We start from the raw sequence: 57,671 nt of genomic DNA, 5'->3' as shown, positions 1-57,671 counted from the left end.
TGTAGCCATTGATGAGGAATTAGTAAATAAAGTTATTTCCAGTAAGTACATGGATTTGTTGATAGAAAATGAAATCGTTACGTTGCTAGATTATAGTGATGCCAGATACATGATGTCCTTTGACACATTATTTAGAGCATACGCTAAATTTGAACATGATTTTGGCTTTGCAGAACTTAAACGTCATATCGGATATATTGCAACTAAGGTTGGTAACATTGATAAAAAAGGCATGGCTTCTTACTTGCTAAATTCAGTGAATAACCGAGAAAAAAGCTTACAAGAAAACTCCAATACTAGAAAAATAGTCCAAAAGGAATCACTTCCGAATTGGGCTCGTGATGGCTATGAACCATCAAAGCTTTCACAGGATAAAAAAAATTATCTGTTAGTTAAAGAAAAAGTACTTAGAGCTAAGATGAAAATATCAAGCGAGAAAGAACAAAAAGAACTGGAAGAATTAATCAAAAAATATCCCGAACTTGTGGCAAAAGTTGAACAGGATCTTAACTAATGGTAACCATCCCCATAGTTCCATAGTTTAGCCATAGTTTTAATTTTCTAATGGTTGCGTCCTATGGCTGTTGCATGATTAATTACATGGTTGGTCGGTTATAATTTTTGCAAAATGGTGTCCATAGCATAATTAAAAAGCTTACTGAATTAGTAAGCTTTTTTTCGTGTAATGCTATTTTCTAAGAGTAGTGGCTCCGTTAGCATAATTGATAATAATGTTTCCTTGTACGTTAGGAACATAAACGTTGAATTGTAATGCCATATCTGATGATTTAGCTTCAAGTTGAATGCCAGTAGGGACTTGGTTATTTCCCTCGTATACTGGTGTAACACGATAGCGCACAGTACGGTTTTGGTCTTGTGCTTGTCGAACAAGTCCTTCGTAATAGTTTTGACCGGTGTTATCTTTTGATCCTGCTTGATTTGCCCAAGACGTTTCAGTAACAATGTTTTGTTGGTTGGATTCACTAGCGTCAAAACCACTGATATTACCTACAATAGCGTAACCAAGGAGATGTCCTCGGTTATAAGCGTATTTATACGTTCCTCGTAAGTTACTCCGTTGTTGGTAACCAGGAGGGGCCCAATTAGTAGCTCCGTTATTTGTTTGTTCTCTGTTGCGGTATTGACGACTAGTTTTGTTAACTAGGGCATTGGCTACACTAGCCCTACCAAGAGAGTCAACTGTGTTTTGTGCGTATGGTGCTGATGATACGTTTGCATCTAAATCAGTTTGGTTGTTATTGATGATAAAAGCTCCATGGCCGTTGTATCTAAAGTTATCTTTGCCATACTTTTTTTGAATGCTATCTGGAAAACCTTCAAAAGCAATTTGGCTAGTAGGGTAGTTGCTGTAAGAGGCAATGTATTTAGCGTTAGGATGTTTAGCTTTCTCAAAAAGAGAGATGTTTCCTTGTGTCTTAGTAGCTTGTCCAAAGGAGCTTGAGGCAAAGTGTCCTCCTCCTAAAAGGGTAACCAATAAAATAGCTAAGATGATTGGTAATCGGAATCTTTGTTGCTTATTCATGAAAAAAGTCCTTTCGTTGAGTATTGGTTATCGAATATGATTAAGATCCTAGATAAAATAGATATGCAGCTAACATACCGATGTTTTTAATAGTTCCTGAAGATACGAGCTCATTGACTTGTGCTAGATGAAGCCATTTTTGATTTGGAATTTCATCTTGTTTGAGGCTTTTATCAACTCTAATTTTATAGACGTGAATAAGATAATCAACGTTTCCATCCTGTTCTTGAATAACCCCTATTTCTGTGTTATCTAAAATTTTGTCTTTAGGAATTGTTTTCCAAATTTTCCTTAGCAGGTCGCGTTTATATCCATTTTTAATATTTTGAATTGTGATGTTGAAGAAATTGTTGTCGCTGTCTAACATGATATAGCCAATATCTGTTTCGACAATACCGATAGCTTTTCTAATTTTGTTCTTTGATTGAGGTGATTTATTTTTTTCTTTGGTGTTTGTCCCCATATAAATGCAGTCCTTTCTTATTTCTTAGAAATCAACGTATAAGGTTAATTTTTGGTATGTTGAGGCTAGTTCCTCGAGTTTGTAGTTTCCTGTTCCAAATACTTTAGGTAGAATTTTACGATAAGCTTTTTTATTGACTTTTTGTTTTAGTGTGGTGAAAACGTCAATTTTTAATTGGTCTTTGACGATTTTTAACTCAATATGTTCAAATCCCATATTCAAATGTTCTTTGAAGAACTTTTGAAATAAGGGATGAAGTCGTTCAAGGTTGATATAGTCTAACCAATAGGTGAGTAAAGAAGCAATATCAGCACTAAATTCATCGTTGACCCGATGAGGTACGGAACAAGCAATTGCGTTAGTGGAAATATAGTCTAAATAATAAATTTTATTGTCATTGTCAATCGTGCATACATAAACACCATATGGCATAAAACCGGACTTTTTGTCATTAGACGATTTCCGAATTAGTTGCGTTAGTTCTTTCCTGGTTTCTGGTGTATTACCAAAAGCATTAAGTAATTCAATACCTGTTAAAGTCAGTAAATGATAGTTGTCTGTTTCTTGATGTCTCAGGACGGGATTTTTGGCAACTAAAAAATCGTCTAAGTCATCACAGTATTCAAAACGGATTTGTTCTGATAGGTCTTTAAAAGTTGTAGTAAGCATAAGTCAAAAGGTTCTCCTTTCTGAGAATATATTATGGAATGTAGATTTCATCAAAAATGGATAATGTTAAAACAACACGTTGCTTTCTCTTATTAACATAAGCTTGACTAAGTCCATCACCTTTATATAAGTTTTGTGAAATTTTCCAATAATATTTTCTGAGATTTTTCTTGTTTTTTAAGTGTGTACTAACAGAAAAGGTTAGTTGATTTTTATTGGCAATATAGGAAATATTGATGTCTAAATCATTAATTCCAAAGATATTATCCCAATAATTTTTAATTGCATTGTCAAATTCTTGTTTCTTCTCTTCTTTAACCCAGTCAATAAAATAATTCTTCATCTTCATATTAACCTCATCTTGCTCGTCACGAGGATATGCTAAACAAACTCCTAGTGGAGAAAGTGGAGCAATGTAAGTTATCTCATCGTCAATTTCACTTATTCTAAGCAATAAGCCTTGATGTGGCTTAATTCCGAGTGGATGTTCTTTTTTCAACATGCGATCAAGTTTGAATCTTTTAATAATTGAAATGTAATCAATTAATTCATTGCTAGTTATAGATAACCAATGATAAGCATTTGTATCATAAGCGGAAAAGCTTTTATCTTTCTGCATTAGATACTCATCAAGGTTATCGCAAAAGATTTTATAAAGATTGTTAACTAGGTCTGTTTTAGACTCTCTCACATCTTGACCTCCTTTCATAAATAAAAAAGTGCTGCTATGGACTATTCCAAGCAGCATTTTTTTCTAATTTAGAAAAATGAAGATAGTTGAACTGTCATCTTGAACTGCAAGTATTTGCCATCACGAGTTCGGGTCATATCTTTGTTAATTGCTCTGATACTCTTTTTGTAATTCCAATCACCATACGCAAAATTAGGCGCTAATAGTTTAACAATTTTTTGGGCATAGACTCTTGGAATTGGAGTAGTGTTTTGAATATTAGCAAATAGCCCAGTTGTATCTTCGTAAAGATTAATTGTGAAAAGCTCTTGGTTATTAGAAAAATCAATCCGATCAATTGCGTATTGAGAGATTGTTTGGCATAAGAGAACTTTTACGTTATTAGCTAATTGTTCATGGTTGATGAAGTGGTGTTGAGTTTCAAACTTAACTAAAGATAGCGGCTCAATTGTTAGGAAAGTGCTTTGACCGTCTGTATCTTGTTTCACTAAATATAGCTTATTGTTTTCAAATTGGAAAGATGCAGTCTTAACGACTCTAGCACCTCCAAGCATATATCTATTACATTGTTTCCCAGTTGCAATGTGATATAGTTCTTGTTTTTTTTGTTCCGATGGAATAAAAGGTGCGCCAATTCGACTAGTGAAATTTTCTAAATAATCACCAAAATCAGGTAATTTTGTAACGGTAATCATTTTATTTTTCTTCGTATTTTTTTTAGCCATAAATAAAAAATGTCTCCTTTGTTTTTTTATTTATAACAAGGTTCATCGTTTTTGAAAACCTTGATATAAAGCTTTTTTTATTGAAAATCTTCAGAGAAATTTCCTTGATTTTATTGTATCACAACTTATATTGTTTTTCATTCGTATTTTTTACGAAAACTTTAGATGTTTATATATTTAAAATATATATCAAAATTCTTCGTAAAATATGCTATTATGAAATTGAAACTATGGAAGGGGTGCTGTCGAGTGAAGTTACTGATTTTATGTGAAAAGAATTCGGCTAGACAGACGTTTGAAAAAGCGTTAAATGGTCGTTCAGGTGTACATAGTATCGTTACTCCTAATGATGAATATTATTTAACCAACGCTAGTGGACACCTGTTAGAATTAGCTGACCCAGAAGATCAAGTAAGTGAAGATAAGAAAGATTATTACAAAACTTGGGATTTACAAAACATCCCTTGGGATTATACAGATTTTACTTGGAAAAAGATTCCAATTAGAAGCAATAACCGTAGTACTGAACTTTTAAATAAAATCAAGCAGGATGCTAGAGATAAAGACGGTATTGTAATTGCTACTGATAACGATCCTTCGGGTGAAGGTGATGTTTTAGGTTGGGAAATTCTAGAGTATATTAACTGGACTAAGAAAGTTTATCGTATTAAGTTTGAAGATTCTGAAAAGTCAATTTTACATGGTTTAGAACATCCTAAAGAAATTGTTAATCGAAACACTGATGGTGCTTACCTTAAAGGTTTATCTCGCCAACGTTTTGATTACTTATCAATGCAATATAGTCGTGTTGCCAAAATCAAAAGTAAAGAAATGGGATATGACTATGGTACGCCTAAAGCGGGACGATTAAAGTCTTTAATTCTTGGGATTGTTGGTAGACAATGGGCTGCGATTAACGGCTATGTTAAAAAACCGTTCTATGAAGCTCGTTATAAGGATAATAGCAATCATGAATATGCCCGTAAGTTTGAAGAAGGAGATACTTTTAGGCATACAGGAAAAGTTCATGCAGAACAAGAAGTACAAAATCTTAGTGATGATGTTCCTAAAGTATTGGAGTCAAAACGTAAAACTGCTCGCCCACCTTTGTTACTTGATTTATCTGGTATGGCTTCTTTAGTACAAAAAAAGGGTTATGGGACAGATACGATTGAAAAAGTTTATCAGAACATGTACCAAGACGGCTATGTTTCCTATCCAAGAACGGCTGATAAAAAATTCTCACAGGTACAGTTTGATGAACTTTTACCACTAGCTGACGAGATTGCAACGGTTGTTGGTGTTTCAACTGCGTTATTGACTCATAAAGAATTACGTTCAACGCACAAAGTAGAGGCGTGTGAACACGGGCCAAACCGCCCGGGGCAAAAAGTTCCTTCTAGCTTAAAAGAATTAGAAACTAAGTATGGGAAAGTTGGGGTTGAAATCTACACCACGTTAGCAAAATCTTTCTTAGCTATTTTGTGTGAAGATTATGTCTATGATGTGAGAATTGCTACTTTGGAAAATCACCCTGAATATATTTCTAAGTTCAATATGCCTGTTGAGTTAAATTTCAGAAAATTCCTAAATCCTTTGAGCGAAGAACAATTATATCCTCGAGATTTTGGGACAACAGCTTCTAGTTTTGTGTTCTCGGGAAGTAATAAGAAACCATCCAAACCAAATTCAACCTTTATCTTTAAATACTTGATAAAAAACGATGTCGGTACAGGGGCAACTCGGTTATCAACACTTAATGATTTAGTAAGAGATAAGAGACCGGATGGTAGGCCTCTTCAACCTATGTTGTTGGTTTCAAAAGGTGTTTACTCATTAACTCCATTGGGCCAAGTTGAATATGCTTTGTTGAGTGGTTGTTTCCTATCAAATCCAAAAGCAACTCGTGTTTTACAAGATGCAATGGCTGAAGTTGAAACTAATCCTAGTGAAGAGAAGTTAAACAAAATCTATGACATTTTTAGCGAAATGTTCTCCAACGACTTTGTAACAATGCAGAAGAATTCTCAGAATTTAAAAGATGTGTTAGGTGATGTGAAACCTGAGGCGTTAGTGTCCTCTTCAAAGGATTCGAATACTCGTCAAATTATGTATGAAGGACGCTCAGGTTACTATAAAGTTACTTACAGCCAAAAAGGTCGGTTTAGTCATAAATTTACCAAGTCTGAAATTAATGCACTGGAACAAGGTAAAAAGATTATGTTTGATGTGTCACGTAAAACGACTACGGGTAAATCGTACAAGCAAACCATTACTGGCAAGTTAGCTTGGCAAAAGTTCACTAATAAGCAAGGCGAAGTCATTGAGTATCTTGGCTTTAAAGCTGATGACTCAAACCGCAAAGCTAAAGATGGTAAGTTTTATCCACGAGTATTTAGAGGACATGAAATTACTGATGCAGATGCAGAAATTCTTGAAAATGGTAGGAACCTTACGATACCAGTAATCACTTTAAACAATGGTGAACAAAACAGTAATGCGGTTGTAAAACTGGTAGACGGTTCTGGAAAGTATAAAAAAATAGAAATTGTTGAATGGGGAAAGAGAATTTAATTTATGCGTGTAATCAAAATTTTTAATCAAAATTTATTTGCTTTTGTAGTCATGTATGTCAAATTATTTATTTTAGTCATGATTTGTGCTGCAATTTGTATTTTCACAACGGCGTGAGAAGGTGATTTAGATGATTGATTTATTAACTGATGTGGTAGAAAATACCGCTTTATTGATTGTGGATGTTTTAAATGATTTAGATTATTCAGAATCTGAAATTACTCAAATGTGAAGACGAAAAGAGGCTTTTTATGTCAACAATTCATGTCGGTGGTGTGGTTTTATTTGGAAAAAAATGTAAAACCCTAGAAGAAGCTTGTCGAGTTGCTTTTACAGGTGATGAGATTGTTCTGCACAAGAATGTATCGCCACAACAGGCAGCTATGGTTCCAAGTGGCGTAATTATTAGGGGGAATAATCATACCATCACAACCCCAAGAAAAAAATATGCCATGATTATTGAAAGTGGCAAGGTTGAACTTGAAGATATTAAGTTTCAAGTTTCAAAACAATCGGGAGCTATCAAGGCTTCTGACACTAGTTTAACAATGTCAAATGTTTCAATACAGTACATGTGGCGCGTAGGAACGAGAGAAAAATTTTCGACGCTGTGGATTGATGAGTTTACTGAAGATGGGAAGTCTATCAAACAAGGAACGACTGTAAACATTGAAAATTGCAATTTTCAAACAGGCATACATGTAGCGGCGGAACAAGTTAAGATTTCCAACAGTTTTTTTGGAAATTTGACTTCACCAACAGCCGGTATTCGAGCTATTCAAATTATTAGTCATGACAACAGATATACCAATGCTTTGTTGAATGGGGAAAGAATCCTAAAGAGTGATGATGATACCTCAGAAGGCAATGTTTCTATTTTCGGAAATGTTGATGTCAATAATTTAACAGCTAAGTTCAATTTGGCAGAAATGAATTCTAAGCAATTGAAGAAATACGATGAAGTTCGGAATAACGATACGGCACTTAGTTCAGGGACAGCTTTGTTAAGAATCCAAGGTGCTACGGGGAGTATTAAGAACTTACGCTTATTAAAACTTAGTCCAGAAACCAAGGAGCTTATGAATTCCTTAGTAGACAAAGACTTTAATATGCTAGAAATCATGGGAGACAAAACAAGCATTAGTATTGTTGAGTCACAATTACCTGAAGGTCAAGCAATTTTCCATTCAGGGAATTTAATCTTAGAAAATACCGAAGACCATTTAAGTTGGCGGTATAACCCTAAGAAAACTACGGTGGCAAACCGTAATTCGACAAGTAACTTATTCAATAGCAATGAGCAGAAACAAGAAACCGAAACGGCTTTAGAAAAAATGGACAAGTTAATTGGTCAAGATGGGGTTAAGAAACGCCTAAGAGAAATCATTAATGCTGCTAAGATGAATAACATTCGGAAGATTAATGCGCAACGTAACGGTCAAGAATACAAGCAACCAAAAGGTTTTTCCAATCACATGGTCTTTTCTGGACCGGCTGGTACTGGTAAAACAACTTTTGCTCGTTTAGTAGCGCAAGCCTTATATGAAGGTGGTGTGCTCAAAGAAAATAAGTTTATTGAAACAGGGGCAGAAGACTTTGTGGCTGAATTTGTGGGTCAAACTCGACCAAAGGCACGTGAAACCATTCAAAAAGCGCTTGACGGGGTGCTGTTCATTGATGAAGCGTATGGGTTGGATGAAACTGGTCAAAACTCTTCCTTTAACCATGAAGCCGTTGATACCTTGATTAAGGAAATGGAAAACAATCGTGATCGCTTAATCGTTATTATGGCGGGTTACACGACTGATATGCGTAACTTCTTTGCTCATGGGAACGAAGGTTTACAATCTCGATTTAATACATGGGTTGAATTTGATACTTATTCAACGGAAGAGTTAAACGAAATCATGGAACTTCAAATGGCAAACAGTCATGTCCTATACGATGAAAACACACGCAAGGCATTAAGACAAGGCGTAAAAGCCTTAAGTCAGGAAGCCAATGGTAATGGTCGTTCAAATGGTAACGGTCGTTTTGTTCGTAACTATGTCCAAAAGGTCTTAGAAAGTCGTGATTCCCGTTTGGCTACTAATGTCGATCAAATTCAAAATATGGGCCCAGACGAACAACAAACGGTACTAAATACCGTAATCGTACCTGATGTACAAGCAGCATACGATAGCTTGCATAAACAATACCAATTATTCCAAGGAGGAAACTAACGAATGGAAAAAGTAAATTATGCGTTAAATTTAAAAAATCGCCGTTCACTTGAATTAGTTAAACGATTCGGTTTACATCGTAAAAAAGAGCGCTTGACTGTTTATAATTACATTCACTCTGTTACTTACATGCCTGCAGAGTTCTCGCCAGTAGCTAGTTTTAGTGACGAAGACTATGAAAATGGTGGTTTAACCCGTCCGCGTTTAGTTCTTAATACTTCAGTATCTGGTTTTGCGAAAGATAACCAACAGTACAACCTAGTCGATTTAGACGGTCAAACAACTAAGTACGATGATAAATTAGATCATTTTGTTTATGAATTAAACGATAGAGAAATTGTTCAGTTAGTTAGTTCTGGTTTATATCGTGGTGATTACCAAAGCTTTTTGAATGGCTTGAATGCAACTTTAAAAGGCAAAGAATTTGCTATTGATAATGGAGCGTCATACTACACCGGTAAAGTGAATGATATTCCAGTCTTAGCTTATGAAAGTCAAGATAAAGAATGGAAGGACATTCATTTAGACGATTCTTCAGTAATTAACTTTAGCTTAGAAAAAGAATTGCTAGAATTATCAGCTAAGCGTAATGCTGAATTAATGCTTGCTAGTCAACGTGAAGAAGTCAAGAAGGTTTCTATGCTTGATGAACTTGATTTGGGTGCGTTAGATGAAAAACAAGAAAGCAAGGATGCTATTGAGTTAGATACTGGCAACGAGGAATTAGAAACACTAGAAGATAAGCCGGTAGATAAGAGCTTTGAAGAACTATCTGAAGAAGTAGAAAAATCTGAAAGTGAAATCTTAGGTTCTGTTGAGGAAACAAATATTTCTGAAGAACACTCTGAATCAGAAAAACAATCAGAAACAAGTTTAAGTAGTGAAAGTGAAGAAGAACGTAAGAATTTAGATGCAATTAGTAGTATGGAACAACAACAGCCACAGTCATTACCTTCTTTTGAAATTGACTATGAGACTGGTGAGATCAAGTATGCAGAAGACAGCCAATCTAAGAACAAAGCAACAAGTCAATCTGAGTCTACAAGTTTTTCACAGTCTAAAGCTGAAAGTAAATCTCTGGAAGAAGAAAGCTTAAGCTTAGCGTCAACAACATCGCAAGCTACTTCGTTATCAACAATTGATTTAGGGTCATTAGAACATGCTTCTGATGCAATTGATACATCTCAAATTCTAAATGAGGAAGTTAGAACTTTGGGTATTGATGAATTTGACGATGATGAAGAAGATTTTGAACTATAATTCTTAGGAAATGTGTATTTTAGGGGAACAACTGAAAGGAGGTGATTATATGTCACTTTTTGGTTCATTATTTAGCTCATTTTTTGGCTCTATTTGGAGCTTAGTAATTATCGTTGCTGTAATTGCCTTAGTTCTCTGGTTAAAGGGGAAACAAGGTTAGTAAGAAAAAATTAGATTTGAATAACGCATATTCTTTCATATCAAAAAATATTAACACGACTTAACTCTTAACTCGAGAGAATATTGTGTTGTTCTTATCTGTTTGCAAGATACTTCTCAAATAATAATTCAATTGGTAAGGCATGATTTATTGGTAAATAACAGTGATGTTTTAGGTTCGATTCCTGACGTGCCTCTTTCAATAACAAAAAAGATTGGGGGTGTTTTTTTGAAGCGAAATATTGTTTTGCGGAATATGTATAGAAAACATGCAAATCTAAAAAAATATATTGAACAATACTCAAGTCGTGAAAGTGCAACACAAGCAATTTATCCGACCTATGATGAACTGGGTAATGCTCAACTAGATAAGAAAGATTATAAGTATTTGGATGGCTTAGCGTTTGATAATAGCTCTTTGTCTTTATCACGCTCTGATATGAGGAATAAAGCTTCAGATATGCAGGCATGGCTTGATAAGAGCGAAGATAATAAATCTATGTTAATGGTTATTTCTTTTGATTCTGATTATTTGCTAAAACATAATTTAATTAGGTCAAAGCCTCAAAAAAGAGGCGATTTGTTCGAAAATGTCGATGAGTTACGTTTAAGGTACTCACTAAAAAAGGCTTTAAACGCGTACCAAGATACCTTTGATGAGAAAACTGATTGGCTAGGTTGTCTTCAATTTGACACCTTGCATGCTCATGCACACGTTGTTTTTAATGGTAATCCTACAGGAATGTTAAATGATAAGGGTAAAGATGTTATCAGAACAACATTTGAGCAAAGTTTAAATCTAACAAAGGATTATGCGCCTAACTTTAACAGAAGAAGAGATTTTTTGTTAGAAAAAGAAAACCAAGCGGAAAAAGAAACGATTGCTAATGTAAAAGATGCGGTTGGTCTTCAGAGGTATATAAAAGGCGATATAACTATGGACGACTATGTTAAAGATGTTTGCCTTAATCATGGTTTATCAATGTCTAAAGAAACTCTTAATCTAGCTAAACAACGTATTAATCAAAACTTGTCCCACCATGAAGAAGTTCCTAAAAGAAGTCGTTTGAATAAACTGTTAGACATCCCAAGACAACTAAATCAACGTGCTAGAGAACACTTAAATCGAGCTTACGATTTATGGCGGGCAGATGATTACTATGATAAACAAGTTCAAGAAGGCATTAAAGATCCTAGCTTGAAGCCAAAAGCTGAGAGTAAGGTAATGCAAGACTTTTATCAAAGTGAGCTAATGTATGAGGTAAAAGCTGCGGAAAAGTACCGCCAGTTTTTACCGTTTAGGCCGGTCAAAGATAAAACAGATGACCTTCTAATTCAGCGTAATAGAGTATTAAAGAGTGCTATGGAAAATGGTGATCTTCAGAATGAAACTAATAATTTACCTTTACCGTTAGCGCTGAAACTTGGTGGAGGTACACCTGTTCCACCCGATAAAAAACTGTCTAAGCAAGAGATTGAAAAACTTAGGAAGGAAAAAGAGTTTGATGACTCCTATTTAGACAATCAACGATTAAAAGCTAAAGTTTCACCTAGTACTCAATATGAGCTTATCAAGTATCAACGGATGATGAAGAAAAGGGCTAAAAAAGGCTTTTTACAAAGGTTATTATCAGCAGCAGATGTTGAAGATAGCTTAACAGTAGTAGGCGAAAAAGGCTTCATAAAATACCCTGTTATTCGGGAAAAACATGAGATTGATAAAGAAATTGACTATCTTGAATTAGGCAAAACACCTAAAAATTTGGGAAAATATCAAAATATTTCGAAAAGAAGGATTATTGCTTTTGATAGGGCGAAAGCATACTTAAAAAAGACTTTTCAAAATTCTGCGTTAGTACAACGTTTTGAAAAACGACTTGAACAAGTTCGAGAAAGTTTAAAAGAGAAGTTTAATTTTAAAGACTATCAACAACAAAATGAAAGTGTCAATGAAAAGCGTGAAACTTTAACTGATCGTTTTAATCAGTATAATAACCAGTCGTCCAATGCGTCATTGTCAAATAGTTCAGAAAATACTATTGGCTTTGATGCAGCTAAAGTTATTTCGGAAGAACATAGAAACGTTATAGAACGAGGTGCAAAAGAAAATGCCAGCGAATTTGAATTATAGTGTCGATCAATTATTGGATGATACAGAACATGTTTTACAAGGGTATTCGACTTATTATAATGCGATTGTAGTGGCGTATCAGTCGAATGATGATATGAGAAAACAAGGTAATTTAATAATGCCTATTAATGCGGTAGACTATCAAACAATCTTTTCGAATATCAAAAAGATGCGGAGTGTTATTAGTAAAGAAAGGCATGAATTAGCTACCATGAAGGTAGAACTTGAAAATAAAATTGCGGAATATGAGGAGGAAAGAGATAAAAATAGAAGAATTTCGGATATTGAAAAACAGATGAAGATTGATCGTGTTGGCTTTTCTAAAGATCTTGCTGATTTTATTCTTACTTCAATTGGTGGAGAGATTCCAAATGAGAATGACAATGAGGATTTGAAGAAATTACAAACTACTCAAATTACTAATACCCCTCAAAACGAAGATGATTCACCATTATCTATGTTAGATAAGTCTGAAAAACAAGGTAGTGAGTTAACGCAAACTAGTCATGAATCACTTTTATCCGAAAAGGATGATGAAACATCAACAAGTGAGTTAAATGAAGTCGATAGCGCTAATTCTGATGCCAATATCGACAATTCAATTAATGATAACATTTCGTCTGATGATTCTGGAACAAAGTCAGATAACGATGAAGTAGAAAAAGAGAAAGCTTTCAAAGACGACTTTACAAAAGAAACTGAAGAAGAGAAACAATCATCAGAAAGTGAGAGCTTGTCAAAGTCTATAAGCCTATCAGAAGGCGAAAGTCTTGCAGAACAAGTAGCAACATCACAGATGAAAGTGGCTAACGCAAATAAACGTAGCTTATCAGAAAGTTCATCAAATAGTGTAGAGCAATCAGAAAGTATTGCTCAATCATTAAGCGAATCTGAAAGTATTTCAAAGGTGGAGAGTCTATCAGAAGAGACACAAAATTCTTTAAGTTTAAGTGTTTCTAAATCATTAAGTACATCAGAGTCATTGTTTAAGTCACAATCAGAATCACTATCGTTGTCAAAAAGTGAATCTGTTTCATTGAGTGAAGCAGAAGCATTAGAAAGTGTAGTAGAAACGTCAGAGGAAACAGCACAAAATGATAGACGTACTTTAGACTTTGACCCTAACGACAATGGGCTGATACAGGATTACGATGATTTAGATGATGTTGATGATGATGAATATTTTTAATGAGAAAGGTGGCTTTTAAAAGAATATGCAACCAGTAGAAAAGTTTGAAAAATATCCTGTATTAAAAAAGTATTTGACACCTTTGGAAGATTTGCCACGACCATTAGAAGGGCGTGACGCACAATTAAAAGACTTTATTTACAGTATTCACAATCCTTTAATGAACAATCCATGTTTGATAGGGAACGCTGGTACAGGTAAAACAGCCTTGGTACAAGGTGCTAAAAAATATTTGGAACCTCATGGCTATTTTATCTATGAATTAAACATTGTTGATATGCAAAATGATAGTCGTCCTCTTGATTCGTTAATGCGGGATGTAATGCTTAATTTAAAGGAAATTGCGAAAGAGGATTTCGCCAATGATGTTAAAAATGTGATTTTTATTGATGAAATGCACATCCTTTTTAAAATCGGTGAAGGTGCTGCAGCTCAAGCTATGAAGAAGGACTTAGCTGCTTCTGCTGAATTAGGTTTAATCTTTGCGTTTGCAACAACTAATGAAGAATACCAACAGTATGTCGCTCAAGATGAGGCGTTTGATACTCGTATGAACTTCATTCGTTTACCTGAACTCTCAACTAAGGTTACTGTGAATATTTTGAATAACATGGTTAATTCCAACCGTAGGTTATTGCCGAGTGGAACTCAAATGGAACGTAATATCTTGTATAAAATTGTTACTTATACAGACCGTTATGTGCAACAAAACAGTCAACCACGTAAGTCTATGAAAATTTTAGACTCGATGTTAGGACGTGTTCGTGGGGGGTATATCTTCCACGAGAAGTATAACTTAGATACCGAAAACTTAGCTGAAATCATGCGTTCAAAAGTTGGTGTTAATATTCGTTGGAACTTGGATATTCCAAAGCTAAAGGAAATAATGAATGCACGTGTTTTAGAACAGTTTTTGGCTACTGAAGCCGTTACAAGGCGGTTATATCTTTCTAAATTGCACCTGAATAATGCTAATAGACCACAAGGGTCATTCTTATTTACTGGGCCTACTGGTACTGGTAAGACAGAATTAGCTAAGGCTTTAACAGAGGCTTTGTTTGGAAATGAAAATCACATGATCCGTTTTGATATGTCAGAATATTCAGAACCTTCTACCGTAACAAAGCTTAGGGAACGATTGGCTCAAGCAGTTTGGGAAACACCACACAACGTTATCTTGATTGATGAAATTGAAAAAGCAGCACCCGAATGTTCACGTTTATTCTTACAAATTCTAGATGATGCCCGCTTATCTGATAGACATGATCGTGTTGTTTCGTTTAAAGACTCGTACATCATTATGACTACTAACGTGGCTCAAGAAGTCTACAAAGGTTTAGGTGAAAATATTGGGGTTACCAAAAAGGTTAATGAAAGAGAAATGGCTAAAAAGTTATCTGACTATACTAAATTAATTCAGACCTCTTTAGAAGGGGATTCGGCTTTTCCAACTGAACTTATTAATCGTCTTGATGTGATTGTACCGTTTGCCCCATTAACCGCTCAAGTGCGTGAAGGTATTGCTAAGAAACAATTGGCAGAATTGAGACAAGAAGTCTTTGATAAGACTGAAGTTGTGGTTAGTTTTGACTCTAAAGTTTTGGAATATCTTGTATATGAAAATTCTGGGAATGATACAAACCGTAGTAACGGGCGTTCTATTAAGCGTCAGATTGATGCAGAAATAGCTAGTGAAATTGCTATTTTCATAGACAACAATCCTACAACTAAGCGTGTGGCTGTGGGTGTTAAGGGACGATTAGTATACAACGATACTACTCATGCTATTTCAACGGCAGAAATCGAAGTTGGTCCTCTAAGAGAGACTGCCATGTTCTAGCAAAAAAATAATAAGAGAGATTTTATCGTGAAAAAAGATGTGTTGTATTTGACTTTAGGATACTTATGTTTTAGTGCTTTTATGGTGTTAGCTTACATTTTTAAACCTGATGTTATGACTTTCGAAAACATGAAATCAACATTAGGTTATGTAGGTTTTGCAATAATGCTAATTGTATTTTTAAGCCATTAATCACTAGGTAGTAACTAAATTATGAGTAGGTGGTTTAAATGGAACTTTTAAAAAAATTGCGAAAGAGAAAAAGAGAATTGCGCTTTGATAAGATTGTGGTCAAATATGTAAGATTTGATGTTGCTAAGAAGAAACCGTATCTAACTGAAGAATATACGTTAGATTCGCATTATGATATCAAATCTGTTGATTTTAAATAAGTCAACAGAACCCGTCATTGAAATAACGGGCTTGTAGTGAAAACTACTAGCTCCGTTGTTTTAATGACGACCGGTTGATTAGCTTAAGTATTAAGTTACTACGTTACCGCTGAAATTAGGTACTTTGGAACGCCACCCTAATTCCAAACACTACGCTTATGCTTCTAAACAGAGCTGCGGTTCACGGCTCAGTGGGTATAAGAATTAAAACCAGCGGATAACATTGGCGCAGGGTACACACGTATCACCCTTCGGGGATGATACGACTTACAACCTATTAAAGAAAGGAGTGGGCCAAGATGCCACAGAAAAAAGTTGAATATATTTATGTAGTAGACTCCAAAGGCGAGCCAGTCATGCCCACTTCAAGACTAGGCATGGTTCGTCGGTGGTTAAAGTCGGGGCAAGCAATTTGGTACGGAAATAGTCGTAAGACTATCCAGTTTGTGCGCCCGATTACTACTAATACACAAGAGCTAACCTTAGGTGTTGATGCAGGTTTCCACTTAGGTTTATCAGTCGTTAGTGTTGATAACCAGCGTGAATATTATGCTTCTGAAAGTGTTCGTGATTCGAAACGCGAAAAAGAAAAGCTTGAACATCGCAGAGATTTACGCCGAGGAAGAAGAAATCGCTTGCGTCATCGCAAAAAGCGCTTTAAGAATCGGAAACGTCAAAAGAAATCTTTAGCACCATCGGTTCAACACCTACTAGACTTTACTATTAGGGAAATTAAACGATTATATGAATTCTTGCCGATTAGTAAGTTAGTCGTGGAGGTTGCTCCTTTTGATAATCAAAAGTTGGCTAACCCTAACATTAAACCATGGGAATACACCCAAGGTAGAATGCATGGCTTTAAGAGTGTGAAAGACTACTTATTAGCTCGCGACGGTTATCGTGATGCTTTAGACGGTAAGGTTTACCCTGCTAGTCAATTACGGGTCCATCATTTGGTACAACGCAAGGACGGTGGGACAAACCAACCAGATAATTTGGTGCTTTTATCAGATGTCAATCATAATCAAGCCAATCACGTTGACGGTACTTTAGCTAAATTAGCAGCTGAGCGTCAAACTGACCTTAATACGAACTACCGTGGTGCTTATTTCATGAGTGTTTTAGCCAAGCGCTTACCTACTTATTTTGCAAATTACATTCAAACGCAAGGCTATATCACCGCTAATCTAAGAACCCTATACGGCATAGAAAAATCACACCGCAATGATGCCTTTATCATTGCCGGAGGTACAGACACTTGTTTGCGTACTAGTAATATTTACTCACGTACGAAAGTGGCAAACAACAATCGTGTTCTCCAAAAATTTTATGATGCCCGCTATATTGACAGCCGTGATGGCAAGATAAAGCCTGGCAAAAAATTGAGCTCTGGTCGCACAAAGCGTTCCCGAGAACTCGACTATAAGAATCAAAGAATCTACCGTCAGGAAAAAGTCACTAAAGGACGGGTTTCAATCAGGCGTAATCATTATCAATTAAGACCCCATGATATTGTTTTAAACACAAAGACTAATCGAATTGAAACCGTGAGAAGTGTTGTTAATAGAGGTAAATCCGTAGTTTTTCAAACTGGGAAGTCTACGAAACCTACCAATGTTAGGTGTTTACATCATATTAACGGATTAAGAGAAGAAAAAATGTAGGAATTATATTCCACGAAAAAGGAATTTTTTTAACAAGGGGGCGCTTTCCTCTCGGTAATAAATTACCGAGTTTCCTCGCGCGCTTCCGCGACAAAAATTTAAGTGATAAAAAGTGAGAGATGTTTTTATGGAAACTAATTTTAAAGATAAGAAGTTTATTGCGAAAGTTGCAGCAGGTGTAGTGGTTATTTGTGCTATTGGTTTTGGTGGTTATAAGTATTACCAACATCAAACTGTGCCTGCATATCGGATGCCGGGTCGCGCATACCAAGTAAAGTACAACAAGGAAAACAGTCAACTTAACTCCCTAGCTAAAGGAGACGACTCTTTCTACGTAGTACTTGATAAGAATAGCGATCGTCTATTAGTTTCTGATTCTAAGAAAGATGTAAAAAAAGCTACTACTAGTGAGCAGTCATTTGATAGGCAATATAAGAAAGTAACTATCGGTGGTAAGATTACTTACAAATTTGATGGTGATGACTTAGGTGTTTCGTTAACTACTAATAAAAACGGTAATACTTATTCCGTGAAAGACTTTATCAAGTTTCAAGACATTAAATTTAAAGGTGATAATGTAAAAACTAAGTTATCAATTAGTTTTTTAGGTATGGAAGCAAAAGAAAAGAATATTTCGGTTAAAGAAATCAAGTAGAAATATAAGAAAGTAGGGATATTATGGTAGTTTCAAAATATGATATTGAATATCGTGAATTGAAAAGTAAGTATGGTTCAAAAGCTATTCGCAAAATTAAGCTTTTAGACAAGGGGTTAAAGAACTTCGGATATGATAAAAGTTTAATGGATATGAATAAAGAAGAAGTAGCTCAAGTTATTTCGGATATTAATGAATATCGTAAGTTTTATTTGGAACATAAATAAAGCAAAAAAAGATTAAGACGAGACTAAAAATATATTAGTAGGAAAGGGGTAAGTTATGGATAACAAAGAAAACGAGTCACAAGTAACGGAAACCATAAAAAACCGAAGAGCCTATATTTTATCACCAACAAACTTACTTTTTAGAACTTTAGATAGGGATGTTGACTTTTCGGATGTTAAGGTCATTGACTTTAAAAAGAAAATTACTTTAAGAGTTGTTATTACTGCTATGGTAGCAACAATTATTGGTATTTTCCTACTCTTTAGAACCCCTATAGGTAAGGGTGGCGTTTGGACTATTGCATTCATTTTCTCTTATGCGTGGGCCATTTATATTACCAGTTTTAGAACACCAACTGGTGATTTTAAGTATTCATATATACCAGTAATCCCAAGATATTTTAATAAGCACGCAAGAAATATTTCAACTCGTTCAGTTGCAAGTTTATATAGTTTGGAAAAACTGTTTAATTTAGAAGATCAAGATTTTTCTGATGGTTATTTACACTTTAAAGATGGTGAAATAGGAGAATTAGTTGAAGTTACTGGTATGGCAAGTAGACTAATGTTCTTAGAAGACCAAGATGTGGTTATTAATGATGTTATTTCTTTCTATCGTGCAATTAATGACCAATGTACTATTATCTTTGATACGGTTTCATCTCCACAACGTGTTGCGAGCCAAGTAGCTTATACGGATGAACAATTAGCAAATTTAAACCCTATTTTTAAAGATGGTCCTTTAGAAGATTTATTGAAAAGACAACGAAATGTTTTAACAGATTTCGTTGGTAAGCGATTCGAAACTATTAGGCAATATATGATTATTAAATCTAGAAGTGAAGAAGAACTATATAGAATTGAGGATATCTTGAATAATCAGATTATGAATACTGCATTTTTAAAAACTGGTCGTATTGTTGATGAACCAGAAGAAATCAAAGAGTACTTCAAGAACTTCTACGGAATGGACTTAGTAAACGAAGATTAGAGGAAAAACAATGGAAAAAGATACTCGTGAATACAAGATTGTCTACAAGGATTATGACGAATATTTTGAACAAAAAGTAGAAAAATTGTACAGGTTATTAGGTGATGATGTCAGAGATGATGTCAAAGAGTTACTTGATGAACAAACACGTTACATGCATCATTTGATGTACAAGAGCATTGAGCAACAGGTCCGAATAGACAACTTATTAGAGGTCAATCAAAAGCTTCATGATTGCTTAAAAGAGAAAAATGAAGAAAGCGAGAAATTTGCTAATAAGTATGATGAATTAGAAAAAGATAATAAGAATTTTCACAAGGAAATTCATAGTTTTATCAACAAGTATCTGAATGATATTGATAATGATGATTATTTTGAATTGTAATTATTATTTTAAATCGAATTTTGAAACCAATTAGAAAATGAAACTTAAAACAAATTTTGAATTTTGAAATTGTTTTTATTGATGGAAGGAGGTTTTTTAAATGGCTTACAAAGAAGAATTGGAGCGGGTAAAACAAAATCATAAAAAGCAACTGTTATCAGAACAAATGGAAGTGCGTGAAAAATATGTGAATGCAGGGATGAATATTAATCACGCTTTTGCTCAAATAGGGGTCACCTATAACGATAAAGATATTGCGGATCTTAACAAGAAAGAAGCTTTTGCTTTTGCTAGACGAGTAAAAAGCTTGCAAAGCAATGCAGATGAAGTTGAAGTGATTAAACCGTTTATTCGTCTACTTGCTACGAGAGAACAATGGACGAGACAAGAATTGTTTGATGCTGTAGAAAAATACTATCCTATCAATACGAATCAATTTAAAAAGATGCTAGGCAAGCATAAAGTTAATTTTGAAGGTCAGGAAATGAGCTACAAGGTTAGTTATGGTACGCATATTTTTTCAAAGGCAGAATTGGAAAGTTTGGATTCAGGGAAGACCATTAGCTTTTCAACGATGAGTAAGAATGGCGTCCGTTATAAGGTGAAAGGCAAATTAGCAATTCAAACTTATAAAGGGAACACTTATTTAGGTTTCAAGCCAAATAATTAAGAAAAGGAGTGTTATATTTGTTTTTTTTCAAAAAGTTCTTTAAAAAGAAAAAACAGCCGGTTGATAGTCAACAAACTACTGATAGGCAGTCTGTTCAGTCTGTTAGTAAAATTGATAAAATCGGAAAAGGAAAGAGTCAAACAAGTCGTGGCTTGATAAAGAGTAATAAGCTCTTTATGGCATGGAATAAAAATGCGGAGGAAAAAAAGCAACGCCAAAAATCTGGCTTAGTTGCTGATTCTTATTTAAAACAAATTTCTCCTAAAAAGGGTTTTACCTTTCATAGTGATTATTTTGAAGTTGGTGATGGCGTTGCTCAAATATTGACTATTGTTCCAACTAAAAATGCTGATAGACAGTTACCTCCGTTTTGGGTTACGAGAATGCTACCAAGAGGGTTGGGCCAAAATGTAACTGCTAGACTTATACAACCTATTTCGACTAAAACGGAAAAATGGACTAAAGATAATGAAGTTAAAGCAGATGCGGCTGTAAGACAAGCATACGGTGAACGTAAAGTAAATGACCCTAGTAATCAGGATATTGCTTTCCAAGTACAAGATATGCATCAAATCAACGAAGATTTGCGAGGGGGGCAGTACCACGGTTCAGAATATAAGATTCTATTAAAGGCTCCAGATGTTGAAACGTTAGATTCCGCTCGTGAACAATATAAATTGCGTTTAAAAAATAATTTTAGAGGTCTAACAGTAGAAGTCTTTGAAGGACAGCAGAAAGATGATTTTGAAAATCTTCTGAAGTCAGCTGATGCGCAAATAGGTCATGAAAAGAAAATGTACACTAGCCAAGAATTAGCTGGTGGATATTACTTAATGTCTAAAGGTATTGACGATATAACGGGGAAGTACGTTGGTGTTTCAGAAGGGGACTTCAATAATCCTGCTATGTTAATGGATGTTGATGATTGGTCCAGGAATATCGTTGTTGCAAGTAAATTTGGCCCAAGGACAGGTTCATATAGTACAGAAGTATTTGGAGATCACTTACGATCAATTAGTTTGTGGGGCGTTAAAATTGCAGAAGATGCTATGATTCAAAATCACCGTGTTGTTCATTTTATTTTGAACAATACAGATATTGAAGACATTGGTAAGAGAAAAATTGGAGCTGATTTATCAAAACATACTTCAAATATAAATATGGGTAAAGGTGCAATAAATCCATTTGAAGCTTTTGGTCGTGAAGAAGATAAATTAAATGTTTATCCTACTTTGACTGAAAAATTACGGTTGATGTTTAAAGAAATGTCTCCGTCATTAAATGATGTTGACTTGAATAAGTATTTTACTCAACTTTTGAAGGAATTCATGGAAGATAAGGGATTATGGAAACCTAATGCAAAGGAAAATATTGATACAATTTCTTTGGTGGGCTTGCCGCATAATGAATATCCTTTACTTTCTGATTTTAGTTTATATCTTTCTACAATTTTTACTATTTATCAAAAGCAAGGTAATCAACAAGCTATTAAATCTCTTGAAAAAATTCAAGGGGTTGTGGATCGTATGAAAGAAGAAAATGGTGATATTTTCGATAAGCATACATCTTCAGTAGTTGATAATGCTCAAACAATTCCGCAAGTTATTTACGATTTTGCAAGTATTTCAGAACGTGGTAGAGGGATTGCTATGGCGCAGTTTATTAACACGTTAGGTTATGCAACTCAAAATCTTCATCGTGGTGATGTTGTTATTATTCATGGTGTAGATCAACTTGCTCCTGAAGTAAAAGAGTTTGTCAAAGATAATCTTCAAAAATTAACAAGAAGAGATGTACGAATTGCTTATCTTTATGACAATGTTATGAGTGCAATTAACGATAAAGACTTTAATGATTTAACATCAGCAGATTATACGTTATTTTCTGCTATGTCATCTGATGAACTTGAAGCGTATAAGGAAACGATGAAAGCGACTATTCCTTCCGCATTGGAAAATAGTTTGATTTCAAAAGATGATTTATTGTATTACTTGTCAAGGGATAGAGAAAAAGTGTTGTTTAAACTTGATTTAATCTTGTAAGATGGCTAAAAATTTGGTGAGTTATTGACCGTTATGATAATTACAGCCAATATATATAGTTTAATGGACGTTGATAAATGTATTATCATGAAAAAATGGAAGGAGGGATTTTCTTGAAAAAAAGCGTCAGAAAATTTTTGTATGTCCTAATGGCTTCGTTTCTAATTACGCTTTTTTGCGGGGGACCGCTTATGAGTGAATATATAGTTCATGCTGATCCGCCAACTGAAGAGAAAAAAGACGATGAAAAGGACAAAGACGATAAAGACAAAGACGATAAGAAAGATGATGAGGACAAGGAAGAAGACAGTGATAGTGGTGGAAGTTCTCAAAAAGATGTAGCTGGTGCTTTTAATGATGCCGCTCAGGAGTTAGGTGAGAAAACAGATAAAGAACAAAAAGAGGCTATTAAACAAAACACTAACGTTGGTGATGTTTGGGGCTATATGGGTGCTAAGTCTGTTTTCTGGGGTATGAGTAATATGACGGATTATTCTGTCTCATATTCAACCTTACGTAATAATGGTAGTGGTAGCGGTGGTAATGCTACGGCACGTTTTATGAATAAAGCTCGCTATTTTGCCGCAACTTACGGATATGTGTTGTATAAAACAGGTATAGATCATTCTATTTCAAGAGGTGATACGTCAAATAGTATTGGTCTTATTGGACGCTTTTTATTCGGCGGTATTATACTGGTTGTTTACCTAATATCTTCACTTGTATCAACTACTTTTGAATGGGTTGTAAAAGTTTTAGGTTACTTTAATCCTCTTGACTGGATTGTTAATGGCGCAAACGGTGCAAGTTCTGGAGGAGTTTTCCAAACTGTTGCTGGAAAAGTAAAGGAAATTTATGACGCGTTCGTATCCTTAGGTATGGTAGGTGCATTTGTTTGTTTTGCAGGTGCGGTAGTACTAGCGCTTGTCGGTATGCGTGTTTCCGATCAACCGGGGCCTCCTATGGGTCGAGGAATAGGTATTGGACTCTTTAGTGCCTTTTGGCATTTGTTGAAACGTGTCTTTACAATGATTGCTTTGCCAGTTGTTATGCTAACGTTATATAGTTTAATGATTGGGTCAATTCAGAGTTCAATGGAAAATTCACAAGGTGGAATCGGAACAAATGTCCCTGAGTATGCGGTTTATACGAATTTAGTTGACTTTAAAGGATGGGTAACTAATTCTAGATTGCAGTTGCCTTCAGGTTTAAAAGGTTCCTTTTCAACATCAACTGCAACAGGCTCGGTTCCTACTATCACGCACTCGTCAGTTGCTTTAATTAATTCAAAAGGTGCGGGAATTGATTCAGCTTCACCATATACGAATGGAGGAACGTTCAAAGACTCTTTATCTGCAAATGAAACTCACACTGCTGATGATAAAGCAACAAACATGATTATGTCATGGATGACTAATGATAGATATTCAGCTTCTAATTATGCAGCGGCAGTACAAAATAGTTATATTGCTAATTACGCTAAGGAAGATGATAAACCTGAAAAAATTTTAGAAGACTTAAAGAAAGCCTTAATAGGTAAGAATGACAAAATTAATTACAATGCTAATGGACATTTATCTGCAAATGACGGTCAAAATGCTAAGGGTATGACAGTCACTTTTGATTCTACAGAAAGTCCTGAAGGATATAAAGGGTTATCGACAATAGGTACTTACAATTATTTAGGAACTCTGTTTTCTAATACTGGTATGAGTCATAATGATACATCAAAGCTTTCGGGGTCTGGTTACCAATATGAGCATTATTCTGTTGGTTTAGTTGGACGTGGTATCGTTGCTTTTGGTAATTATATCTTTATGTTAGGTCTCATGTTTGCAGGTGCGGTCCTTGGGTTCGGTTACGCTTATTGGACTGTTAAAGCACTGATTGAAAGCATTCCTAAGATGTTCGGTTCCTTCTTTATGGGAAGTTTAGGTACTGGAAAAGGTTTTGGTTTGATGATTACTCAAGCCTTTGGTGTTTTAATTTCTGTTGGTGGATCTGTATTGCTATATGGTATTACATCGGAAATTCTTATAGGTATAGGTCAATCATTTGATTCAACCTTCTTTACAGGAGATGCATATTCTGGTGATGGATTTGCAGCAATTATGCCAGTAGGAGCTATTGGGTTAAATGCTGGTGCTTCAACATTTGCTTATGCTGCAGTTAATTCATTATCAGGGATACTATTATTGCTTGCTGCCTTCTTCTTAATTAAGATTCGTGGGCCAATTCTATCTCTATTCACAGAGTGGCTAGACGAAGTTATTAGAATGTTAAATATGACTGAATCAGCCGCATTTGGTGGTACTGCAGGTAATCACGCTCCATTAAATAACAATGCCCTTGGTGGTGTTGGCATGGATGGAAGAAATAGTAGTGTAGGTGATAACCTTGCTCGTGGTATGGGTAATTTTGGTGCTCAAACTGCAGCTGGGGGTACTCCGGGAGCTGTTAGTGGGTCTCCTACTGATGGTGGTGTGACTGGTGGATCTATGAATCGTACTAATCGATTAGGTAATCCAAAAGGTATGCTTGGTAAATTAAGAAATGCTCAAGCGGTTTATAAAGATCAAACACGTGCTCGAATGGCAAAACGCGGTGCACCTGATTCTTTTGTTGATGCAACTGCTAGAGATAAGTTGGGAGCGTTAGGAAAGATGGCCGGTCAAGCTGCGGTAATTGCAGGTGGTAAGGGCTTGGATACGTTGATAGGTTCTAACACCGCAAGTGATTTACGTGGTATCTATAATGCTAACTTGGACGATAATATGAAAGAATTGGGAAATGCCAATGAATATCAAAGTCAGCTTGAAAAGAGTGCTAATCAAGGAATTAATGGTAATTCTAATAATAATCTTTCTGTGACAGATTCAAGTTATGGAGATACTGACGAGGCTAATGCGCAAGCAAATGACTTTGTAGATCGACAAGCATTTGATAAAAACGGTAATGCGTATGATGGTGCTAATGCCCGAGAAGGGTATGTTGATGATAAGGGTCGTGCTGTTTCTGAATTTGTAGATTCACAAGGTAATGCCGTTCATTCATCTAAGGTTGTTCCTGACGGTTATGGCGGCTATCAAAATGCTATGACTGGTGAACAAGTAGCAGGAAAGCTTGCTAATTCAATTTACGGTAACAGAGAAAGTGGAAATAAATATTCTGCAACTGATGTTTACCAAGGAAAAGATGGTAAGACTTACGCTGATAAGTTTAAAAATATCGACGTAGTTCCTAAGCCCGGCACGGAAAGTGGATCGTTTAGAGATGCGCAAGGTAATGTTTATGCTCAAGATGATGTTATTCCTGAGAGTGTAGATGGTCGTGAAACAGGGCGGTATTATGCAAGAAATGCCGAGGGTCAAAGTGTTCCTGTTGGACAAGTTTCTGATACGGGTCAATACGTTGATTCGCAAGGTAATGAGTATGACAATAGTCAAACTCCAATCTCTATGGGAGATAATGGTAGAACAGTTGCCAAAATTGCTGATGGTAGAGAAGAAGTTCAAGACATGTCATATGTTGATGATAATAATCAAGGCTACTCTGCAGATCAAGTTTCAAATGGATACTACGATCAAAATGGTAATTTGACAGACCAAGCTAACGATTACGTTGACAATGATACAGGTCAAATTATGTCTGGCTCCTTAGCAGACACTGCTGAAAGTTTTGAAAAGAATGATGACGGTAGTTACACTGCTAAAATGAAGATGAATCCTTCAAGCTTAGCGACTAATAGTGATGGTAGTTTAGTACAGGATGCAAATGGTTTCTACCAAACAAAAGATGGACAAAAAGTTGCTTTATCTGGTGAAAATGCTGATGGTACATTTACTAGAGTTGCTAATGTTTCACCGGTAGCTAATACATTAGCGTCAGTTGCTAAGGATTCTTCAGGTCAAACTGTTCAACAACAGTATAGAGATTTAAGAGATCCATCTAAAACTTATGATGCTTCAGATGTTAAGGCTAACCAACCTTACGCAATGGTAAATAATAACGGGAAGCGTCAGATGGCTTTATTAAAGCAAAATGGAGACGGTAATTTTGTGGATGCAAAAGGTAGAACCTACGGTAAAAATCAAGTTAAGCATGGTAACTTCCATGTTAACCCTGAAAACGGAAGGTATACACGAGTTGCGGCAACAAATAACTTTAAAACAGCTAATGGTAATATTGTCGGGGCTAGTCAAGTTACAGCACAAAAGCAAGTGGCAAGAAATAGTAACAAGGATCTTGTTACTGTTAATAGAAATAAGACTGGTACTTTTGTTCAAAATGCTAAGGCAAATGGTGGTTACACTAAGGTAACTAAAGATATGTCTGCAATGTCACGTCAACAAAAGAATAACTTTGTTAAACAAGCTACTAACCGTGCTTCTCAAATTAAGAGCCAACTTCGTGATAATCCAAGCGATACCAAGTTGAAACAAGAATTGGTTAATCAACAAGCTTTAGCACGTGCAGCAAAAATCAACCAAGATGTTCGAGATGCTCCAAAATTAGGTATCTTAAGAACTGCTACTCCTACATCGTCACTTAAACAAGCATCCGTTGGTGATGTGAGAAATACTCTTAATCGTTACGCTAAAGTTCGTTCAGAAGCGGAGCAGATGATTAAGACGGGTATAAATCCAGAGAAAAATGCTATTAAGGATGAAATGCAAAGTTTGGCTAAACAACTGCACTCCTACGGTGTTAAAAATTCTGTTTTGAAGAATTCTTCTGGAAACATTCACAATACAGTTCTGATGATGGATGCGTACGTAAATACAAACTAATTATTTTGAGGAAATCAATATGTATTTTATTCGATTTTATTTTGATTAAATCGTAAATATATATTGATTTTTTTGTTGTTTTTTAAACGAAGATTATTGTACACTCAATAGAGAGGATATTGTTACTATTGGTTTGATTAAGAAAGGAGGAATTATCTTGGACTTTATTAACGGTTTATTGTTTGATTCATTTGTTGCTAACCCAGCTGCTATGGATATCTTTAACAACTTCCAACGTAACGTTGCTAACAGTATCGCTGACCCTATTATTAAAGCTATTGGGGCAGTTGCCTTTATCTTTGGTTCGTGGGCAATTTTGAGATACTTAATGGGTCAACAACAAGGCGGTGCTCACTGGGTACTTTGGTTTGTTGCCTTGATTTTTGGAGCATTGTTCTACCTCAACGGGTTAAGTGGTTGGACTTCATTAGGGGGAACAACTACAGATACAGTTAATGGGTTATTCCAAGCTGTAACACCTGTTGCTACGATTGCAACCAATACATTATTAAGCTTTGTCGGCTTATAATATGTAAAAAATGGGCTTGGCTTTTCGTCAGGCCTTTTTTATATAGTTTTTTTCTAAATACATATATATTTACACGTTTTTTTTACGTTAAAGTTGTGATAAAATCAAGATATAAATATGTATTTTTATATTCGTAAATAATACAGAATGTATAAATGCAAAATATTGATGTAAAGGAGCTATTTTGATGGGGTTATTTGGAAAGAAAAAAAAGAACTCTGATAGCGATAATAGCAAGGTATCAAAAAACAAAAATGAAGCCTTGTATCGCAAAAAGAAGAGAAACAGTCGCAAAAAAAGTAGAACTCAATTTCCACTGATTAGTTCAATGAAATTAAAGAAAATTTCGCCTTCTTCATTACTTGATTTTTTGGCTAACAGTAAAGAGGGTATGCTTAATTCGTTTGATGTGTTGCTTAATAACATTGAACAACATGAAGGGGAAAAAGGTTTCTTAGTCATTGCTTTATCTGAAGAAGATTTTAAAAAATCAAAACTTACACGTTCAGATAATCCGCGAGACTTTGGAGAATTTACTAACTCAATTTCCAAGGATTTAATTCGTTCGGCATCATTACCAACAAATATTGAACAAGGGTACGTTGTTTTAGTGCCAAGTAAATCCGCTTTGGAAAATATTGGTGAGTTCGATGAATTAAGACAATATAAAGATGGATTCTTTTGGGCTGTCTTGCCAGAAAACATTTCAGATAGTGCGGTAGATACTGCTAAAGCCTATATTTTGGAATCACGAGTTACTTATGATGAATTATCTAAGTTATCAGAAAGTGTTAGTGAAAATGCGGAACTTAAGTTGACCAATATCAAGTATAACGATCAACATGACATGATTGACGCTGATATTTCGGTGACTGATGGAGGAATTACGGAGGTAATTTCAAAACAAGAAGTATCTTCATCTAGTGAAGGTGAAGAAGAGGAAGAAGAAGTTGCGGAAGAATTAGATGTGCCGGAAGCCCAAGAGCCAACGGAGCTTGTGAAAGCTACAAAAAACGCTATTCTCAATATTCAAGATGATCAGGGTGATGTACCAGTTCTAGGTTTAGATTCTGATTCTGAATTGGTTACTGAAGACGAAACTGATAGTAATGCAGAAAATCAAAGCGGATTAGTCGTTGATTCTGATAATACATTATCTGAAAATGATAAGATTGATGCTTTATTAGACAATGAAGAAGTTGATGTATTGCCATTTGGTAATGATGAAAATAATGCCGTCATTGATAATTCTGATTTAGCGGACAACTATATTACTTCAGAAGCTCAAGATGTTAATAACTTGTCAACACATGTTGAATCTGCTGCCTCAGAAGAAACAGTAGTTGAAGATGATGACGAGGAAGACATTTTATCAGATGATTTATTATTCAAAGGGTTAAACAATCAAAACTCTGCGTTAGGTAATACTAATGTTGATACTACAGACGCAACAAGTTACACATCACGTTTAAAGAAGATTGCTGCTGATTTAGGTAAGGAAGAAAAATTAGAAGTAGATGTTAGTGAATTAGACGCATTATTATCTAAGAAAACTTTTAGTATTCCATTTAAAGATGAAGTGGTTGGTAATAATTTAAACGAGTTGTTAAACGTTAAGATTAGTGATGCTAACCAACGTTTAGCTAAAATGCACGACGACAACATTAAGTCAATTATTAGCTTGTATAAGAACTCTATGCAACAAGGGTTCAATATGATTAAAGAAGCAACTGATTTAACCAAGAGTCAGAATGAATTTGGTCGTAAAAAAGCAGAAATTGAACAAGAATATCGCGATAAGAAAGATGATAATGATAAATTATTTGCGGCTTATAAAGAGGCTGAAGAAGCAAATTACGACAAAGCTTTTGAAATTTATCTTGATAAAATTACAGCTAGCGCTAAAGAATCATATGAAACAATGCACCGTCAAGGCTTAGAAGAAAAATTATCAAGCAAGCGGGCCGAATTGGACGATACTTTAGAAGTAAATAAGCAAAAAGATTTAGATGAATTATCCAAAGAACGTAAAGATAGAATTGCAAGATTATATGATGAAATTAACGAAGCAACAATTAATCGAATTTCTGAAGAATATAATTCTAAATTCTATAATGTTGAAAAGGAATTATCAGCGGAATTTAGTCGAGAGATTGAAGAAATTTCAGAACAATACCTTAAGGATGAAATTGCTCGTCAAAAGACTGTTCAAGATAAGCTTGATAATGATAAGACCGTTGAAGACCTTAAGTTGAAACTGGCTGAAACTGAAGAATCTAAGCAAGCACTTATTATCAATAATAATAATGCCCTTAATCGTTCAGAAACAGAAGCTAGAGAGCGTATTAAGAGTATTCAAGATCAATATGACTCTGAAATACTTAAACGCAATGAAGAGTTTATGAAGACTCTTGAAGAAAAGGACAAAGAACTTAAAAAGCAACAAGCTAAGATTAATGAGCTTGAAAATGAAAGTTCTAAGTCAATGCGTGCTAACGAGAACAGATACGATGAATTACGTCGTAACTTTGACGATGAAAAACGCAAGTTAGTTGATGAATATGATTCTAAAGTGCGTGAACTTAAGACACAACAAGCTCTTGAGATGCAAGCTAAAGAACAAGCGATGACTGAACGTATGAAACAAAAGGATATGGAAACAACACGTGCAGTACGTAATACGAAGGCATTTACAACTGTTGGTATGATAGCTACGTTCTTGTTTGGTATTTCAATTCCGTTTATTACAGAACACTTTATGGGTAATACAGATAAAAGTGAACCTGTGCGGACAGAAGTTGTAAGTCAATCATCCCACTCTGAAGCTTCTAGTTCACATAGTGCTAAAGAGTCTGACCGTCAATCTGATAAATCTGAAAAGAGTACTAAAGATAACGGAAGTTCAAGTGAGAGTGGTGTAAGTCAGGAAGATAATTCTAATCAAGAATCAGCATCGAATGCTACAACCTCACAATCAAATTCTAATTACAGTAATAATAGTCAAACAAGATAATTTAGAGGGGATATTTAAAAAATATCCCCTTTTTTAGAAAGGTGAGCTTTATGTTAAAAATTATTCGTGAGGCGATTACATCGTTTGAAAAAATATTTGCAACATTTTGTGGCTTTGTGCTGTTCACACTGTCAGTTAATATCCTAAATCCTAATTATTCGAAATTGACTCATATTACTCCTAATACTGCTTTTAGCATTTCGGATGTTCTAGTAGAATTTGGGATATTTTTAGGATGTGCTTATTTTTTCTTAGTTATGGTATCTGAATTCAATGTTAATGAAGCAGGACCGCTATTTAAGGCTATTTTCTACGGCAAAGACGGTAAAATACGTGAAAAAGTTAAAAGCGTTATGAACGTATTAACGACTGTTTTAAGCCTAAGCTTTATTGTATTTTCTTTGATAGTTTCAGTAGCACTGCTTAAGTTTATTGGCTTTTTTAGTTTCTTAAGTGTCGTGGCTTGTCTTTTCTTATTGACAGCCGCTGTGATTATTCTTAATTGTGTGTTGGAGATATTGATAAAGCTTACTAACTTAAGTTAGGATGTGAGTTTCATGAAAAATATTGTCAAATATTTTGTTGTTGGAGTTAAAGTATTGTTTTTATTGCATTTACTGTGTTAGCAATAGTTGCGTATTTAACTTTTAAAGACTTGCAAAATGCTGGAGTTCTATCGTTCTGTATTTTATTAATACTTTTATCATTGGTTGCAATCTATGATTTGCGATATTCGTGGGTAAGAGTTTTTAGCGGAAGAAGGCGTTTCGTGAAAAAATTAATTGATAGAAAAATAAAGCTTGTATTTTTGCACATGGACTATCATGTTAGAAAAATCAACCAATTTAAATATTGAAAGCAGGGAATCAATATGACTGAAAAAGAATGGCAAGCAACAATTAAAGGAGAATTGTTGAAATTTGATGATTGGCAAAGTATTAGTGTTAGAGAAAATAAGATTATTGTCAAAATTTTGAATGATTTTGAAGATACTATTCAAATCTTATTTACGAAGATGGAAGATAGAACAATTCTAAAAGTTGGAAAATTAGTCAGAATTGTTATTGATAATCGAGAATTATCTAACTCTAAACGCTTAATTAGTGAAACAATCAAAAATGGGCTAGAAATGGCGATTTAGTTTGATGTTAACCATTTATAAAAAAAGTAGCGAAGAAGCAAAGAAAAGAGATGTTTCTGCGATAAAAGATGACAACTCTTATAATTCTAACAATTGTTCAATGGGTAAGAACTAAGTTTAGCAAAGTAAAGAAGTTGTATTTAGTCAAAATTCATAGGGACAATACATACACTAAAAAAGAGGTTTGGCCAAAAGAATTAGCAAAAAAATCTTTTAATGGTTATGTCTTGTTCGATAGTTTTGACAAGGTTAAGAAGTACGTTGGCAAAAGGAAAGAGAGAAAAGATAGTAACAACTAGAAAGTTGGTGTTTTAGCACGAAAAATAGTGTAAAAGAAAATTTGGCAGGAAAGAAGAAAGCTATTTGGGGCGCATTGTTTTATGCAGCATTTAGCTTTGCAGATTTAGTTTGTTCTGGTATTTCATTGAGAAATGATGTTTTTTCCTTTTCTGGATGGTTGGGCTTATGTGTGGGCCTAATGTTAGTTTTGTATCTAATTGAGTATATGTTTGATAATGGATTGATTTTGAGTCAAGCCAATATTGATAGATTGAAGTTTAAACAGGCAATCTTAGTATCACTAATCTTATTAGGATTCATTATTGCATTAATTGTTTTATTTGAACTTCGAGGCTTGCTTAATAATGATTTTCAACTGGTGATTCTCAACAATGTGAATTAAGAAAGTGAGGTTTGGTGCCTATGTCCTTATGGGATCAAATGCGCGAGAAGGTGGCTAATTTCGATTTTAATAACCCAAATCGTGCAGGACGTAAAGTCCAAGGGGAAATGCGTTATGAGGCGTATGACGAGTCTGAGCGTGATATTTACCGCAATCCTGATGCAAGAAGAACAAAGCGAAAAGATGCTCCTTCTAAAGAGTGGATTTATTATGTAACCACATTTATTGCTGCTGCGGTATATGTTTTACTAACAGCCTTAGTAGTCATGATATTAATTTCGATTTATAAGTCTAAACATCCCGATTATGTGGTGATATCCTTTACTAAGACTTTTTGGTCGATGGCTTTAAATCCTGCTACTTTACCACAAATAAAATTATTTGTTTTGTTAGCGACAGCAGGTTTAACATCTATTGTTTATGCTCGTTTAGAACGTAACTATCGCTTACAAAATATTGAAACTGATACAGAAGAGTTGAACAAGAATGAAGGGGAAAGTCGCTTATTGCAACCAGAAGAAATGGTCCGTAATTTTGATATTTTTCCTGATGTGGGGGCTCACTCTTCAGTAGAAGTATCAGCTTTAATTAGTCACTTTTATATCACTAATGATGGTATTAAAGAAATAGAAATGGGTGACCGTAAATCTGATTTTGTGGATCGCTATATCTTGAAAAAAGATGGCGTTAAGCATATGAAAAATAAAAATAATTATGTTGATGAAAAGAAAACTTTGTGGAACCCATATGATTTGGACCCTTATGATTCTGATGTTTATGAAGAATTAAGAACTAAGAAAGTACCATTTATCGATATTGCTTTTGGTAAAAAGAATGCTGAAGCTTCGGGAATCACTAAGCGTACTATGGTTACTTATAATCCTCGGAAACTTTTGTATAATAACCCCGGTAAAGAGATATTTGGTAAAACAAATGAATTAACGGTTGCTGATAAAATTAATAATGACTGGTGGTTTCCAGATTATGAAGTTCAACGCCCAGGTGGATTTTATGTCGTAGCTACTGGTGCAATCAACTCGATTGTAGTTGCTATGACTCGTGCGGGGAAGGGTCAAACTATTATTGAGCCTACACTTGATATGTGGACTCGAATGGATGAACCCGCAAATATTGTTGTTAATGACCCTAAAGGTGAATTATTAGTTCGTTTTTCTTATCCTGCACGTAAACGTGGGATGGAAGTTATTGCGTTTAACTTGGAAGACCCTGCAAACACAAATATCTATAATCCACTTGGTTATGCAGTAGCTGCTGCTCGTCAAGGACGTTATGAAGAATGTGCGGAACACGTCAAGAATATTGGTGATATTTTCTTCCCACCAGTATCGGGCCAAGATCCAATGTGGAATAATGCCGCTAATGCTTCGTATAAGCGTACAGCATTAGGGATGATTGATTACTACTTGGAAGAAGAATATTATATTCGTGATAAAGCAGTTAAAGAAAACTGGTCTGTTGAAAAACTCGATGTTTACTTAGATAACATGTGGGGGAAGGTTACGCTATACAACGTTTACCAAATGATGTCCCAGTTATCATCCCGTAAATCGCAAGATGAACGCTTAGTTAATATTGTTGATAAGACAGCTAAGTCAAAAGACTACTTGACCTTATTCTTCGATGCAACAAGTATGTTACCTAAGGATAAGTTACGTCAACAAGTTACCGACCAAGACCAACCATTACGTGCTATGGCACAGTCATCTAAAACATTAGCTTCTGTTCAAGGTATTTCTTTGACAGCCTTAGCTTTATTCTCTGACCCATTGATTAAGGCTTTAACATCAGGTAAACCATCCCAGAACTTTGATATTTTAGGTTTAGGTTTCCCTAGACGAATTGGTGTTCACTTAGAAAAGAATTTTGCTGAAAGAAAAGCTTATGCTAAGGAACGGTTCAGATGGAGAGTTTACGAAGATAAAGAATTTAAGCATGAAATTAAAGAAGATGAGTTAGGATCAACCTTTAGATATGATGGGGTAATTGATCCGCAATTCTGGATTTTCTACCGTACTAAAGGTATTTTCCCTAATAATATTGTTTACTTAAAATTAGAAATTTTCTCTAAGCGTACTAGGGATGTAATGGCAGACTTTTACTTTGAATTTGAAAAGCGCTACATGCTTAATTCAGACGAAACTAGTTTTGTTATTGATGAAGTTACAGGTGAAGAAATTATCAAAGATGGCTACTTGAGAGAAATGGTTTGGGATAAATCTAAAAAGGAGTTTGTCATTGGTAGTGTTGAAGATGAAGTTGAAGAAGTTGACTTGCTTAATTCGTTGTATGCGAAAACAAAGCATAAAATTAATGTTATTGATCAATCGGATGTTCACTACTCTGAAAAGACAAAATTTGTCGATTTCGTAACACCGCCTAACAAGGCTGAACACGCCCGTATTTTGTTAATTGCGTTAGACCAAATCTTTAACCAACAAGTTAATGCAGCTTACTTGGCTACGGCAGATCAAAAGCCATACTACAAAACTAAAGCAATGCTTGATGAAGTTGGTAACTTACAATCTGGGGGCCAAGGTATTCCGTTCCTTGAACGTAAGTTGTCTATCGGTTTAGGGCAAGACCAACAATTTACTTTGATTGAACAAGACTTCTCACAAATCCCTGCTGTTTATGGGGAAAATGTATCAGAAACCATTCAATCTAATGCTTTGATTATTAATTACTTGAAATCAAATAATGAAAAGACTTTAGAACACTTATCTAAAATGTCTGGGACTATGAGCCAAGTAAAGACGGAATCACAAAATGTTACTCGTCATGCGGATAAGTTAGTACAAGCTAACGATGCAGCTGTAAGCCGTACTGTATCTGTTAAGGAAGTACCTGTTATTTCTCCTAATGATATGCGTTTGATTCCACCTTCAAATAACATGGTCTTTGGGAATGGTTATCCAGTCTGGTCTCGAAACCAATTAGCTTTACCGGTTGCTCGTGAATTGCACAATCCTAACCGTTTAAGAGATTTTGAAGATGAAGAGTCAACTAAGTTAGAGACTGTTGCTTTAAATGGTGCTTCTGACTTCGATGTTTTTAAAAACCAACCAGACTTTTTCGAAATGGTTGAAAGACGTATTAGTCAAGCTCTATTAGTTGAAGATATGATGGAACGTTATAAGAAAGCTAATAATTATAGTGATTACGATGTATCTTTGAAAGATATGGATGATGTAAGCAAGGTTATTATGCGTTATGTTCGTAAGAAGATTGATAGCAATCCTGAAAAATACATTATTCATGATAATGGTGGGGTAGTGAATGAGGAACAAGTAGAAGCAAATGGGCAACAACAAGCTGTTGCTCAAGATAGACAAATTAAACGTTATGCACACCGCCACTTTAGTCGTGCTGATTTATCTGAAGGTAGTGCTAACCACATGTTAGACGGTTTAAAAGAAGTCTTACAAAAGACTCTAGAAAAACTCTTTACAAAAGCATCAGAAGTATATGATGATAAAGTAAAGGCGAACTCAGATATTCCTGAATACTTAGGTTTAGCTGTCAGAGTTACTGATGAAGATGAAGGTGCCGTTTTTGATGAATCTGTAATTTCTGATGAAGAAGTTCCAAGACAAGATTTCAAGGTAGAACTTAATGGAGAGCAGTACATTATCTTCAAAGAAGATGAAGATGAGGACGTTGCTAACGACTTAAGTTCAGATATTCGTATTGATATGAAAGAATTAGAAAAATTAGCTAAGGATTTAGCACAGCTCGATAGTTGGTCTGACCTAATTCCGACACAAGACTTTACGTTTGACTTTGAAGAAGAAATGGGTAAAATTGCTGATGAGAAGTTAAAAGAAGGCTCTTCTGTCCTAAAAGAAGATGTCGATTAATAAGAATAGGTGATTTTCGTGAAAAAAATTTATATTACCGTTTTTCTAGTAGTCGTAGCGGTGTTTTCAGGTGCGGTGTATTTTAGAAATCAAGCTAAGAAAATTGAAAACAAAAATATTGCTCTTGTAAGCCGTATAAACTACTATCAGAAGGCTGTAGATGCTAGAGAGGCATATTTATCTAAGCCTATCTACAAAGTCCCAAAAGGGCAAAAAACAATGCCTAAACAACAAGAACAAACTTTATCACTTTTGAAAAGAGTCTTTAGGAGAATGACTGACTATGAAAGTTCAGTTGAGTTTAATAATAACGTTGATTACATTAAGAAATATGTGACCGACCAAGACTTTATTAATAAGTATTTAGGCGGCTCTAAAGATATCGTTGATAAAACTGGTGTCTTGATGAAAAATGAATATGTTGCGGTTGTTCCTCTTAATGATGATAACTCGTATATGGTTGTTATTGACTACTTACCTTACGTTGCTAAAAGTGACTTATATCAAGAAGATAAGTTAACAACTATGAGTAAGACCTATACAGTTAATGCAATTGGTGATAAAATAACTAAAGTAGAGGTGAACGACGCCATCCCAACTAACTAATTCTTACAACTAATACTAGTTAATGTGCTAGTTGTTGGGATGTTTCGTAAATATCCAAGAATATCTAAATATATCCGAATAGTTCCAAAATTGGTGATAACAGAGATGTTGTCACCTTTTTTAGTAAGCAAGAGTAAAGCACCTGATAAGCAGGTGCTTTTTGGTTGTTATCCTTTCAAAAATTATAGCGGAAAAGCCTAATGTATATATGTTTTTGCCTAACCTAAATATATAGTTTATCTGGCTTTTAGAGGGTTGATAAAATCAAATTATAGAAAGATTTTATTTTCAATCAAATGAAAAAGACTTTTTTAAAATTTAGAAATAAGAAATGTCAGAAAGAAAGGGGCAAGTATTATGCCAGAAAAGTTAAAAATTTCTCTTACAGGTCATAGACCTGCAGACTTATATATGAGTCGTGATGCTTTTAAAAAATTTACTGGTTTAGATAAAAATCTTAAAGATTATCAAATTGATCCTAATATGTTTTATCAGGATCCTGATACTAAAGCAACTTATACTTGGGGAAACGTTGTAGACCGTGCAAACAATGCTTACAACTATAACAATCCAGAATGGAGCGCCTTTAGACAAGACCTTGAAAATAAACTTGAACAGATTATTGCTCAAGGTAATACAATTGAAGCGCATAGTGGGATGGCTTTAGGGGCTGACACTGCATGGGCTATGGCTATTTTAAATGTTAAGAGCAGACACCCTAATCAAGTTGAATTTGTGGCTAATATTCCCGATGAAAATCAAGGTTCCAACTGGCCTGTTTCATCTCGTAATTTTTACAATCAATTATTGAGCCAAGCGGACAGAATAGAAAATACTTATGAAATGCATCCCGAGGCTGAGTCAATGTCGATTCCACAAAGGCTTGAACAACGCAATAAAGATATGATTGGTAATTCTCAGATTGTATTTTCTCTATGGAATCACATGGATGGTGGGACTGCGAATGGTTCGTTAGATGCTTACAATATGAATGGGGTTAATTCTCTAGTTAGATTAAATCCAGCTAATTACGGTTTCGACATTCCAAAAGTGGGCCAATTAAAGAATACTAGAAGAAATACGTTTTACTCTAACCGAGTTTTTAAGGCAATGCGTCAAGAAGAATTAGAACGTCAAAAACCGGGTTACCAACCACAACAAGTATCAGTACAATATTCGAGAAATGGTGCGGCTGCTGTTGCTGAACCTGAAACTCCTAGTTCTCAAAAGTCTAATGGTCTAAGTATTCAAGACTTTAGAAGTCGTCTTGCTCCTTACATGGGTAAAAAGCAATTAAACAATTTTATCAAGCAATACCAAGATTTATTAAGCAACGCTGATAATGACAGTAAAAAAGGCAGTGGACTTCTACCAGAATATGATAACTATCAAGATCGTACAATTGAAATTTTTAAAGCTTTAAATGATGCAGGGCTATCTTATAGTTTAAGGCCTACTAACGACAAGTATGGAAGAATTCAAGTCACTGTTAATAATGGTGAATCAGGGTGGCTAACTGTTTACCAAGTAGTAGATGGTTTTACGCCTAAGACAAATGCCGGTGAAACTGTGGTTGAATCTAAACACCCTGAATATAGTTTTGGTGCCTATGCTGGACCAGTCTTTTCATACACCGATCAAGAAGGGCGTAACAATGGACATGAAGCATTAATTGCGGACCTACTTACTATGGAAGGCAAAAATCCTAACCAATTCCCTCCATCACCTGCGGAAGATCCTAATGCTCGTGAACATGCAATGTACGATGCCTTAGATGATAAGCACAAGCGGCTTTTGGTTATCGCTCCTTTAGCTTATGCGTCAGGACGTAAGTTATCTGATTTTGGAATTGATGATGTTGAATTGCGTAATAATATGTCAGCGTCTGTTAATCGGAATCACTACCAAAGTTTTGAACTCTACCAAAAAGGAACTAATGTAAGACTTGGAAATTTGTTTAAGGGTGGGGAAAAGGCTAATAATTATCCTATTCGCCAACGCATTGCTAGTCGAAACGTATATCGTGAAGTTCTAGGACCTAATGCAGGAGAACCAATTAAAATGGCTGATGGTCATCGGTGGCCTGTTGAAAGCACTAAGGAACGTTTATCATACAATCGTGTAGAAATTGCTTCGGGACAAGTTGAAAGAGACCTTGCAAACAAATTTAGGGATGCTCGTGAAGCATATGTTAATACTATGTTCTATGATACTGGTGCTTCTGTACAATTCGATGAGATTAAAGAAAAGTTTGATGCAAAATTTGACGGACTTTCTCGATTTAATACTATGGATGCTGTTTATAAAGCAATGAAGGATTATGCTACATCTTTAGATGAAAGCCGTCTTTTATTCCAAAAGAGTGAAGATCAAGGAAATCCTAATACACCTGAATATGGACGTAAGTTAGATTTTATGGGCATTCAACGTGTAAACGAAAAAGGTGAAACTTTAGATTTTAGTGCTGCAGCTGATGATGCTAAGGGTCATGCTATTAAAGTCTTAGGTGACGCTTTACGTGAAAGTTATCAAAATGAGGATAATGACTATGATGAAGAATCATTTCAAAATTATTCTTTGCTTGTGGCTAGAAATGTCATGGGTGCTCTAAATGATATGGACAACTATCTTGGAGATGGTTTCAATACTTACAATGTATTAAATATGGCTCGGTTAACGACTACTTCTGACTACCTTGCAGAAGAAAAACAATTAACAGACGCATTCTCTTTATCAAGTATGGCAGATATGGTAGTTGCGACAGAAGACTTCAATAAAACTAAATTGGCTTCACGTATGTTACAATTCGACCAACAATCAGCGATTACAGATACAAGCATTGACTGGATTTTGCAACACGATTCTAAGCGTACTTTGAAAAATATTGATGCTAACGGATATGGAATGATTAATGGTGAGGTCTATGACTTTAAGACACCAGCTTACACAGGTAAACTAACAAAGGTTGACCCTAGCCTATACGACCCTAATTCAGCTCGCTCGATTGATAGCCTCAAAGAAATGTTTGATAGCGTTAAAGAAGAACTTGCACAACAAAATGTTAGCCCTCAAATTTACAGAAATAATCAAGGACAAAATGTGCAAGCGCCAATGGTCTTCTTAGACAAAAATGGGATTGTGCGTTGGTCGGGAACTAGGTCAATGGTTAAAGGTAGCAATTTAACTGATGCTAATGGCTCGATGAACTTTAAAGAGGTAAGAGCTAACGTTTATGGTGATGTGGGCCAAGTATTTTTACAAGATGATAAAGGCTTGATTCACGTTGAAGAAGCGGGACATGGCAAGGGCGAAACGACTTTTGTTGCTGGTTTAATGGCTCATATTGATAATAACAGTAATCCTAATGCAAGCTTGGCACAGTCTGTAGTAGTAAAACAATATGGTGATTACCTTGCAGATCACTTGCGCCAAACTATTCGCCGCCAATTAGTTCGTTCTAATACGGCAGGAGACTTATCAATCGCCGAAGAAACTTATGACTTATACAAGCTATACCATGGAGAATCAGACATTCTTACTAAGCTTGAACCTGAAGATTTAATTGTTTCAGAAAATCACCCTCAAGAAGTAATTGATGCTTTAATTGAACAATATCGTGTACAAGTTAAATTGCCAGACGGGTTAAGAGATTCAATGAGTGCTACTGGTTTATACAACGATCATAATGAAATTATTGAAAACACACATGACTGGATTAAGTTTAGGGCTGAACATTTAATTGTTGAAAATAAAAGAAAAGGAAATGTAACTGGTCCATATACATCAGAACAATTAATTGAATTTCAAAAACAAGCGATTAATGAATTTAAAGAGTTAAGTTATGAAGAAAAAATGTCTTTAGTAGGAACTTATATGTCAAATCATGGTGGTATTACTGTACGTGATATTTCTCATGAAGACAATAAAGGTTACTTCTCTCAAAATGTTACTCACAACGGGGGTTCACTAGGTATTTACCGTTACTTAGAAAGCCTAGATCAAATTGATGAAAGTGGGCACATTAAACCATTAGTTGATGAAAATGGGGAACGTAGAGAAGTTGTTACTCCGTTAGAAAAAGCTTATCCAGAAATTAAACATGATTTGTATGCAAACCCTACTGACCGTAAGACAATTGTTACTCATATGTTGTTAGAAGCTCATGGAGTTAACAAGGGTACTAAGGTTATGTTGGCAAATTTGGGTGGTTTGACAGATGAAGATGCCGGTATTATTTCTAAGGAATATGCTGAAAAAGCAGGTATTCCTCTTGATATGGAAAAAGAACGGCGTGATGCTAAGATGGTTGCCTTAACCGAAAAAGGAAACTCTAATGTTCGTAATTTGATTGGTAAGGATTTCTATGCTTCATCTCGCAGTGGTAAAGCACTACACTATCGTTTAACGGTAATTAATGACTCTGGTTTACCTCTTGCTCCTGAAGATGTAACTAGTGATACTACAATCAACCAAGACAACTTAGCCTTAGTACGTGTCAAGAAAGATGGTAGTTACTTTAAGTTAACTGCTCGTGGTTCTGTGTACTCAGTGAAAACTGGGGAAAACCGTTTTGCTATGATGGATGAAAATGGTAATGCAACTAAAGTAACCTTTGGTTCTATCGCAAGAGGCGGTCGGATTATTACTGATGAATCACAACGACCAACAACTCGTCCATTACGTGTTGGGGATAAGATTTCTGATGGTTCTGGGAATAAGATGACGATTGCGGATGTTATTGACCCAGATTATGTAAATGACAATCCAAAGAATTTTGAAGAACGCCAAAAAGCAAGGTTAAGCGCTATTTTTAAACAAACGGGTGCAGAAGTTGTCGCAAATCCATACACGATTTTATCTCGTAAGAATGCGGGTCAAGTATTACGCTTGGAAGAAACTTACCAAGGGGACGGTTCGACAATTAAAGTTACTGATCCTGTTACTGGTAAGGATATGGACTTAAATGCACAAATTGCTGAAATGGAATTTATTACCACTAATAAGACAGCAGAAGCAGGTACCTCATTTAAAGGTCGTGCATATTCTCAACAAATGGCATGGGCGGACTTAGAACGTGGCGCAACTGGTATCGTTGAAGAAATGTACGGTAATAATTATCGTGACTTGATGGAACTTAAAGAAACCTATCGTGTAGCTGGTTATGCGTTTGACGATAATAATGAGCTTGGATTCGTTGATAGAGTTGTATCAGATGATGAAGTTACTGATTTAAGGTCTCTTCTTAACAAAGGTTTAGGCATTAATGATGAAAATGGTCCTTTAAAACGTTTACTCGACGTAAGTACTTACGGTATTAGTTATGATTCAACAGTCGGTAAATATATGGCTACTAAAGCTGATGTCAAAGAGAACTTGTTAGCTAATTACAAGTCGACTGAAGCTAGACTTATTAAAGAAGATAAGGTTATTGATTTATTAGAACCCGATTTACGATTTAAAGAAGAATTTAGCAATCGTGGTGGTAGCTTAAAATTACCTGTTAAAATCGAATTAGCTAGTGGCGCCAAGACCGATATTTTACCAATTGTTCCACCTGAAATGAGAAAATCACATAAGAACGAAAATGGTACGGTTGTAGCTTCTGAATTCACTTCCGCATACGATAAAATTCTGAAAGAAAGTACAGCTTATGCTTTCTACGCCTATGAAAAAGAACAGATAGAACAAGGAAACATTCCTTTTGTTGCAGCTGATATTAAGGTTAGAGATAAGAAAGGTAAAGCCACCGGCCAATACAGACACGTAACTGCTGAAGAACAAAAGCAACAATACCTTAACAATTTAAACGATGAATTATCTAAGGCAGAAGCAAATATTCAGCGTAACGCTTTAAGGTTATCTAATAGTGTACAAGCAAAGCACTTAGGTAATGATGATACTGCTGCTAAACATGGTGATTTGCGTGATAAAATTTTGTCCAACAAAGTCAAAGACGGGGTAACTGCTGTTATGGCAAACGGTTCTTCTAGTTGTAAGATTGACGAAATCTTAGTATCGAAGAAAATTGCCAAAAACTTTAAGTCAATGGAAGCTGATGAAAATGGTTACCTCCATGTTAAAGGTCATCCCGATTGGGACATGATGCACGTTGACCGGCAACCTGTATGGCACTCAACTGGGACTTTAGGCTTTAAGGTTAGAGTAGTTGACGGTATCGACGGTGTTAAGATGAATCCTGCTTTTGTAGGAGCGTTAGACGGGGACTTTGACGGGGATAATCTTGGTATTTTGCCTATTAACTCCGAAAAAGGACAACGTGATTTACACACTAAACTTTCTGTCGCTACTAACTTGGTTAACATCGGGACAAATAAAAATGACCCTGATTTGAATTTAAGTACTGGTGGTGCTTGGCTTGCAGGTGCTATCAATAGCGGTAAAATTGATAGCCTAGATGATAAATATCGCTTAGATGAAAATGGTGAGTTTAAAGGCCCTAAAGCAGCTTTAAATGCTTTCTACAAGGATAAAGTACTTAATGGTGGTACAGTTACGATTGATGGTAGTGAAGTCGAATTAGTTGGTTACAAAGATCGTGACAAGTATTCTGAAGAAGAGTTTGCTGAATCCGCTATGAACACGATGAAGTGGCTTAACCAAGAACAAGAAGAATGTCTTGAAAATGCTTTTGAACACTCTGGTGTACGTTTTGATACTATCGACCATTTAGCAGAAGACTTAGCCTGGGCATCTGAAAAAGGGCTTAAAGGTAAGACTAAGGACTTATCAGAGGCTTTAGGCTACATGACTGGGGTTGAATTTGAAGCAGTTGATCCTAAGAAGAAACAGGAAGTACTTGCGCAAAGAGCTTCTGAAAATGGCACAACTGTTGAAGAAGAACAAAACCGTATTTACAAGAAGTTTGCTCAATCTGGTTACACGCCAGAACAAATTAGCAATATGGAAGCTAAGTCAGGTGTTATGTCGCTTGGGAATGACTTTGACTACCAAAGCAAGTATAGTGAAGTTAATATTGCTAATGCAGCTAAGAGTGAAAATACTGGGATGCCCGGTAAAAACGAACAAAAATTAGTAGCTGCGTTGCGAAGTGGTATGGGTCTTGAAGTTGCGTTAGAAATTGCTTACCCTCAAATGCAAGGTAACTTGCAAGTTAAGCACAGTGCCGAAGATGCGGTTAAAATGATTCAAATGTTCAATAGTCAGATGAAACTGTTATTAAATGGTAAAGCGGATAATCCACGTTTAGCGTTCGATAAAGTTGACTTGAACAACTCAAAGAAACGTTATCAAGAAGAATTAGATTTCGCTGCGGATACGTTTTTTGAGGGGACCGAAGATTACTATAAAAAATGTCTTAATTTCAATGATAAATCTTCTACGGCGAAAAAATTCCGCAAAAACCTTGGGCTTGATAAAGAGGAGCAAACAACATCTTTTGAAACAAATTATGTTGGCAATGCGAAAAGTCATGATACCATTGATAATGAAAAATATCCTAAATTTTATGATGATAAGTTCGATAAGAACGATGCTCTTACGGCGGATATCTTTGTCAAGCGTTACAAACGCTTATTAGACGAAGTTGGTGTTGATGTTGATGAAGAAGGTTTGAAAGTTCTTGCTACTTACTTGTCTGATGAAGATCCTAAGACAACAACTAAATCACTTAAGGAAATGATAATTCGTCCTATTGATGAATTGGTTGAACAGAAATCTGCTCCAATGGATTATGTTGCTTTAAAGGGTGCATCGGCTGCTAAGAATTTAGCTATTCAACATGGACAAAAACAGGCATTGCAAGGTGGAAAGCCTTTTGCCCCTAAAGACTACATGTCTAAAAAAGAATTTGATAATTACGAGAAAAAAATGAATAATAGGAAAAATCCTGATATTAAAGTTCCTCCGGTTCCAGAACGTTCTAAGTATAACTTAACCTTTAATCAATTGATTAATCCAAAGACTAAACTTGAGATTGCTACTGCTAAAGAAGATGTCGCTTCGTATCTTGAAAGCGATGGAGCTTTAAAGGATGTATCTGTTGAAGAGAAAAAAGCTATCATGGATGGTTCATATAAATCACCTTATGATAATTTAGCTCAAGACGTGGCAACTAATGTTATTATTTTAGAGTTGTCTAAAGATGATTCTCATGAAAAAATCTTTACAGATAAAAAACTAAATGAATACATTGCTCAAACGTTAGATACGGATGAAAATCAAACTAATCAAAATTCAAAAGAACTAGAGACAATGCTAAATGATGTTGATTTAAAGAAAGCTATTGCAACTCAATTTGTGAAGAGCGCTAAAGAATCTAATTTTGATAAGCAATTGGAAACAAAAGAACGCAATTCTAATCCTTACTTTGGTTCTAAAGCAAAACTTTCTGAATATCTAGCTCAAATTGAAGAAAAGCAAGAAGCTGCTCCTGAAGTACGTGAACTTTCTAAAGCACCTGCTCCAAGCGCTACGCAAACTGTTAAAGACTTTGTACAGCGAAAAGTTCAAGCCTTTAATAATTCTGTTCAAAGTGGGAAAGAGGTTGTTTCTCAGCAAATTAGTAAGAATAAAGAAGCAGTAAGGCTGTACTTTGAAGGAGTGCAAAGACAAATGCAGACTCAACCTCAAGTTGCAGGTTTACAATATGCAACTGCAAGTGGTAATGTTAATGGCTTTGGTAATGGATCTGTGCCATTTAATAATCAAAATGATGTAAATTCTGTCGGAATTGATAATAATGAAGCTGACGATGGTCTTAGTGATTTGATTGATAACGTTTAATAACGTTTATACTGAAAAGATGATTTCTCTTGGAATCATCTTTTTTGTTGCTTAAGTAGTATGAATGTAGTATCATAGTAGTATAAAAATCAGCAAGGCGGTGAAGAACGGTGGCAGCTCTTGTCAAAAAAATGCAAGTCACAATAGAAAAAGAGAAATATGATTTGGTCGAAGAAATTTTAGCGGAAGTTGGGATGACACCAACAGCTGCGGTAAATGTTTTATTTAGCAAGATCATTTCAGATGGCGGATTGCCTTTTCGCCCTAGTCTGAACGAAAGACAATTCGCTAAAATTTTGAACTCTAAGAAAAAATAAGTGTAAGGAGGCTTTTATAACATGGATGATGAAGAATGGGAAGCATATTTAGAAGCAGAAAGAATGGCTGATGAAGTTCATGCAGAATGGGCACGTGAAAGGGAAGAAGAACTAAACCGGGAATATGATTATGCAATATCAAAATACGGAAGTTATGCACGATATCAAAATGAGCGGTGGTATAAAACTAAGCAAAAATCAGAGATAAGTGACAGGTATGGGGAAAATCGGGAAAATTATGATCGTGTGTGTGATTTTCTTTATGGTGATCGCGATAATTATAGAAGAAAGATTGATATAGAACGTCAACGTCTTGATTTAATTTTTTGTGAATTAGATGATGAATATGTTCATGATATTCCTGAAGATAGAAAACCTGATAAAAATAACAAAGATGTACAACGATATCTTAATTTAGAAAAAAAGATATTAGAACATTATGGATCTTGGAAAAACTACGCCGAAAGATTGCGTCAAGTTGGTTATGCTGGATCTCAAGATAAACTTTGGAATGCTCATTATTTAAAATGGGAATTATATTATAACGTAATGACATTAGTTTATGGTAGTTGGGATGGTTATATCGATAACTATGATAAAGAGCAACAACGTCTAGATGAATTGGTTCGTAACGGAGTTGATAGAGACCCAGAAATTGAAAGATATGAAAAAGTAAAATATTATGAACATGAGCAAGAAGAATGGAAACGTAAGCATTATAGTAATGCTAATGAATATTATTACCTTGCTGCATGCGCTTTGATTTATGGTATAGATGTTGATATTAACAAACTAACATCTGATGATCTTTCAGCGTACCGGTCGATAGAACGTCAACGTCTTGATATGCTTTTCAGCGAACTAGATGATGAATATGCTCAGTGTATTCCTGAAGATATGAAACCCGACAAAGGCAACAAAGATGTACAACGATATCTTAATTTAGAAAAAAAGATATTAGAACATTATGGAAGTTGGCCTAATTATTTTAAGTATTTGCGTCAAGCTGTTGGTTATACAAATATGGATGTTTTTAGTGGTAAAGAAGACGATTTGATTGCAGGCGAGGTCGATGAATGGATTGAAACTGTTGATTTAATGGATAATGTTTTGTACATTGATGTGGTAAAGTTTATCTATGGCAGTTGGAAAAATTATATTGACAATTATGAGAAAGAACAACAACGCCTTGACGAATTAGTTCGTAGCGGTGTTGAAATTGATCCTAAGCGTATCGAAGCTGAAGACTCACTGGGCTTTTAGAAAGAAGAGAAAATTAGTATGGTAACAGAATGTTTCTGTGGAATTAAAATTAACTATGTTTTACATGATGATAGAGAGCGCTTAGAACGCGTTGAAAGAGCGGCTAAGGAAACCCTTGAAGATACTATTAGGGATGCTCAAATCGAAGAATATGGGAATGTAGACGCAAACTACAATAGTGTAGATGGTGGATATAGTGAAATACCTGCTGACTTTCACCAATTCATTGTTGATAATTATGGTAGCGTTGAAAATTATATTAAACAAACTGATGAAGAATTAGGTACAATTAGTTATTAATTAGCGTTATCCCTTTTCTTGTGTTATGATAATAGCAGTGGGTAGAGTCATAAGAGACTAGCAATGGTATACTGAAATGTATACGCCTACGAAAGTCAAATCGTTTTGCATTTGGCAAAACATTAAAGTTCTCCAAACAGCACTTCGTTATTTCCGAAACGAAGTGCTGTTTTCTTTTGCTATTATTTCAAACGTCAATAATCGTTATATAAACGATAAAATTTTGTAAAAAAAGTCGATATTAAATATGTTATAGTGTACGTGTATTAATAGATGAAATTTAGAAATAATCACACTAAATATTGATTAATAATGTATTTTTATATAACGAGGTGTTTAAATGTTTAAAACAATGAAAATTGCAGCTTCATCAGCAGGTGCTCTTGCAGTTGGTTTAGTTGCAAGTGGCATTTCAGCTAATGCAGATTCAACATATACAGTCAAAACTGGAGATACTTTGAGTGAAATTGCTCAAAAAAATAATGTTACAGTTTCTGATTTAGCAACTAAGAACAATATTTCTGACGCTAATAAGATTCTTCCTGGCGTGACATTAACAATCGAAGGAGAGGGCCAACAAGCACAAACTTCAAATTCTAGTGGTTCTTATACAGTTAAAGCAGGAGATACTTTAGGTAAAATTGCAAGTGAAAATGGTACGACTGTATCTGAATTAAGGAGTGCTAATAACTTGTCATCAGACTTGATTTTAGTGGGCCAAGTGTTACAATTACACGGTAACGGTTCAACTAATACTGGTGCTCAACAAACACAAGCAACAACTACAGCTACCGTTGATAACCAAGTGTCAACCACTCAAACTCAAAATTATACTCAACCTAGTTACAACTACCAACAACAAACTACAAATGGTTACTCATCAAATTACAGTAACAACTATTCTAACAACGCATCAACGCAATCTGCGACTCAAAGTGCGACAGTTAATAACTACGGTGGTTCAACTTCAGAACAAGCGGCTAAGGAATGGATTGCTCAACGTGAAAGTGGTGGCTCATACAATGCGCGTAATGGCCGTTATATTGGTCGCTACCAACTCACAGATAGTTACTTAGGTGGAGACTATTCAGCAGCTAATCAAGAACGTGTGGCAAATAATTATGTTACATCACGTTATGGATCATGGGCAGGAGCAAAGGATTTCTGGCAATCACACGGTTGGTACTAAAATTAAATGCAGCAGAGCTAAGAGATGCCTGATGGTGTCTCTTTTTTTTGATTATTTTTTAAAAAACATTTGGATTAAGTATGGCGTAAATATATTTTTTAAAAACGAAAAAATAGTGTATAATTTTTTGTGAAAGGAGAGATTATAACTGTCGTTTAAAATACAACCAATTCTCATGTACTAGCAAAAAATAAAATACGGAGCAAGGCTAGGGGCTTTAACAAAAATTTATGGTAAAGATTTTTGTTTGGATGTTATTAAAAAAGTTAATTTTGGAATTGTTAGTTAATCTAGTAAACTGGTCTAACTAACTTTGGATAAATTAGCTGATGTTATGATAACAAGCATGTGTTTAGTGATTAAATAAGTGATAGTTACGTATGGTTATTTTAATTTGACAGGAAATCAATTTGGCAAAAGATTCAATTGACAAAAGTTCTAGTGTCGTAGAAGAAAAACCAAATACGAAAAAAAATAGTTGGCTTTCGTTTGGTAAACATTCTAAGTTTGAACGTCAAACATTAAGCTTTGCTATTTGTTTTGTAGCACTTATATTTTCTGCCTCTATGTGCTTGTATCACAATTATAGCGTTAAAAAGCAGGAAGCTTTGACGGTCACTTCAGCGGGTAAGAGAGTGGTATTTTCACGAACTAAGGCTCAATTAACACTCGATAAAATGCACTGGTCTAAGGATAGGAAAACAACATATATTCCATTTAGCTTTGATTCAATTAAGAATTTAAGTACTGATGCAAATGATTATAGAGTTTTTGTTAAGTCTGCTTATGGTCCACTAACATACAAACCAACAGGTAATTTAGTGTTATTTGGTTCTACTGGTCGTGGGGTTTTAATTATTCATTCAGCTAAAAAAATTCCTAATGAAGTTTTAAATGTGTATATTGAAAACCGATTTAGATTAAGATCAGCTGATTCTAACGAACAAGATTATGCGGATATTTCTGCGGTACAAGGGGATAAAGGGTTCGAAGAATACTTTAAGAAACATGACATGTTAACGTTCACTGTATCTCCGGGAGCAACTAATATTAAAAAGAATTCACGTGTTACTTCATCAGTTAAAACACCTGTAAAGTTATATACTCAACTATTTGATGTTGGTGATGTACGTGATGTTAAGAAGAGTATTGCCAAAGACAAAAAACAAATTAAACTTTATACTGAAACAGCTAATAAGTTAAAAGGTAACTTAGAGAATGCTGGATATGCAATAACAGTTCAACCTAAGTGGATGAAAGAAAACTGGAAACCTTATGACTATGTAAATCCAAAGACAGGGAAATACCTAAATGGTCAACAAGTCGGTAGTAAGATTTCTGGAACTGATCCAGATGATATTATTTACCCACCATCTTTAACTAATAAAGACGGCGTATCTACTTCAAATACAAATGCAGATGATGCACAAATTAGGAAAGGTTCTTCATCGACAACGGTATCAACTGGTGGTAAGCAGGCTAACGATTGGTATATGAGTTTACAAGGTGCATGGGATACTGTTAGAGAAGCTAAACGTGATTGGCTTGTAACACAAAATACTAACTTGTACAAATTGAAATACATTAAGTTGCAACAAGCTAAGCAAACTAGTGTAGGTAAGAGTAGTTTATTTAAGCCAACAGGTAAAATTAAAATTGATAAATAGTTTATGAGGTGTATAAAATATGGCAAAAGGAAAAGTAACACGTTCAAATAAATTGACGTTAAGTAAATTGGAAAGAATGGTTTCTACGTTAGAAAATTCATTAGAGAAAGATCCTGATTTTGGTAAGGTTATCTCTGTTAAGGAAACTGAATCGCATAAAGCTTTACAAAAGCTTGCTAATCGATTAACTAAGGTAGCTGCTAATTTAAGTGTAGTTGAAGAAGAGTATGCACGTGCTAAATACAAGGATGCAATTCCTACTGACATTAATTTAGATGATTTCTTAGAACTTATGTCTATGTACAAGGAAGAACATAATGTTGATTTATCAAATGAAGTAGCTCCTTCTTCTGAAAAAGTAATTGATGCTGAAGATATTAATGATGACTCTTCAGATGAAGAATTCAGTTTAGAATAAAAAATCAACAACTATTAGTTGTTGATAATGTTGATTAAGGTACGTTTTATCGTACCTTTTTTATTTTTAGGTACATATTATATAAGGTGCTCTTTGAAGAGATTAAAGTATTGTAGCTCATAGGTGAGGGGGTTATATAATTTTATTTAGTGTCAAGTTAATGTAGAAAATGTTTAAATGTTTTCGACAAACATTAGTTCTCTTAAGGTAAACTTAGATGAAGATTTTCGATTGTTTAGAATCAACAAATGGTACATCTTACTTTTTATATGTGAAGGTATTTGTTTTTACATGTGGGCCAAGGTTGAACTTGTAGTAAGTTTGATTTTTTAGAGATTATCATCTTAAAATGCGCTTTGAAAAATAAATGTGCACAATATTTTGTGCACACTTATTTTTTATTTTGTATTTTTTAGTGTCTTAGTTTGAGTGATTTCATAGAAGGTTAAGAAAAAAACAAAAAAACAAACAGTCTTACAATGATAAAAAAATCAACCTCAAGTCTATGAGATTGATTTAAAGCAAAAAGGTGCCCTATAAAATCCGAGTTTTTGTTGATATAAAGGCGTTTTGTTCTTTTGTAGGTGCCCTATTTCTTTATGCCCTTGCTCAAGTCTATGAGATTTTTTTGTTAAAATAGTTGTATCGCATGTGGCTCTAAGGGTTAAGTGCGTTTTTCAGTTCTTAATCTCAAGTCTATGAGACTCGCAGCCTTGAAAAACCTTGATATACCGGAAAAGTGTCAAGTCTATAGACTTGAGTCGTAATTTTTGATTTTTATCTCAAGTCTATGAGATTTATTGATTTTTTTGTGTACTTAGTGAGTAGAGTAGAGTGCAAGTGCATTACTTTTAAATGAGTCCTTATTTTTAACTAGGGACGTATTAAGATACTTAGTGTTGAATGAAAATGTCATTAAGTGATTTTGATTGTACTTATTAACAAGTTCGATGTCGTCTCCATTTAATACTAGAAGTGTCGATGTTAGCTTAGTAATAAGTTCGTTGTTGTAATGCTCATATACATTATTAGATAAACTGAATGATAAAACTAAACTATTGTTTCTGAACGCATTCGATGCTGATTGGTTACTGAAATCATTAGCAACTAAAATGTATGGAGTGTTGTTTGCTCGAAGTGCATTTGCAATTAAGTTTCCTGTATAATCATCTTTGATTACATATACCTTATTCAGGTGTGTTTGAATAAACAAAGCAATTTGGTCTTTGTAGACTTTTGTAATATCATCATCGTATGATAACTGTATTTTTGAATCAGAACTAATAAGATTTAAATTGCCATGCGCAAAGACTATAAGAGGTAATGGCTCTTCGCTGATAACGTTGGAATATTCTTTAAGCGATTCAGTTGGTATGATATTAATTCGATACCGTGTACAATACAAAATAATCCTATTCATTTCTAAGATATACTTATTGTACTGAATGTTATCTTTGAAATTGTTTTTTAGGTATTCTGAATTAAATCCTGAATTGCTAATTATTTTCACAAGTTCGTCGACATCTTCACGTTTAATTAGTTTATCTTTCAACAGCAGAGAGGCAAACAAAATTTCTTTAGTGTTGTTTTTACTCATAAAAAGCTCCTCCTAAATTTTATTTCAAAGAATGAAAAATAGCAGGTTAACCCTGCGCCAAATTTATAGTGGAAAGAAAAACCACCTACAATGTAAGTGGCAAAAAAATATAAAAATCAATTCAGTAACTCTTAACGGGCTACATGATAAAACTAATAGCGACCGCGAAGCTGGGAGCTATCAAAAAAATAAACCACTCTTTATCGAGTGGAAATGTAGAAACAATATAAAGATAAAAATGAGTAGAGTAACCTTTAACAGGCTACATAGTAAAACTAATAGCGACCGCGAAGCTGGGAGCTAATTAAATAGTAACCACCTATCAAAAAGATAAGCGGTTAACTTGAACAATGTTCTATATTAAAATGTAATGTAGTATGCCTCTACACAGAAAAAAAGATATGAGCTTTAGCTCAAAAAAACCACTTACATAAAATAATGTAAATGGCTCTTGGACTCCTCGTACCTATAAGTACATAGTATATTTGTTACATAGTAAAGTAGATAGCGACCGCCGAAGAAGGGAGCTAACAGAAAAACAAACCACTCAACTAGGAGTGGCGAGGGGGAATATGATTAAAAAAGTTCTACTAGAGAAGTGTTACTAGAGTAATCCTTAATGGACTACATAGTGAAACTAATAGCGACCGCCGAAGAAGGGAGCTATCGAAAAAATAAACCACCTACAAATAAGTGAGTGGATACTTTTTATAATTAAAGGTTGATTCGGGTTATCTATACTCTTTGATTATCTGACGATATGCACCAACTAAAATTGATGTTTTCTTAGAGTTTAGTTGTGCAGAATCGAACATGTAAGTCACAATATCATCATCGCCCATGTAATATGCTAGTTCGTCTGGACTAGCTGTATTCATCAGCCATGCACAGTCCTCAACCTCCTTTCTTAAATTTTCAATTTTTCTTTGCATTCTTTTCTTCATATCGTTAACCTCCAATTAATCTGAGTAAGAAACAATAATACAACAAAAAACAGATAGCGACCGAGGGAGCAAATGAATAGGATATGGCTTATAAGGGATGAGTTAAAAAAATAACCACCTACAAATAAGTAAGTAGTTATTATATGGTAAAGGGGGTTAGTTACGGACTAAGTACTTAACCCCTTTTACACTATGGTTTTCTCCGAAAACGGCTTTCCCCACAGTATAAACTGTGAGGTCAGCTCTTTCGGATTGAACGTGTTGTACCATTTGAGCACTAATAATAACACTAGCGCCTTCTGGTAACTCTGATAAAACTTTAATAGCTTCATCAGAAAGTTTTGGGTGACGTTCCATTACTGGGATGTTACCCAATGAAGCGACTTGTACTTCTTGAATATCCAGACGGATAAGTCCATCTGAAACAATGTTAGCAATGCTTTCGTCGTCACTACCCAGTACGTTAACGTCATGACCAGTTAAATTGTAAATTTTTCCCATAAGTAGTTCCTCCGTATGTATACCTAATATATTACTACATAGATATGCTAATAGCGACCGACTTTGGAGGGAGCTAATGAGTTGCATATGACTAAAGAGGGGACTAAAAATAACCACCCCAGATGGGATGGCTACTTCTTTAGAACGGAACGTCTGTTGAATTAACAGTAGTTTGCTCCATTGTTTGTGGTTGCACAGGTGCTTGACCTTGTGTGTAGGCTTGTTGCACAGGAGCTTGATTAAATTGTTGAGGTGCAGCTTGAGGTTGTGTGTAAGCTTGCTGTACAGGAGCTTGGTTAAATTGTTGAGGTGCAACTTGAGATTGTTGTACTCCTTGTGCGTTGTGCACAATTTGTACATTATTTGATAAGACTTCCAAACGAGAACGTTGTTGTCCTGTTTGTTGGTCTGTCCAAACATTTTGCTCTAATCGCGCTTCAAGCCAAATAGTCGTACCTTTCTTAGCGTATTGAGCTAAGAAGTTTGCACTTTGACCAAAGACGGTCACATAAATAAAGTTTGTTGGAGTTTTTCCATCCTTACGTTTCCGTCCGTCAGTAGCGATACCTACTCTTGTAAATACGGTACCGTTTTGGGATTGTTGTAACTGAATTTCCTTTGTAATACGACCTGCTAATGTTACTGTGTTTACGTTAAATGACATAATGATGTCTCCTTTCTGCCTCTATGGGCAATCCAAAATTAATGATATTTTTGTAGGTCACTACTTCTCCTACATAATCAAACTAATAGCGACCGCGAGGGAGCTAATGTTTCAAAATATAAGATTTATAATTAAACCTACTTACTACATAATCACGCTAATTGCGACCGACTCAGGAGGGAGCTTATAAAGAGCAAAAATGTTTCTGAGCAAGTTTATTTGTTGTTAACTAAAGTGTCGTTTCTCTAACAGATAAATTATCTTCCGTGGCTGATCGTTCAAGTTAGTAGGATATTTAAGAGCGAATGCGTTATAATAAAAAAGCCACCTAATAACTAGGTGACTGATGATGACAACTACTGAAGTTTATTAATCTTTAACAATACCAGCTAAGGTCAGGAGCACTTTAATTACTCCTGTCACAAAGCTGATAAATTCATATACTATAAAACTTCCTACTAAGAAGTTAGCGATATACCAAGTTAAATCGCTAACTGTAAAGAAGGGGAGTAACTTGAACGTTATACTCAAAATCGAGTACAACGCTAACATCCCGACTGTTCCGTAAAAAAGTTCGTGAATAGTCAGGACTCTTTTGATTTTATATCCCGTCCGCAACATGTACTCTGTTGCAGACAGGATTTTATTTATTAATGTCTTTGTTTTTGAATTCATTATAAATTTCTCCTTTATTGAAAATCTGCTACCCAAGTATCTGGAGACAGAAAGGACATCCAAATACCAATTGCTATGAGAGCCAAAACAATTGCTCCCAAAACAGTGTATGCAGGGCTCCACTCTTGCCCTGCAGAATTCATCAATTTCACCGTATACGCTCTGTACTTAGCACTAAGAATGGAACGGATTCCAGCGTATTGTGCCATTCCTGCAACAACTGTTACGGGAATAACAATACCTACTAAAAACAGAGCCTTAACAATGATAGTAATGATTAAAGTGAACATTTTTATGTCCTCCTCGTAATGATAAATTTATAGTGAAAAAACACTACAAAATCAAACTAATAGCGACTGACTCTGGAAGGAGCTAATGAGACGCTTGCAACTGATGAGACTACTAAAAAATAACCACCCATATCAGGGTGGCATTTTTTTTAATTAAAATGGTAAATCAAAAGTTTCTTCATCTTCACTATTTTCTTTTATAATGAGCCTATTTTCAATCAATCTCTTTCTAGGCTTATTGTTTGCATACTTACTAATATACCCAAAACGGGCATTAGCAATTTCATCTCGAAACTCCTTTCTTATTTTATTAGAAATTCTACTGTTTTTACGGCAGGTATTCTTATCGAAACCTACCATAAAGGTTCCGCCTTGTAATATATATCTGTCCTCCAACATTCTAGTTGGAGTAACAGCTAAATATTTTTTGCTTACTTTTCTTTTTAGTCTACTTTTCATTTTATTATCCTTTCTCGCCTCAAGGGCAAACTAAAAACAACTTACAACATAGTAAAACTAATAGCGACCGACTTTAGAGGGAGCTAATGGTACGCTTACAACTGATGAAAATACAAAAAATAGCCACCTCATAGCGGGGTGGTTATTAATGATGGAGTAAACTAAAAACCCCAGCTTACTCCGTTACTACGACCGTTATCATAGCCACTATCGTATCCGATTTGATATTCATCTTCGGCAAAATTATTGATAGCTTCTACCAACAATTCTTCTTCTTCTTCGGAAGAAAATTCCAACTTTCTCAGAATTTTTTCCAAATCTTTCTCATATTCATTATAATAAGAACCTTTAATCTTTTTCATTTCAAATCCCTCCGTATGTGTATACCTACTATTGCTACATAGACATGCTAATAGCGACCGACTCTGGAGGGAGCTAATGGGACGCTTACAACTGATGAAATTGCTAAAAAATAACCACCCCATAACGGGATGGCTATTTTTCTGGTGTAATTCCTTTTCTCTTACATATTTCTAAATATGAATCAACGGCTTCGTGAAAATCTTCAATAAGTTCTTCGTATGTCTCCCCTTCGTATGGTAAATAGCTTTTTTTCAATCCTTCTACTTTTCCAAATAACATACCATTTTCCATAGAAAGTTCGATTGAACCTTCGTATCCTTTATATTGAATTTTTTGTTTTATGATTACAACCCCTTTACTACTTTACTACTTTCAATATATCTCTTACCTGATATGGTAACAGTTCTTTTCTAGGATGTGGTTTGTGCAATTGAAGTTACTCAATATTATACTCATAATTCTTTTAGTTACAAGAGTAGTTGCAATTAAAATATAGAAAAAGAAATTTACGACAGAGTAAATCTGATAGCGACCGAGGAGGGCGCTAATGTATATAGGATAACTAATGAGAAACGACTAAAAAACCACCTACTAAAAAGTAAGTGGTCTGCTACTAAGGTAAAGCAACAACAACCAAGTTAGGGATGTCGCTAACAGTCGAAATCACCTCGCTCCAGTTTGCTCCCGCAAGTCCACAACCAATAAACTTGGGAATGTAGACTGTCTGTGTAGCAAACTTCTCGCAAGTTCTCCGAATAGATGCGGTAAGTTTGGCAACGTCTGTGTACACCTTGCCAGTCTTACGTGCATTTCCAAAGTAAAACTGAGAGAACGAGTTCACAACAGCAAGGTTGTCGCTCACTCTAATAAGCTGACACTTACCAAACAAGTATTCAGCATCAAAACGGGTAAAGTACTTGTGGTAAGCCGTCTTCACAACTGGAAACTTGGTGTAAATGGCTTTGGCAACTCCTGCTCCCATACGGTTCTGACAATTAACCTGCTGAAAGATAATCCCAGCTTGTACCTTAGTGATATCTCCAATGATTTCTTGCATATTTAATTCCTCCTGTATCTTAACCAATGATATCGTAACAAGCTCAGGAAAATTGTGACCGAATAGGGAGCGT

General features: G+C 35.1%; 45 protein-coding genes (1 of these 45 cut by a window edge). 30 read left to right on the top strand and 15 right to left on the bottom strand.

Translation table 11 applies throughout. From position 1 onward, the window contains the following. On the top strand, positions 1-514 hold the end of the coding sequence (locus FC36_RS01845; protein WP_025020330.1) for a replication initiation protein. The gene continues 1,130 nt to the left of window position 1, outside the view; 514 of the gene's 1,644 nt are visible here — the last part of the coding sequence; its start codon lies beyond the left edge, outside the window; its stop codon occupies positions 512-514. Between the two features lie 174 nt (positions 515-688). On the opposite strand, the gene FC36_RS01840 is transcribed toward FC36_RS01845, so the two are convergent. The 5 genes from FC36_RS01840 to FC36_RS01820 form a co-directional block, all read right to left on the bottom strand. Next, complete coding sequence (locus tag FC36_RS01840) at positions 689-1,543, bottom strand: DNA/RNA non-specific endonuclease (protein ID WP_023859297.1); 855 nt, start codon at positions 1,541-1,543, stop codon at positions 689-691. Between the two features lie 40 nt (positions 1,544-1,583). Next, the gene (locus FC36_RS01835) at positions 1,584-2,006 is read right to left on the bottom strand and encodes a hypothetical protein (protein WP_025020331.1); all 423 of its coding nucleotides are present in this window, start codon (positions 2,004-2,006) and stop codon (positions 1,584-1,586) included. Positions 2,007-2,030: 24 nt separating this feature from the next. Next, positions 2,031-2,675: a hypothetical protein gene (locus tag FC36_RS01830; protein WP_023859295.1), complete on the bottom strand. Its 645-nt coding sequence runs from the start codon at positions 2,673-2,675 to the stop codon at positions 2,031-2,033. A 31-nt stretch (positions 2,676-2,706) separates the two neighbouring features. Continuing rightward, positions 2,707-3,366, bottom strand: a complete 660-nt coding sequence (locus FC36_RS01825; protein ID WP_025020332.1) for a hypothetical protein — start codon at positions 3,364-3,366, stop codon at positions 2,707-2,709. Between the two features lie 68 nt (positions 3,367-3,434). Next, positions 3,435-4,091 carry a hypothetical protein gene (locus FC36_RS01820; RefSeq protein WP_023859293.1) on the bottom strand — a complete coding sequence of 219 codons (657 nt, stop codon included), beginning with the start codon at positions 4,089-4,091 and terminating at the stop codon, positions 3,435-3,437. A 249-nt stretch (positions 4,092-4,340) separates the two neighbouring features. On the opposite strand from FC36_RS01820, the gene FC36_RS01815 reads away from it, so the two are divergent. From FC36_RS01815 to FC36_RS01675, 29 genes are all read left to right on the top strand, one after another. Then, positions 4,341-6,665, top strand: coding sequence for a DNA topoisomerase (locus FC36_RS01815; protein WP_025020333.1), 2,325 nt, complete (start codon positions 4,341-4,343; stop codon positions 6,663-6,665). Positions 6,666-6,916: 251 nt separating this feature from the next. Next, positions 6,917-8,887: an AAA family ATPase gene (locus FC36_RS01810; protein WP_023859291.1), complete on the top strand. Its 1,971-nt coding sequence runs from the start codon at positions 6,917-6,919 to the stop codon at positions 8,885-8,887. Between the two features lie 3 nt (positions 8,888-8,890). Beyond that, positions 8,891-10,147 carry a hypothetical protein gene (locus tag FC36_RS01805; protein ID WP_025020334.1) on the top strand — a complete coding sequence of 419 codons (1,257 nt, stop codon included), beginning with the start codon at positions 8,891-8,893 and terminating at the stop codon, positions 10,145-10,147. A gap of 310 nt (positions 10,148-10,457) precedes the next feature. Next, positions 10,458-12,437: a hypothetical protein gene (locus tag FC36_RS01800; protein WP_056986675.1), complete on the top strand. Its 1,980-nt coding sequence runs from the start codon at positions 10,458-10,460 to the stop codon at positions 12,435-12,437. Then, positions 12,415-13,626, top strand: a complete 1,212-nt coding sequence (locus FC36_RS01795; RefSeq protein WP_025020337.1) for a hypothetical protein — start codon at positions 12,415-12,417, stop codon at positions 13,624-13,626. The genes FC36_RS01800 and FC36_RS01795 overlap by 23 nt, the downstream gene beginning before the upstream one ends. Before the next feature lie 25 nt (positions 13,627-13,651). Continuing rightward, complete coding sequence (locus FC36_RS01790) at positions 13,652-15,466, top strand: AAA family ATPase (RefSeq protein WP_023859286.1); 1,815 nt, start codon at positions 13,652-13,654, stop codon at positions 15,464-15,466. A 230-nt stretch (positions 15,467-15,696) separates the two neighbouring features. Further along, positions 15,697-15,858 carry a hypothetical protein gene (locus FC36_RS11805; RefSeq protein ID WP_023859284.1) on the top strand — a complete coding sequence of 54 codons (162 nt, stop codon included), beginning with the start codon at positions 15,697-15,699 and terminating at the stop codon, positions 15,856-15,858. Between the two features lie 299 nt (positions 15,859-16,157). Beyond that, positions 16,158-17,522 (top strand): RNA-guided endonuclease IscB, encoded by a 1,365-nt coding sequence (gene iscB / locus FC36_RS01785; RefSeq protein WP_025020338.1) that lies wholly within the window; start codon positions 16,158-16,160, stop codon positions 17,520-17,522. Positions 17,523-17,649: 127 nt separating this feature from the next. Continuing rightward, entirely contained in the window at positions 17,650-18,177 is a 528-nt protein-coding gene (locus FC36_RS01780) for a hypothetical protein (protein ID WP_023859282.1), read from the top strand. Between the two features lie 23 nt (positions 18,178-18,200). Beyond that, the gene (locus FC36_RS01775) at positions 18,201-18,404 is read left to right on the top strand and encodes a hypothetical protein (RefSeq protein ID WP_023859281.1); all 204 of its coding nucleotides are present in this window, start codon (positions 18,201-18,203) and stop codon (positions 18,402-18,404) included. A gap of 55 nt (positions 18,405-18,459) precedes the next feature. Beyond that, entirely contained in the window at positions 18,460-19,395 is a 936-nt protein-coding gene (locus tag FC36_RS01770; protein WP_025020339.1) for a hypothetical protein, read from the top strand. Positions 19,396-19,405: 10 nt separating this feature from the next. Continuing rightward, complete coding sequence (locus FC36_RS01765; protein ID WP_023859279.1) at positions 19,406-19,780, top strand: hypothetical protein; 375 nt, start codon at positions 19,406-19,408, stop codon at positions 19,778-19,780. 100 nt (positions 19,781-19,880) lie between these two features. Continuing rightward, positions 19,881-20,450 (top strand): hypothetical protein, encoded by a 570-nt coding sequence (locus FC36_RS01760; RefSeq protein ID WP_023859278.1) that lies wholly within the window; start codon positions 19,881-19,883, stop codon positions 20,448-20,450. A 17-nt stretch (positions 20,451-20,467) separates the two neighbouring features. Further along, the gene (locus FC36_RS01755) at positions 20,468-22,492 is read left to right on the top strand and encodes a hypothetical protein (RefSeq protein WP_025020340.1); all 2,025 of its coding nucleotides are present in this window, start codon (positions 20,468-20,470) and stop codon (positions 22,490-22,492) included. 191 nt (positions 22,493-22,683) lie between these two features. Continuing rightward, positions 22,684-27,282: a hypothetical protein gene (locus FC36_RS01750; protein ID WP_025020341.1), complete on the top strand. Its 4,599-nt coding sequence runs from the start codon at positions 22,684-22,686 to the stop codon at positions 27,280-27,282. A 157-nt stretch (positions 27,283-27,439) separates the two neighbouring features. Continuing rightward, positions 27,440-27,811 (top strand): hypothetical protein, encoded by a 372-nt coding sequence (locus tag FC36_RS01745; RefSeq protein ID WP_025020342.1) that lies wholly within the window; start codon positions 27,440-27,442, stop codon positions 27,809-27,811. A 187-nt stretch (positions 27,812-27,998) separates the two neighbouring features. After that, positions 27,999-30,824, top strand: coding sequence for a hypothetical protein (locus tag FC36_RS01740; protein WP_025020343.1), 2,826 nt, complete (start codon positions 27,999-28,001; stop codon positions 30,822-30,824). Positions 30,825-30,874: 50 nt separating this feature from the next. Beyond that, entirely contained in the window at positions 30,875-31,369 is a 495-nt protein-coding gene (locus FC36_RS01735; RefSeq protein WP_023859273.1) for a hypothetical protein, read from the top strand. 326 nt (positions 31,370-31,695) lie between these two features. Further along, entirely contained in the window at positions 31,696-31,965 is a 270-nt protein-coding gene (locus FC36_RS01730) for a hypothetical protein (RefSeq protein WP_023859272.1), read from the top strand. 340 nt (positions 31,966-32,305) lie between these two features. Beyond that, positions 32,306-32,647, top strand: coding sequence for a hypothetical protein (locus FC36_RS01720; protein ID WP_025020344.1), 342 nt, complete (start codon positions 32,306-32,308; stop codon positions 32,645-32,647). Positions 32,648-32,667: 20 nt separating this feature from the next. After that, positions 32,668-36,525 carry a type IV secretory system conjugative DNA transfer family protein gene (locus FC36_RS01715; RefSeq protein ID WP_023859269.1) on the top strand — a complete coding sequence of 1,286 codons (3,858 nt, stop codon included), beginning with the start codon at positions 32,668-32,670 and terminating at the stop codon, positions 36,523-36,525. Between the two features lie 219 nt (positions 36,526-36,744). Then, the gene (locus tag FC36_RS01710; protein ID WP_155889545.1) at positions 36,745-37,131 is read left to right on the top strand and encodes a hypothetical protein; all 387 of its coding nucleotides are present in this window, start codon (positions 36,745-36,747) and stop codon (positions 37,129-37,131) included. Positions 37,132-37,488: 357 nt separating this feature from the next. Further along, positions 37,489-45,894 (top strand): SLOG family protein, encoded by an 8,406-nt coding sequence (locus tag FC36_RS01705; RefSeq protein ID WP_056986674.1) that lies wholly within the window; start codon positions 37,489-37,491, stop codon positions 45,892-45,894. Positions 45,895-46,004: 110 nt separating this feature from the next. Continuing rightward, a complete protein-coding gene (locus FC36_RS01700) occupies positions 46,005-46,211 on the top strand; it encodes a type II toxin-antitoxin system RelB/DinJ family antitoxin (protein WP_025020350.1) in 207 nt (68 codons plus the stop codon). Positions 46,212-46,232: 21 nt separating this feature from the next. After that, entirely contained in the window at positions 46,233-47,474 is a 1,242-nt protein-coding gene (locus FC36_RS01695) for a hypothetical protein (RefSeq protein ID WP_023859265.1), read from the top strand. 18 nt (positions 47,475-47,492) lie between these two features. Next, positions 47,493-47,774, top strand: coding sequence for a hypothetical protein (locus FC36_RS01690; RefSeq protein WP_023859264.1), 282 nt, complete (start codon positions 47,493-47,495; stop codon positions 47,772-47,774). Positions 47,775-48,114: 340 nt separating this feature from the next. Continuing rightward, positions 48,115-48,963, top strand: a complete 849-nt coding sequence (gene apf, locus FC36_RS01685) for an aggregation-promoting factor (RefSeq protein WP_023859263.1) — start codon at positions 48,115-48,117, stop codon at positions 48,961-48,963. A 410-nt stretch (positions 48,964-49,373) separates the two neighbouring features. After that, positions 49,374-50,630, top strand: coding sequence for a hypothetical protein (locus FC36_RS01680; protein WP_035190102.1), 1,257 nt, complete (start codon positions 49,374-49,376; stop codon positions 50,628-50,630). A gap of 19 nt (positions 50,631-50,649) precedes the next feature. Beyond that, positions 50,650-51,048: a hypothetical protein gene (locus FC36_RS01675; RefSeq protein ID WP_025020353.1), complete on the top strand. Its 399-nt coding sequence runs from the start codon at positions 50,650-50,652 to the stop codon at positions 51,046-51,048. Positions 51,049-51,865: 817 nt separating this feature from the next. Here the strand turns inward: FC36_RS01675 and FC36_RS01670 are convergent. The 10 genes from FC36_RS01670 to FC36_RS12080 form a co-directional block, all read right to left on the bottom strand. Beyond that, positions 51,866-52,645, bottom strand: a complete 780-nt coding sequence (locus tag FC36_RS01670; RefSeq protein WP_025020354.1) for a hypothetical protein — start codon at positions 52,643-52,645, stop codon at positions 51,866-51,868. Positions 52,646-53,376: 731 nt separating this feature from the next. Next, positions 53,377-53,589: a hypothetical protein gene (locus tag FC36_RS01665; RefSeq protein ID WP_025020356.1), complete on the bottom strand. Its 213-nt coding sequence runs from the start codon at positions 53,587-53,589 to the stop codon at positions 53,377-53,379. Positions 53,590-53,745: 156 nt separating this feature from the next. After that, positions 53,746-54,090, bottom strand: a complete 345-nt coding sequence (locus FC36_RS01660) for a hypothetical protein (RefSeq protein WP_025020357.1) — start codon at positions 54,088-54,090, stop codon at positions 53,746-53,748. A 139-nt stretch (positions 54,091-54,229) separates the two neighbouring features. Then, positions 54,230-54,754, bottom strand: coding sequence for a single-stranded DNA-binding protein (locus FC36_RS01655; protein WP_025020358.1), 525 nt, complete (start codon positions 54,752-54,754; stop codon positions 54,230-54,232). Between the two features lie 369 nt (positions 54,755-55,123). Next, entirely contained in the window at positions 55,124-55,429 is a 306-nt protein-coding gene (locus FC36_RS01650; protein WP_025020359.1) for a hypothetical protein, read from the bottom strand. A gap of 14 nt (positions 55,430-55,443) precedes the next feature. Next, positions 55,444-55,719 carry a hypothetical protein gene (locus FC36_RS01645; RefSeq protein WP_025020360.1) on the bottom strand — a complete coding sequence of 92 codons (276 nt, stop codon included), beginning with the start codon at positions 55,717-55,719 and terminating at the stop codon, positions 55,444-55,446. Between the two features lie 153 nt (positions 55,720-55,872). Continuing rightward, on the bottom strand, positions 55,873-56,178 hold the full coding sequence (locus tag FC36_RS01640; protein ID WP_056986673.1) for a hypothetical protein: 306 nt from the start codon (positions 56,176-56,178) through the stop codon (positions 55,873-55,875). A gap of 161 nt (positions 56,179-56,339) precedes the next feature. Beyond that, positions 56,340-56,540 (bottom strand): hypothetical protein, encoded by a 201-nt coding sequence (locus FC36_RS01635; RefSeq protein ID WP_025020362.1) that lies wholly within the window; start codon positions 56,538-56,540, stop codon positions 56,340-56,342. A 133-nt stretch (positions 56,541-56,673) separates the two neighbouring features. Further along, positions 56,674-56,832, bottom strand: coding sequence for a hypothetical protein (locus FC36_RS11800; RefSeq protein WP_155889546.1), 159 nt, complete (start codon positions 56,830-56,832; stop codon positions 56,674-56,676). Between the two features lie 322 nt (positions 56,833-57,154). Next, positions 57,155-57,598: a macro domain-containing protein gene (locus tag FC36_RS12080; protein WP_025020363.1), complete on the bottom strand. Its 444-nt coding sequence runs from the start codon at positions 57,596-57,598 to the stop codon at positions 57,155-57,157. Positions 57,599-57,671 lie beyond the last annotated feature (73 nt).

Origin of the sequence: Ligilactobacillus equi DSM 15833 = JCM 10991 (assembly GCF_001435735.1) — a bacterium.
GTDB lineage: Bacteria > Bacillota > Bacilli > Lactobacillales > Lactobacillaceae > Ligilactobacillus > Ligilactobacillus equi.
This window is presented reverse-complemented; position numbering and strand designations above follow the sequence as displayed.

What these genes read in the sequence shown, in the direction of transcription:
- FC36_RS01650 (WP_025020359.1), bottom strand. Translation starts at nt 55,429, where the DNA reads ATGAATTCAAAAACAAAGACATTAATAAATAAAATCCTGTCTGCAACA.
- FC36_RS01675 (WP_025020353.1), top strand. Translation starts at nt 50,650, where the DNA reads ATGGCAAAAGGAAAAGTAACACGTTCAAATAAATTGACGTTAAGTAAA.
- FC36_RS01795 (WP_025020337.1), top strand. Translation starts at nt 12,415, where the DNA reads ATGCCAGCGAATTTGAATTATAGTGTCGATCAATTATTGGATGATACA.
- FC36_RS01820 (WP_023859293.1), bottom strand. Translation starts at nt 4,091, where the DNA reads ATGGCTAAAAAAAATACGAAGAAAAATAAAATGATTACCGTTACAAAA.
- FC36_RS01835 (WP_025020331.1), bottom strand. Translation starts at nt 2,006, where the DNA reads ATGGGGACAAACACCAAAGAAAAAAATAAATCACCTCAATCAAAGAAC.
- iscB (WP_025020338.1), top strand. Translation starts at nt 16,158, where the DNA reads ATGCCACAGAAAAAAGTTGAATATATTTATGTAGTAGACTCCAAAGGC.
- FC36_RS01730 (WP_023859272.1), top strand. Translation starts at nt 31,696, where the DNA reads ATGACTGAAAAAGAATGGCAAGCAACAATTAAAGGAGAATTGTTGAAA.
- FC36_RS01655 (WP_025020358.1), bottom strand. Translation starts at nt 54,754, where the DNA reads ATGTCATTTAACGTAAACACAGTAACATTAGCAGGTCGTATTACAAAG.
- FC36_RS12080 (WP_025020363.1), bottom strand. Translation starts at nt 57,598, where the DNA reads ATGCAAGAAATCATTGGAGATATCACTAAGGTACAAGCTGGGATTATC.
- FC36_RS01635 (WP_025020362.1), bottom strand. Translation starts at nt 56,540, where the DNA reads ATGAAAAAGATTAAAGGTTCTTATTATAATGAATATGAGAAAGATTTG.
- FC36_RS01740 (WP_025020343.1), top strand. Translation starts at nt 27,999, where the DNA reads ATGGGGTTATTTGGAAAGAAAAAAAAGAACTCTGATAGCGATAATAGC.
- FC36_RS01805 (WP_025020334.1), top strand. Translation starts at nt 8,891, where the DNA reads ATGGAAAAAGTAAATTATGCGTTAAATTTAAAAAATCGCCGTTCACTT.
- FC36_RS01660 (WP_025020357.1), bottom strand. Translation starts at nt 54,090, where the DNA reads ATGGGAAAAATTTACAATTTAACTGGTCATGACGTTAACGTACTGGGT.
- FC36_RS01750 (WP_025020341.1), top strand. Translation starts at nt 22,684, where the DNA reads ATGAGTGAATATATAGTTCATGCTGATCCGCCAACTGAAGAGAAAAAA.
- FC36_RS01770 (WP_025020339.1), top strand. Translation starts at nt 18,460, where the DNA reads ATGGATAACAAAGAAAACGAGTCACAAGTAACGGAAACCATAAAAAAC.
- FC36_RS11805 (WP_023859284.1), top strand. Translation starts at nt 15,697, where the DNA reads ATGGAACTTTTAAAAAAATTGCGAAAGAGAAAAAGAGAATTGCGCTTT.
- FC36_RS01760 (WP_023859278.1), top strand. Translation starts at nt 19,881, where the DNA reads ATGGCTTACAAAGAAGAATTGGAGCGGGTAAAACAAAATCATAAAAAG.
- FC36_RS01810 (WP_023859291.1), top strand. Translation starts at nt 6,917, where the DNA reads ATGTCAACAATTCATGTCGGTGGTGTGGTTTTATTTGGAAAAAAATGT.
- FC36_RS01690 (WP_023859264.1), top strand. Translation starts at nt 47,493, where the DNA reads ATGGTAACAGAATGTTTCTGTGGAATTAAAATTAACTATGTTTTACAT.
- FC36_RS01705 (WP_056986674.1), top strand. Translation starts at nt 37,489, where the DNA reads ATGCCAGAAAAGTTAAAAATTTCTCTTACAGGTCATAGACCTGCAGAC.
- FC36_RS01775 (WP_023859281.1), top strand. Translation starts at nt 18,201, where the DNA reads ATGGTAGTTTCAAAATATGATATTGAATATCGTGAATTGAAAAGTAAG.
- FC36_RS01780 (WP_023859282.1), top strand. Translation starts at nt 17,650, where the DNA reads ATGGAAACTAATTTTAAAGATAAGAAGTTTATTGCGAAAGTTGCAGCA.
- FC36_RS01710 (WP_155889545.1), top strand. Translation starts at nt 36,745, where the DNA reads ATGCCTAAACAACAAGAACAAACTTTATCACTTTTGAAAAGAGTCTTT.
- FC36_RS01670 (WP_025020354.1), bottom strand. Translation starts at nt 52,645, where the DNA reads ATGAGTAAAAACAACACTAAAGAAATTTTGTTTGCCTCTCTGCTGTTG.
- FC36_RS01735 (WP_023859273.1), top strand. Translation starts at nt 30,875, where the DNA reads ATGTTAAAAATTATTCGTGAGGCGATTACATCGTTTGAAAAAATATTT.
- FC36_RS01840 (WP_023859297.1), bottom strand. Translation starts at nt 1,543, where the DNA reads ATGAATAAGCAACAAAGATTCCGATTACCAATCATCTTAGCTATTTTA.
- FC36_RS01665 (WP_025020356.1), bottom strand. Translation starts at nt 53,589, where the DNA reads ATGAAGAAAAGAATGCAAAGAAAAATTGAAAATTTAAGAAAGGAGGTT.
- apf (WP_023859263.1), top strand. Translation starts at nt 48,115, where the DNA reads ATGTTTAAAACAATGAAAATTGCAGCTTCATCAGCAGGTGCTCTTGCA.
- FC36_RS01640 (WP_056986673.1), bottom strand. Translation starts at nt 56,178, where the DNA reads ATGAAAAGTAGACTAAAAAGAAAAGTAAGCAAAAAATATTTAGCTGTT.
- FC36_RS01695 (WP_023859265.1), top strand. Translation starts at nt 46,233, where the DNA reads ATGGATGATGAAGAATGGGAAGCATATTTAGAAGCAGAAAGAATGGCT.
- FC36_RS11800 (WP_155889546.1), bottom strand. Translation starts at nt 56,832, where the DNA reads ATGGAAAATGGTATGTTATTTGGAAAAGTAGAAGGATTGAAAAAAAGC.
- FC36_RS01790 (WP_023859286.1), top strand. Translation starts at nt 13,652, where the DNA reads ATGCAACCAGTAGAAAAGTTTGAAAAATATCCTGTATTAAAAAAGTAT.
- FC36_RS01715 (WP_023859269.1), top strand. Translation starts at nt 32,668, where the DNA reads ATGTCCTTATGGGATCAAATGCGCGAGAAGGTGGCTAATTTCGATTTT.
- FC36_RS01830 (WP_023859295.1), bottom strand. Translation starts at nt 2,675, where the DNA reads ATGCTTACTACAACTTTTAAAGACCTATCAGAACAAATCCGTTTTGAA.
- FC36_RS01645 (WP_025020360.1), bottom strand. Translation starts at nt 55,719, where the DNA reads ATGTTCACTTTAATCATTACTATCATTGTTAAGGCTCTGTTTTTAGTA.
- FC36_RS01765 (WP_023859279.1), top strand. Translation starts at nt 19,406, where the DNA reads ATGGAAAAAGATACTCGTGAATACAAGATTGTCTACAAGGATTATGAC.